The sequence below is a fragment of the Blattabacterium cuenoti genome (genome assembly GCF_014252035.1).
GTDB lineage: Bacteria > Bacteroidota > Bacteroidia > Flavobacteriales > Blattabacteriaceae > Blattabacterium > Blattabacterium cuenoti_Z.
Map to the genome: position 1 here is coordinate 57,672 of NZ_CP059207.1, position 57,671 is coordinate 115,342.

At 24.3% G+C, this 57,671-nt stretch carries 57 protein-coding genes and 2 tRNA genes (2 of these 59 cut by a window edge); 34 read left to right on the forward strand and 25 right to left on the reverse strand.

The features are described from left to right. Both H0H49_RS00235 and H0H49_RS00240 read left to right on the forward strand, forming a co-directional pair. Positions 1 to 49, forward strand: partial view of an ATP-dependent Clp protease ATP-binding subunit gene (locus tag H0H49_RS00235; protein WP_185864505.1) — the final stretch only. 2,069 nt of this gene lie to the left of the window's left edge; 49 of the gene's 2,118 nt are visible here — the last part of the coding sequence; its start codon lies beyond the left edge, outside the window; the stop codon is at positions 47 to 49. After that, on the forward strand, positions 30 to 677 hold the full coding sequence (locus H0H49_RS00240; protein WP_185864506.1) for an endonuclease III domain-containing protein: 648 nt from the start codon (positions 30 to 32) through the stop codon (positions 675 to 677). The genes H0H49_RS00235 and H0H49_RS00240 overlap by 20 nt, the downstream gene beginning before the upstream one ends. A gap of 21 nt (positions 678 to 698) precedes the next feature. Here the strand turns inward: H0H49_RS00240 and H0H49_RS00245 are convergent, their stop codons facing one another. From H0H49_RS00245 to H0H49_RS00265, 5 genes are all read right to left on the reverse strand, one after another. Beyond that, the gene (locus tag H0H49_RS00245; RefSeq protein WP_185864507.1) at positions 699 to 1,049 is read right to left on the reverse strand and encodes a DUF3127 domain-containing protein; all 351 of its coding nucleotides are present in this window, start codon (positions 1,047 to 1,049) and stop codon (positions 699 to 701) included. Continuing rightward, a complete protein-coding gene (locus tag H0H49_RS00250) occupies positions 1,027 to 1,983 on the reverse strand; it encodes an SPFH domain-containing protein (protein ID WP_185864508.1) in 957 nt (318 codons plus the stop codon). Before H0H49_RS00250 ends, H0H49_RS00245 begins: the two co-directional genes overlap by 23 nt. Positions 1,984 to 2,004: 21 nt before the next feature. Then, positions 2,005 to 2,316, reverse strand: a complete 312-nt coding sequence (locus H0H49_RS00255; RefSeq protein ID WP_185864509.1) for an iron-sulfur cluster assembly protein — start codon at positions 2,314 to 2,316, stop codon at positions 2,005 to 2,007. Positions 2,317 to 2,324: 8 nt separating this feature from the next. Then, positions 2,325 to 3,620 (reverse strand): M16 family metallopeptidase, encoded by a 1,296-nt coding sequence (locus H0H49_RS00260; RefSeq protein ID WP_317168700.1) that lies wholly within the window; start codon positions 3,618 to 3,620, stop codon positions 2,325 to 2,327. 142 nt (positions 3,621 to 3,762) lie between these two features. Continuing rightward, a complete protein-coding gene (locus tag H0H49_RS00265; RefSeq protein WP_238784949.1) occupies positions 3,763 to 5,067 on the reverse strand; it encodes a M16 family metallopeptidase in 1,305 nt (434 codons plus the stop codon). Between the two features lie 185 nt (positions 5,068 to 5,252). On the opposite strand from H0H49_RS00265, the gene H0H49_RS00270 reads away from it, so the two are divergent. Genes H0H49_RS00270 through H0H49_RS00295 form a run of 6 tightly spaced genes read left to right on the forward strand, consistent with a single transcriptional unit; the run spans position 5,253 to position 13,284 of the window. Further along, positions 5,253 to 6,566 carry a c-type cytochrome gene (locus tag H0H49_RS00270; RefSeq protein WP_185864511.1) on the forward strand — a complete coding sequence of 438 codons (1,314 nt, stop codon included), beginning with the start codon at positions 5,253 to 5,255 and terminating at the stop codon, positions 6,564 to 6,566. 24 nt (positions 6,567 to 6,590) lie between these two features. Beyond that, positions 6,591 to 9,497: a 4Fe-4S dicluster domain-containing protein gene (locus H0H49_RS00275; RefSeq protein ID WP_185864512.1), complete on the forward strand. Its 2,907-nt coding sequence runs from the start codon at positions 6,591 to 6,593 to the stop codon at positions 9,495 to 9,497. 39 nt (positions 9,498 to 9,536) lie between these two features. Next, complete coding sequence (nrfD, locus tag H0H49_RS00280) at positions 9,537 to 10,913, forward strand: NrfD/PsrC family molybdoenzyme membrane anchor subunit (protein ID WP_185864513.1); 1,377 nt, start codon at positions 9,537 to 9,539, stop codon at positions 10,911 to 10,913. After that, on the forward strand, positions 10,906 to 11,439 hold the full coding sequence (locus tag H0H49_RS00285) for a DUF3341 domain-containing protein (protein ID WP_185864514.1): 534 nt from the start codon (positions 10,906 to 10,908) through the stop codon (positions 11,437 to 11,439). The genes nrfD and H0H49_RS00285 overlap by 8 nt, the downstream gene beginning before the upstream one ends. Positions 11,440 to 11,448: 9 nt before the next feature. Beyond that, complete coding sequence (locus tag H0H49_RS00290; RefSeq protein WP_185864515.1) at positions 11,449 to 12,066, forward strand: c-type cytochrome; 618 nt, start codon at positions 11,449 to 11,451, stop codon at positions 12,064 to 12,066. Between the two features lie 9 nt (positions 12,067 to 12,075). Then, on the forward strand, positions 12,076 to 13,284 hold the full coding sequence (locus H0H49_RS00295) for a hypothetical protein (protein WP_185864516.1): 1,209 nt from the start codon (positions 12,076 to 12,078) through the stop codon (positions 13,282 to 13,284). Positions 13,285 to 13,295: 11 nt separating this feature from the next. Here H0H49_RS00295 and H0H49_RS00300 read toward each other — a convergent pair whose 3' ends face one another. Genes H0H49_RS00300 through tsaB form a run of 5 tightly spaced genes read right to left on the reverse strand, consistent with a single transcriptional unit; the run spans position 13,296 to position 18,036 of the window. Then, a complete protein-coding gene (locus tag H0H49_RS00300) occupies positions 13,296 to 13,961 on the reverse strand; it encodes a uroporphyrinogen-III synthase (protein ID WP_185864517.1) in 666 nt (221 codons plus the stop codon). Then, complete coding sequence (locus tag H0H49_RS00305) at positions 13,954 to 14,652, reverse strand: potassium channel family protein (RefSeq protein WP_185864518.1); 699 nt, start codon at positions 14,650 to 14,652, stop codon at positions 13,954 to 13,956. Before H0H49_RS00305 ends, H0H49_RS00300 begins: the two co-directional genes overlap by 8 nt. Before the next feature lie 13 nt (positions 14,653 to 14,665). Then, positions 14,666 to 16,420, reverse strand: coding sequence for a TrkH family potassium uptake protein (locus tag H0H49_RS00310; protein WP_185864519.1), 1,755 nt, complete (start codon positions 16,418 to 16,420; stop codon positions 14,666 to 14,668). Next, on the reverse strand, positions 16,417 to 17,364 hold the full coding sequence (gene hemC, locus H0H49_RS00315; protein WP_185864520.1) for a hydroxymethylbilane synthase: 948 nt from the start codon (positions 17,362 to 17,364) through the stop codon (positions 16,417 to 16,419). The genes H0H49_RS00310 and hemC overlap by 4 nt, the downstream gene beginning before the upstream one ends. A gap of 24 nt (positions 17,365 to 17,388) precedes the next feature. After that, positions 17,389 to 18,036 (reverse strand): tRNA (adenosine(37)-N6)-threonylcarbamoyltransferase complex dimerization subunit type 1 TsaB, encoded by a 648-nt coding sequence (tsaB, locus tag H0H49_RS00320; protein ID WP_185864521.1) that lies wholly within the window; start codon positions 18,034 to 18,036, stop codon positions 17,389 to 17,391. 46 nt (positions 18,037 to 18,082) lie between these two features. On the opposite strand from tsaB, the gene nadE reads away from it, so the two are divergent. The 3 genes from nadE to cysS all read left to right on the forward strand — a co-directional run bounded on the left by nadE (position 18,083) and on the right by cysS (position 21,179). Beyond that, entirely contained in the window at positions 18,083 to 18,901 is an 819-nt protein-coding gene (gene nadE / locus H0H49_RS00325; protein ID WP_185864522.1) for an NAD(+) synthase, read from the forward strand. 75 nt (positions 18,902 to 18,976) lie between these two features. After that, entirely contained in the window at positions 18,977 to 19,681 is a 705-nt protein-coding gene (gene folE, locus H0H49_RS00330; protein WP_238784950.1) for a GTP cyclohydrolase I FolE, read from the forward strand. Next, on the forward strand, positions 19,671 to 21,179 hold the full coding sequence (gene cysS, locus H0H49_RS00335; RefSeq protein WP_185864523.1) for a cysteine--tRNA ligase: 1,509 nt from the start codon (positions 19,671 to 19,673) through the stop codon (positions 21,177 to 21,179). Before folE ends, cysS begins: the two co-directional genes overlap by 11 nt. Positions 21,180 to 21,195: 16 nt before the next feature. Here cysS and H0H49_RS00340 read toward each other — a convergent pair whose 3' ends face one another. Continuing rightward, on the reverse strand, positions 21,196 to 22,344 hold the full coding sequence (locus H0H49_RS00340; RefSeq protein ID WP_185864726.1) for a trans-sulfuration enzyme family protein: 1,149 nt from the start codon (positions 22,342 to 22,344) through the stop codon (positions 21,196 to 21,198). Between the two features lie 151 nt (positions 22,345 to 22,495). Between H0H49_RS00340 and atpB the strand changes: the two genes are divergently transcribed. The 15 genes from atpB to ilvA all read left to right on the forward strand — a co-directional run bounded on the left by atpB (position 22,496) and on the right by ilvA (position 37,801). Continuing rightward, positions 22,496 to 23,542 carry a F0F1 ATP synthase subunit A gene (gene atpB, locus H0H49_RS00345; protein WP_238784951.1) on the forward strand — a complete coding sequence of 349 codons (1,047 nt, stop codon included), beginning with the start codon at positions 22,496 to 22,498 and terminating at the stop codon, positions 23,540 to 23,542. 34 nt (positions 23,543 to 23,576) lie between these two features. Continuing rightward, positions 23,577 to 23,804: an ATP synthase F0 subunit C gene (atpE, locus tag H0H49_RS00350; RefSeq protein ID WP_185864524.1), complete on the forward strand. Its 228-nt coding sequence runs from the start codon at positions 23,577 to 23,579 to the stop codon at positions 23,802 to 23,804. Positions 23,805 to 23,811: 7 nt separating this feature from the next. Further along, positions 23,812 to 24,300 (forward strand): F0F1 ATP synthase subunit B, encoded by a 489-nt coding sequence (gene atpF, locus H0H49_RS00355; RefSeq protein WP_185864525.1) that lies wholly within the window; start codon positions 23,812 to 23,814, stop codon positions 24,298 to 24,300. A gap of 4 nt (positions 24,301 to 24,304) precedes the next feature. Then, entirely contained in the window at positions 24,305 to 24,865 is a 561-nt protein-coding gene (locus H0H49_RS00360; RefSeq protein WP_185864526.1) for a F0F1 ATP synthase subunit delta, read from the forward strand. An 18-nt stretch (positions 24,866 to 24,883) separates the two neighbouring features. Next, positions 24,884 to 26,461 (forward strand): F0F1 ATP synthase subunit alpha, encoded by a 1,578-nt coding sequence (atpA, locus tag H0H49_RS00365; protein WP_185864527.1) that lies wholly within the window; start codon positions 24,884 to 24,886, stop codon positions 26,459 to 26,461. 1 nt (position 26,462) lies between these two features. After that, the gene (gene atpG / locus H0H49_RS00370; protein ID WP_185864528.1) at positions 26,463 to 27,326 is read left to right on the forward strand and encodes an ATP synthase F1 subunit gamma; all 864 of its coding nucleotides are present in this window, start codon (positions 26,463 to 26,465) and stop codon (positions 27,324 to 27,326) included. A 51-nt stretch (positions 27,327 to 27,377) separates the two neighbouring features. Further along, entirely contained in the window at positions 27,378 to 28,382 is a 1,005-nt protein-coding gene (gene trpS / locus H0H49_RS00375; RefSeq protein WP_185864529.1) for a tryptophan--tRNA ligase, read from the forward strand. Positions 28,383 to 28,464: 82 nt separating this feature from the next. Further along, entirely contained in the window at positions 28,465 to 29,022 is a 558-nt protein-coding gene (locus H0H49_RS00380; RefSeq protein WP_185864530.1) for a nucleotide exchange factor GrpE, read from the forward strand. Between the two features lie 24 nt (positions 29,023 to 29,046). After that, positions 29,047 to 30,174 carry a molecular chaperone DnaJ gene (gene dnaJ / locus H0H49_RS00385; protein ID WP_185864728.1) on the forward strand — a complete coding sequence of 376 codons (1,128 nt, stop codon included), beginning with the start codon at positions 29,047 to 29,049 and terminating at the stop codon, positions 30,172 to 30,174. A 55-nt stretch (positions 30,175 to 30,229) separates the two neighbouring features. Beyond that, on the forward strand, positions 30,230 to 31,402 hold the full coding sequence (gene mnmA / locus H0H49_RS00390; RefSeq protein ID WP_185864531.1) for a tRNA 2-thiouridine(34) synthase MnmA: 1,173 nt from the start codon (positions 30,230 to 30,232) through the stop codon (positions 31,400 to 31,402). A gap of 292 nt (positions 31,403 to 31,694) precedes the next feature. Beyond that, on the forward strand, positions 31,695 to 33,374 hold the full coding sequence (ilvD, locus tag H0H49_RS00395; RefSeq protein WP_185864532.1) for a dihydroxy-acid dehydratase: 1,680 nt from the start codon (positions 31,695 to 31,697) through the stop codon (positions 33,372 to 33,374). A 34-nt stretch (positions 33,375 to 33,408) separates the two neighbouring features. Next, positions 33,409 to 35,109: a biosynthetic-type acetolactate synthase large subunit gene (gene ilvB, locus H0H49_RS00400; protein ID WP_185864533.1), complete on the forward strand. Its 1,701-nt coding sequence runs from the start codon at positions 33,409 to 33,411 to the stop codon at positions 35,107 to 35,109. Positions 35,110 to 35,125: 16 nt separating this feature from the next. Beyond that, the gene (locus H0H49_RS00405; RefSeq protein ID WP_185864534.1) at positions 35,126 to 35,428 is read left to right on the forward strand and encodes an acetolactate synthase; all 303 of its coding nucleotides are present in this window, start codon (positions 35,126 to 35,128) and stop codon (positions 35,426 to 35,428) included. Between the two features lie 33 nt (positions 35,429 to 35,461). Next, entirely contained in the window at positions 35,462 to 36,511 is a 1,050-nt protein-coding gene (ilvC, locus tag H0H49_RS00410) for a ketol-acid reductoisomerase (RefSeq protein ID WP_185864535.1), read from the forward strand. Positions 36,512 to 36,538: 27 nt separating this feature from the next. After that, on the forward strand, positions 36,539 to 37,801 hold the full coding sequence (ilvA, locus tag H0H49_RS00415) for a threonine ammonia-lyase (RefSeq protein ID WP_185864536.1): 1,263 nt from the start codon (positions 36,539 to 36,541) through the stop codon (positions 37,799 to 37,801). 30 nt (positions 37,802 to 37,831) lie between these two features. Here ilvA and H0H49_RS00420 read toward each other — a convergent pair. Next, positions 37,832 to 37,917: transfer RNA gene (locus H0H49_RS00420), tRNA-Leu, on the reverse strand. Between the two features lie 98 nt (positions 37,918 to 38,015). Here H0H49_RS00420 and dapB point away from each other — a divergent pair. Together dapB and lepB are read left to right on the forward strand one after the other, a co-directional pair. Further along, entirely contained in the window at positions 38,016 to 38,732 is a 717-nt protein-coding gene (gene dapB, locus H0H49_RS00425; RefSeq protein ID WP_185864537.1) for a 4-hydroxy-tetrahydrodipicolinate reductase, read from the forward strand. A gap of 42 nt (positions 38,733 to 38,774) precedes the next feature. Further along, entirely contained in the window at positions 38,775 to 40,271 is a 1,497-nt protein-coding gene (lepB, locus tag H0H49_RS00430; protein ID WP_185864538.1) for a signal peptidase I, read from the forward strand. Here the strand turns inward: lepB and H0H49_RS00435 are convergent. The 6 genes from H0H49_RS00435 to H0H49_RS03045 form a co-directional block, all read right to left on the reverse strand. Then, entirely contained in the window at positions 40,260 to 40,964 is a 705-nt protein-coding gene (locus H0H49_RS00435) for a rhomboid family intramembrane serine protease (RefSeq protein WP_185864539.1), read from the reverse strand. The genes lepB and H0H49_RS00435 overlap by 12 nt on opposite strands. Continuing rightward, positions 40,961 to 42,715 carry a DNA mismatch repair endonuclease MutL gene (gene mutL, locus H0H49_RS00440; RefSeq protein WP_185864540.1) on the reverse strand — a complete coding sequence of 585 codons (1,755 nt, stop codon included), beginning with the start codon at positions 42,713 to 42,715 and terminating at the stop codon, positions 40,961 to 40,963. Before mutL ends, H0H49_RS00435 begins: the two co-directional genes overlap by 4 nt. 403 nt (positions 42,716 to 43,118) lie before the next feature. Then, positions 43,119 to 43,631 carry a tetratricopeptide repeat protein gene (locus H0H49_RS00445; protein WP_238784952.1) on the reverse strand — a complete coding sequence of 171 codons (513 nt, stop codon included), beginning with the start codon at positions 43,629 to 43,631 and terminating at the stop codon, positions 43,119 to 43,121. A gap of 236 nt (positions 43,632 to 43,867) precedes the next feature. Further along, positions 43,868 to 45,187 (reverse strand): gliding motility-associated protein GldE, encoded by a 1,320-nt coding sequence (gene gldE / locus H0H49_RS00450; RefSeq protein WP_185864541.1) that lies wholly within the window; start codon positions 45,185 to 45,187, stop codon positions 43,868 to 43,870. A gap of 34 nt (positions 45,188 to 45,221) precedes the next feature. Continuing rightward, positions 45,222 to 45,791, reverse strand: coding sequence for an NUDIX domain-containing protein (locus H0H49_RS03040; RefSeq protein WP_238784953.1), 570 nt, complete (start codon positions 45,789 to 45,791; stop codon positions 45,222 to 45,224). Positions 45,792 to 45,967: 176 nt separating this feature from the next. Then, positions 45,968 to 46,285: an HhH-GPD family protein gene (locus H0H49_RS03045; protein ID WP_238784954.1), complete on the reverse strand. Its 318-nt coding sequence runs from the start codon at positions 46,283 to 46,285 to the stop codon at positions 45,968 to 45,970. 90 nt (positions 46,286 to 46,375) lie between these two features. Here H0H49_RS03045 and H0H49_RS00460 point away from each other — a divergent pair, with 90 nt between their 5' ends. Further along, positions 46,376 to 46,669 (forward strand): HU family DNA-binding protein, encoded by a 294-nt coding sequence (locus H0H49_RS00460; RefSeq protein ID WP_185864542.1) that lies wholly within the window; start codon positions 46,376 to 46,378, stop codon positions 46,667 to 46,669. 549 nt (positions 46,670 to 47,218) lie between these two features. Beyond that, a tRNA-Leu gene (locus tag H0H49_RS00465) sits at positions 47,219 to 47,302 on the forward strand. Positions 47,303 to 47,347: 45 nt separating this feature from the next. Here H0H49_RS00465 and H0H49_RS00470 read toward each other — a convergent pair. Together H0H49_RS00470 and fabD are read right to left on the reverse strand one after the other, a co-directional pair. Continuing rightward, positions 47,348 to 48,271: a GYDIA family GHMP kinase gene (locus tag H0H49_RS00470; protein ID WP_185864543.1), complete on the reverse strand. Its 924-nt coding sequence runs from the start codon at positions 48,269 to 48,271 to the stop codon at positions 47,348 to 47,350. Next, positions 48,271 to 49,128: an ACP S-malonyltransferase gene (gene fabD, locus H0H49_RS00475; RefSeq protein ID WP_185864544.1), complete on the reverse strand. Its 858-nt coding sequence runs from the start codon at positions 49,126 to 49,128 to the stop codon at positions 48,271 to 48,273. The genes H0H49_RS00470 and fabD overlap by 1 nt, the downstream gene beginning before the upstream one ends. A 33-nt stretch (positions 49,129 to 49,161) precedes the next feature. Between fabD and H0H49_RS00480 the strand changes: the two genes are divergently transcribed. Continuing rightward, positions 49,162 to 49,926: a TatD family hydrolase gene (locus tag H0H49_RS00480; RefSeq protein WP_185864545.1), complete on the forward strand. Its 765-nt coding sequence runs from the start codon at positions 49,162 to 49,164 to the stop codon at positions 49,924 to 49,926. Positions 49,927 to 49,930: 4 nt separating this feature from the next. Here the strand turns inward: H0H49_RS00480 and fumC are convergent, their stop codons facing one another. After that, a complete protein-coding gene (gene fumC / locus H0H49_RS00485) occupies positions 49,931 to 51,322 on the reverse strand; it encodes a class II fumarate hydratase (protein ID WP_185864546.1) in 1,392 nt (463 codons plus the stop codon). Positions 51,323 to 51,509: 187 nt separating this feature from the next. Between fumC and H0H49_RS00490 the strand changes: the two genes are divergently transcribed. Further along, positions 51,510 to 51,851 (forward strand): FtsB family cell division protein, encoded by a 342-nt coding sequence (locus H0H49_RS00490; RefSeq protein WP_185864547.1) that lies wholly within the window; start codon positions 51,510 to 51,512, stop codon positions 51,849 to 51,851. On the opposite strand, the gene mnmG is transcribed toward H0H49_RS00490, so the two are convergent. After that, complete coding sequence (gene mnmG / locus H0H49_RS00495; RefSeq protein ID WP_185864548.1) at positions 51,848 to 53,731, reverse strand: tRNA uridine-5-carboxymethylaminomethyl(34) synthesis enzyme MnmG; 1,884 nt, start codon at positions 53,729 to 53,731, stop codon at positions 51,848 to 51,850. The genes H0H49_RS00490 and mnmG overlap by 4 nt on opposite strands. 11 nt (positions 53,732 to 53,742) lie before the next feature. Beyond that, complete coding sequence (gene ybeY, locus H0H49_RS00500) at positions 53,743 to 54,246, reverse strand: rRNA maturation RNase YbeY (RefSeq protein WP_317168703.1); 504 nt, start codon at positions 54,244 to 54,246, stop codon at positions 53,743 to 53,745. Here ybeY and H0H49_RS00505 point away from each other — a divergent pair. Both H0H49_RS00505 and H0H49_RS00510 read left to right on the forward strand, forming a co-directional pair. Further along, the gene (locus H0H49_RS00505; RefSeq protein WP_317168704.1) at positions 54,197 to 54,874 is read left to right on the forward strand and encodes a CDP-alcohol phosphatidyltransferase family protein; all 678 of its coding nucleotides are present in this window, start codon (positions 54,197 to 54,199) and stop codon (positions 54,872 to 54,874) included. The two genes, ybeY and H0H49_RS00505, sit on opposite strands and share 50 nt — an antisense overlap. Beyond that, positions 54,871 to 55,638, forward strand: a complete 768-nt coding sequence (locus H0H49_RS00510; RefSeq protein ID WP_185864550.1) for a 3'-5' exonuclease — start codon at positions 54,871 to 54,873, stop codon at positions 55,636 to 55,638. The genes H0H49_RS00505 and H0H49_RS00510 overlap by 4 nt, the downstream gene beginning before the upstream one ends. Before the next feature lie 10 nt (positions 55,639 to 55,648). Here H0H49_RS00510 and htpG read toward each other — a convergent pair whose 3' ends face one another. Both htpG and ftsY read right to left on the reverse strand, forming a co-directional pair. Next, positions 55,649 to 57,487 carry a molecular chaperone HtpG gene (htpG, locus tag H0H49_RS00515; RefSeq protein WP_185864551.1) on the reverse strand — a complete coding sequence of 613 codons (1,839 nt, stop codon included), beginning with the start codon at positions 57,485 to 57,487 and terminating at the stop codon, positions 55,649 to 55,651. A gap of 106 nt (positions 57,488 to 57,593) precedes the next feature. Next, positions 57,594 to 57,671: the 3' portion of a signal recognition particle-docking protein FtsY gene (gene ftsY, locus H0H49_RS00520; RefSeq protein ID WP_185864552.1), read on the reverse strand. Its footprint extends 864 nt past the window's final position; 78 of the gene's 942 nt are visible here — the last part of the coding sequence; the start codon falls outside the window, past its right edge — the gene reads right to left on this strand; its stop codon occupies positions 57,594 to 57,596.

Here is a 57,671-nt window from a genome sequence, read left to right on the forward strand (position 1 = left end):
TTATTTGGAAATAAATGAAAAAAAAGATAATGTCAAAATTAAAATATAATAATATAAAAAAAATAATAATTATCGAAAATATATTGGATTATTTATACCCAAATCCGAATAGTACTTTATATTACATCAATGAATATACATTATTAATAGCTGTTATACTTACTTCCAGAAGTAAAGAAAAAAAAGTCAATGATATCACAAAAAATTTGTTCAAAATCATTCAAAATCCTGAAGATTTTATTTCTTATTCTTCTGAAAGAATAAAAAAGTATCTAAATAAAATAGGATTATATAATAAAAAATATAATTACATTTATAATTTATCTAATATTTTAATCAATAAATGTAACAGAATAATTCCTAAGGATATTTATCAATTAAAACGTTTTCCTGGAGTTGGACATAAAACAGCATCTGTATTTTTATCTCATGTTTCAGATATTCCAGTATTTCCAGTAGATACACATATTCATAGAATGATGTATCGTTGGAAATTGAGTATCGGAAAAAATGTTAAAAAAACAGAAAAAGATGCTAAACGTATATTCGAAAAAAAACACTGGAATAAATTACATCATCAAATTATCAACTATGCTAGAGAATACTCTCCATCTAAAAATTGGAATAAACATAAAGATGTCATATATCAAGAATTATTGAATAATCATTTATTGTAATAATGTTATAATAATGATTGATTAGAATGGTAAATCATCAAAATCATCTGAAGAAAAAGATGATTTTTTTGAATTTCCTATTATTTCATTATTATTACTACTTATTTCTTCTATTTTCCATCCTTGTATAGAATTAAAATACTTTATTTTTCCCTCTGGATTGGTCCATTCTCTTCCACGAATATTGATGTAAATTTTTATTTTATCATTTTGTCTTAAATTTTCTAGCAAATCTACTTTATCTTGAATAAATTCAATTAATAAATTTTGAGGATACGGTTCCTCTGTTGTAATAACAACTTCTCTTTTTTTGAACCCACTATCAAATTTCTGAATTTGAAATAATTTTTTAATCTTTCCTATTATTTCCATGATATTTTTTATTCTTATTATTTTTAATATTTTCTCCTATTTGATTAGATATATTAAATGAAGTAATCATATTATTTAACATATCACTAGCAGATCCTGGATAATTAGGTAATAAAATAACATTGGAATTACCAGATTCACCTATAGATTGAAGAGTATCATAATGTTGTGTTACTACAATTAAGGCAGATGCCTCCTGTGAATTGATACCAACGTTATTTAAAAATTCAACAGACTCTAAAATCCCTTTAGCTATTTCTCTTCGTTGATCTGCAGTTCCTTTTCCCTGTAATTTTTTGCTTTCAGCTTCTGCTTTTGCTTTTGCTACTATTTTAATCCTTTCAGCTTCTGCTTTATATTCTGCGGCAACTCTCTCTCTCTCAGCTGCATTTATTTGATTCATAGCTTGTTTTACATGTTCATCTGGATCAATATCAGTAACTAAAGCTTTAATAATAGAATAACCATAATCTAACATTGATTCTTCTAATTCTCTTTTTACTGCAATAGCAATATGATCTTTTCTCTCAAATACATCATCTAAACGCATTTTAGGAACTTCTGCTCTAACTACATCAAATATGTAAGATTTAATTTGAGTATGAGAATTATCTAGTTTATAAAAAGCTTCATACACTTTATCTTGAATTACCTTAAACTGTACTGATATTTTTATTTTTACAAATACATTATCTTTAGTTTTTGTATCTACTACAACATCAAATTGTTGTATTTTTAATGTCAATTTTCCGACAATATTATCTATAATGGGAATTTTAAAATTTAAACCAGCATAACGTATGCTATGAAATTTTCCCATTCTTTCAATAATAGCAGATGTTTCCTGATTAACTATAAAAATAAAACTAGAAAAAATAGATAAAATTATAAAAATTAATAATGTTACATAAAATAAAAAACTAAAAATGCTCATATTAATAATAATTAATTATTATTATAATAATCCTAATTCTAAACGAGCCTCATCACTCATAAATTCTTTACTCCATGGCGGATCAAATGTTAATACAACATCAACATTTCTTACATGTTTTATAGACTGAATTTTTTCTTTTACTTCTAAAGGTAAAGTTTCTGCAACTGGACAATTTATAGTAGTTAAAGTCATAATTATTTTAACATCTTTATTATCAGATATTTTAATATCATAAATAAGACCTAATTCATAAATATCTACTGGTATTTCAGGATCATATATATTTTTTAGTATAGAAATAATATAATCTTCTAAATTATTTTCATTCATTTTATTATTTATTTTTCATACTTTAAAAAAGTACCAAATTTATCAAAATGACGAATAGGAAATCCTAATTTCCTTATTTTTGGTAAAATTTCAATTGATTTACCAACAATTAAAATTATTTTATTAGGAAAATATTTATCACTATTACATGATTTTTGTATACTTTCTATAGTAACAGATTTAATATTATTTAAATAATTTTTATAGAAACCATTTGTAAGATTATTTTTTAGTTCACAAATAAACAGATCAATAATTACGTTTGGGTCTTCTAAATCAAAGATAAATTGACCACTCATTTCATTTTTTTTAATATCTAATTCTTCTAAGGAAACCTTATTATCAATCATATATGAAATCTCTTTCAATATATCTTTTATAGCTTCATCTGTTACTTCATTTCTTACTTGAGTATAAACTGAAAAATAACCGATATATTTATCGGATTTTAGTGTAGAATATGCCCCGTATGTATATGCTTTCTTTTCTCTTAAATTTAAAAATAAACGACTCTGAGCACTTCCTCCTAAAATTCCATTTGCTAATATAGAAGGGAAATATGAAGTATCATTTTTTTTCAGAAATACAGGTCCACCTATACAAATATAAGATTGAGTTAAAGAAGGAAGATCTACTACATCTATTTCTATTTCTTTTGGAAGAAGATATTCTTTTTTCATAATATTTTCTTCTACAAAATGTGGTTTTTTTTTCCATCTAGAAAAATATAAATTGCATAATTTTTTTGCTTGATTTTTTGATATATCTCCTACAAAAGAAAGATAAAACATGTTTGGTGCATAATATTTATTATACAATTTTTTTAAATCACTGGAAGTAATATTTTTAATAGATTGTTTTGTTTCATATTCTCCATAAGGATGATTATTTCCAAAATACAATACATTTTTAACGCGTTCTAAAATAGAATTTGGATCTTTTTCCAAAATGTTAATATCTATTATTCTTTGTTTGATAATTCTTTCTAACTCTTTGAAATTATCAAAATCATTATTCATCACAATATCACTAATGATAGAAACAGATTTAGTTAAAAATTTTTTTAGAGTAGAAATAGATATCTCTGAAAAAGATGTATATAAACTAAGCCCCATATAATCAATAATATCATCTAATTCCTCTTTAGAATAATTTTTTGTTCCAGCTCTTAGCATTTGACCAAAAACCTTTCTTATTCCAGATTTATCTTTTTCTAAAAAAGGCTCACAATCTAATTCTAATCCTATCCTAACTATAGGTAATTTATGGTTTTCTACGATTAAAACTTTTAATCCATTTTCCATTTGGAAAAATTTCGGACTTTCAATATTAATTGTTTGATTCCTTTTTAAAATTTTAGGAGGAATACTACGATTTATCGGAAAATTAGTGTTTGAAAACATAATTGTATGAAAAAAAAATGTTATGATAATAATAATAAAAAATCTACTTCTTTTTGTTATCTTCTGATACATTATATAGACGAACTCTGTTATTTTTATTTAAATATTTATTAGCTACTCTATTTATATCTTCTACTGTTATTTTTCTATATCTATCAATATCTGTATTAATTAAACTAGCATTTTTGTAATATAAATAATAGTGAATTAGATTAGATGCAATACCACTCATAGAATAATTATCAGAAATAAATTTTTTTTCAAAATAATTTCTTTGTTTTTCTAATTCGTATCGTGATACCCCTTTCTTTTTTAAAAAATCTATTTCTTGATCTAAAGCTTTTGTCAATTGATCTAAATCAACACCTGGAGTAATGAGTCCATATATTATAAATATTCCATAATCTTCCATAGTTTCTAGAAAAGAACCTGCATAAGAAGCTTTTTGTTGAATATTAACAACATTTTTTATTATTCTAGAACTTTCTCCAGAAGAAAGAATATGATCAATCATTCTTAATACATAAGAATCCTGATCAGTCATTTTTGGAATTCTATATGATAAAAAAACACCAGGTACATTGGAATTTTTATCTACACATGTATAGAAAATTTCTTTTTTTATTGGATCTTCTTTTATTACAACTCTCTTTAATCTATTTTTCCCTCTGGGAATAGATGAAAAATACCTTTTAATTAATTTTCTAGCTTCAACCATATCAAAATCACCTGCAACAACTAATACTGCATTATTTGGAGTATAATATTTTTTATAAAATTTTTTATAGTCATTTTCATCTGCCTTATCTAAATCTTTTTCCAATCCTATTATTGGAGATCTATAAGGATGTTTTTTAAATAATAAAGAAGGTATTATTTCATATAATGCTGTTACATAAGGTTGATTTTCTAAACGCATTTTTTTTTCTTCTTTTACTACTTCTCTTTGTATGTCAATACTTTCTTTATCTACTTTTGCATGTAGCATTCTCTCAGATTCTAACCATAATGCAAGTGGTAAACGATCTGATGGTAACATTTCATAATAACAAGTAGAATCTTGATTAGTATAAGCATTATTTTTTCCTCCATTAGAAGCTATATATTTAAAGTATTCTCCTTTTTTAACATTTTTAGATCCTTCAAACATAAGATGTTCAAAAAAATGTGCAAAACCGGATTTTCCTGGATCTTCGTCTTTACTACCAACATGGTATAAAACAGATACAAAAACTAATGGGTTCGTGTTATCCTGATGTAATATAACATGTAAACCATTTGTAAGTTTTTCTTCAAAAAATCGAATATTATTATGCTGTTTGGAACTTAATTGATTATTTATCATCATAGTTATCATTAAGAAAAAAAAATAAAATCTGATCATAGATTGCAACTAAAGTCAAAAATAGTTAAACTTTATTTAAAGAAAAATAATTTACGATTTTTTTTTCCTAACAAAAATGTAATTTTTTCTTTTATTCTATTTTTGTTAAAAAAAATTTATGAATCTGTTTTTATTTATTTAGTATATATATGAAAAAAATTCTTGTCTATATTTTTATTTTAATTAATTTTTTATTTTCTTCATGTATTAAAGCAGATGAAAATAAAATAGAAGGAAATGCTCAGAACGGAATCGATCTATTTAAAAAAAATTGTACTGCATGTCATTCTCTAGATCTAAATAAAAAAATGATAGGACCTCCACTATTTGGAGTAACAAAAAAAAGAAGTAGAGAATGGTTACATAAATGGATTAAGGATAATAAATCTCTAAGAGCAAGTGGAGATAAAAATGCTATATCTATTTATAAAGAATTCGGAAATATAGAAATGAATCCTTTTCCTCAATTATCTGAAAAACAAATAGATGATATTTTATATTTTATCGAAAATCCAACAGTAGAAAAAAAAGAAACAATAAAAAATATAGAAAAAAATGAAAATAGTGAAAGTGAAATCATAGAGAAACAGTTTTTAATCAAACTGGTAGCTTTATTTTTTAGCATTTTATCTTTAATAATTATATGGATTTTATATAGAATTTATATTCTTACTACATTATTAAATGAAAATAAAGAACCTATATTTACAAAAAAAGATTTTTTATTAGATAAAGTTTACAATTTATTAGGGGGAAAACCCATAAGATGGAAATTATTATCCTGTTTTTTAAGTTTATTTTTATTTTTTAGTATATGTCAGTCTTGGTTTTTTTTAATGAAAATAGATGTAAATAAAGGATATAAACCTAAACAACCTATTTATTTTTCTCATAAAATTCATTCCGGAATTAATGAAATTGATTGTCAATATTGCCATTCAAGTGCAAGAAACGGAAAAGTTTCAGGAATTCCATCTATGAATGTTTGTATGAATTGTCATATGACTATAGAAGAATATAAAGGAGATTACATAGAAAAAGGAAAAAGCATAGAAGAATATAACAAAGAAATACAGAAAATTTATTATTCTATAGGATGGGATAAAAATAAAAGAGAATATTCTAAAGAAATTCATCCTACCAAATGGATTCGTATACATAATATGCCAGATTTTGTTTACTTTGATCATTCTCAACATATTATTTCTGGAGAAAACGCCATAAAAAAACTAAAAAAAGTAAACTTAGTTTGTAATGCATGTCATGGGGAAGTCCAAAAAATGGATCAAATAGAAATGTCAAACGATTTTACCATGGAATGGTGTATTTCTTGTCATAGAGAAGTAGAGATAGACAAGAAAAATAAATATTATGAAAAATATTTTTCCGAAAAAATAAAAGAAAATAAAAAAATAACAGTAGATATGGTAGGTGGAATAGAATGTGCTAAATGTCATTATTAATATGATTAATAAAATTGTTGTAGTATGAAATCAAATAAAAAAGAAAAAGTAAAAAATTCTGTTAAAGATCTTTTCAATGGAAAAACATCAAGAAGAGACTTTTTAAAATGGGTAGGATTTAGTACAGCATCAGTTGCTTTATCTGCATGTAAAGGCCCTGTAATCAAATCTATTCCTTACATTGTAAAACCAGATCAAATTAATTTAGGAAATCCAACTTATTATGCTACAACTATGTTAGATTCATTTGATATGGCAAGTGTACTAGTAAAAACAAGAGAGGGTAGACCTATAAAAATAGAACCTAACTCAACATCAGAATATTTCAATACTACTTCAGCTAGAATACAATCTTCTTTATTATCTCTTTATGATGAAGAAAGAGTAAAGTTTCCATTATTAATGGGAAAAAAAAGTTCTTGGAAAGAAGTAGACAAATATATTATACAATATTTAAATAAAATAAAGAAAAAAAATAAAAAAATAGTTTTTCTTTCTTGTTCTTTACCTAGCTATTCTACAAAAAAATTAGTTAAAGATTTTAAAAAAGTCTATCCCAATACTGAATGGGTCACTTATGATGCTATTTCATTTTCTAAAATGTTAGATGCTAGCGAAGAAATATTTAATATTCGAGCTTTTCCCTTTTTTGACATATCTCAATCTGATTTAATTATTTCATTTGATTCTGATTTTTTAGGAGATTGGAGTCCAGAAAATATGGGGAAATATTATGCAAAAAAGAGAGTTCCTACAGAATTTATGACACAACATATTCAGATAGAAAGTAACATGAGTTTATCTGGAGCTAATGCAGACTTACGTATTTCAAAAAAACCTTCTGATATTAAAGAAATATTATTTCAAGTTTTTCAAAACATATTGTATGAAAAAAAACCAAATAATGAAATAGCTAATAAAATATGTTTTTTGATTAAAAATAGAGGATCAAAAAGTGTTGTTATAGCAGATGGAGATAAAGAATGCTATCAATACTCACTTTTAATTAATAAAAAAATTAACAGTAATGCATTAAGTAATAAATTTATTTTTTCAAAAGAAAGTAATGATAAAATATTTATGAATTTTTTAAAAAATTTGGAAAATGGAAATATAGAAGCTTTATTTATTCATAACACTAACCCTTTATACAGTTTACCATATCACATTTCTAAAAAAATAAAAAAATACATAAATAAAATACCATTAACTGTATCATGTTCTATGAATAAAAATGAGACAAATAAAATGATGAAGGTTATAACTCCTATTCCACATTGGTTAGAATGTTGGGGGGATACTCATCCCTTAAGTAATATATATACATTAATTCAACCCACTATACAACATATATTTAATACTAGACAAATACAAGATTCTTTAATGATTTGGGGAAATATCAAAGAAAAAAGTTTTTATAATTATTTAAAAAAAATTTGGGAAAAAGACATTATTCCAAAATCTAATGTTTCTTCTTTTAATGAGGCTCTTTTTCATGGAATAGTAAAAACAACAACATATGAAAAAGAAAAAAAAAGTAACAATAAAGTAAAAAAAATTCAATTTTATAATAAAGAAAAGATACAAAAAAAAAGTTTTGAACTTAGATTATATACAAAAATAGGAATGGGAGATGGAACTCAATATAATAATCCATGGTTGCAAGAATTTCCTGATCCTATTACAAGAACTACATGGGGAAATTACATTACAATATCTCCCTATGATGCAAAAAAAATGCAACTAAGAAATTGGCATACTGGAGATGGATGTTTGAATGGAGATTGCGTCAATTTAATCAAAAATAAAGAAATTATAATAAAAGATATTCCTGTTATTATTCAGAATGGACAAGCGATAGGATCTATAGGATTAGCATTAGGATATGGTCAAAAAATAGGAAAATTATCACAATTATGTGATGGAAAAAATGGATATAGAATATATGATAACTTTAATATTATACAATACAATATACAACTAAAAAAAGTTGATAAAATACATAAGTTTGCTTGTATACAAGTTCAAAATACATCATTAGATAGAGATTTAATTAGAAATGTAGATTTAAAAATATTCTTAGAAAAACCTAAAGAAGTTTGGAATAAAGAAGAAAAAATTCATACTTATGATGGAATGAAGTATATCCAAGATATTCCTTCTTTTGGAATGGAAAAAAAAAGAAAAAGTGGACATCATTTTAAATTATCTATAGATTTAAACTCTTGTATTGGATGTGGGTCTTGTATTATTTCATGCCATTCAGAAAATAATGTTCCAGTTGTTGGAAAAGAAGAAATAAAAAAATCAAGAGATATGCATTGGATAAGAGTTGATAGATATTATTATACAAATAAAAGTAAAGAAAAATATAACAGCAATCCAAAAATATCTTTTCAACCTATTATATGTCAACATTGTGATTATGCTCCTTGTGAAACTGTATGTCCAGTAGGAGCAACATCTCATGGAGAACAAGGTCAAAATATGATGACGTACAATCGTTGTATAGGTACTCGTTATTGTGCCAATAATTGCCCTTATAAAGTAAGACGTTTTAATTGGTTTGACTATGCTAACAATAAAAAATTTAATTTTAACATGAATAATTCTCTGGGAAAAATGGTTTTAAACCCAGATGTAGTTGTTAGAAGTAGAGGAGTTATGGAAAAATGTTCTCTTTGTATACAAAGAACACAATACACTATAAATGTAGCAAAAAAAGAAAATAGAACTATAGAAGATAGAGAATTTGAAACAGCTTGTAGTATATCTTGTCCTACAAAAGCTATTACATTCGGAGATTTTAATGACAAGGACAGTTTAATATATAAAAAATCAAAAGATAAAAGATCCTATAAACTCCTTGAATTTCTAGGAGTGCGACCTAATATTTTTTATCAAGTAAAAGTGAAAAATACTGTAAAATAGTTTTTCTTTTAAAATAAAATGAGGAAATATTATTATAATATGGAAAATAATTATAAAACTATTAGAAGAGAACCTTTAATTATAGGAAAAAAAACGTTACAAGACATAAGTAATGATATATTAAAACCTATAGAAAGTAAAGCAGGTTATTTATGGAAAATTTCTTTCATCATATCGACAATAGCATTTATATGGGGGATTATATGTATTACTTATACAATTTTAACAGGAATAGGCGTATGGGGATTAAATAGAACTATTAATTGGGCTTGGGACATCACAAACTTTGTTTGGTGGGTAGGTATTGGTCATGCAGGAACTCTAATTTCCGCTGTTTTGTTGTTATTTCGTCAAAAATGGCGTTTATCTATTAATAGATCTGCAGAAGCTATGACTATTTTTGCAGTAATACAAGCAGGTTTATTTCCTATTATTCATATGGGAAGACCATGGAATGCTCATTGGGTTTTACCTATACCGAATCAATTCGGTAGCTTATGGCCAAATTTTAATTCTCCACTTTTGTGGGATGTGTTTGCTATTAGTACATATTTTTCTGTATCTACTGTATTCTGGTTTGTAGGACTAATTCCAGACTTTGCTATGATTAGAGATAGAATAAAAAATCCTTTTCAAAAAAAAATTTACAATATTTTAAGTTTTGGTTGGGGAGGAACATCAAAAGAATGGCAAAGATTTGAAGAAGTATCTTTAGTATTAGCAGGTTTATGTACTCCATTGGTTTTTTCTGTACATACTATAGTATCATTTGATTTTTCTACTTCCGTAATCAAAGGATGGCATAGCACAATATTTCCTCCTTATTTTGTTGCAGGAGCTATATTTTCAGGATTTGCCATGGTACAAACTTTACTGGGTATAGCAAGAAAAGTTTTGTCTTTGGAAAATTATATTACAAGAAATCATATTGAATATATGAATATGATCATTTTACTTACAGGAGGAATTGTTTTAATTGCTTACATATCTGAATTTTTTCTTGCATGGTATTCTGGTAATATTTTTGAAAAATTCATATATTTTTCTTTAGAAGCATCTAAAGGTCCATTTTGGTGGGCTTTTTGGTCTTTAATTATTTGTAATGTTATTATACCACAATTTTTATGGATAAAATCTATAAGGAGAAGTTTTTTTTGGTCTTACATAATTGCTATAGTAATAAATATTGGTATGTGGTTTGAAAGATTTGACATTATTGTTTTAAATCTAAGTCGTGACTATCTTCCATCTTCTTGGACTGGATTTATTCCATCATTTGTAGATGTAGGAATATTTATAGGAACTATTGGTTTTTTTTTCACGCTTTATTTATTATACGTACGTGTATTTCCGGTAATTTCACAATCAGAATTAAAAACGATATTGAATTCTTGTAATGATAAAAAAAATGAATAAATGTACAGTTCATGCATTGTATGATAATGATCATACACTAATAAATAGTCTTAAATATATTAAAGAACATAATAAAAAAAATTGTAATATACATGAAGTATATTCTCCATTTCCTATACATGGATTAGAAAAAATCCTAAATTTAGAAAAAACTAATTTATCTTTTTTATCTTTCATATATGGAACATTTGGTTTTTGTATATCTTGTTTATTAACATGGTATATTATGATATTTGACTGGCCTCAAAATATTGGAGGAAAACCTTCTTTTTCCTGGATAAATAATCTTCCTTCTTTTATTCCTGTGATATTTGAATTGACAATTTTTTTTTCTGCACATTTAATGTGTATCACTTACCTTATTCAGGGAAGATTATTTCCTGGTTGTATGGCAAAAAATTTGGATCCAAGAACTACTGATAATTTATTTCTAATAGAAATTAGGACAACAATAGAAAACGTTGAAGACGTGATGAATTTTCTAAAAAAAAATGGTGCTATAGAAGTAAAATCGAAACATATTTAATATTGTTATATGAATAATAAATATATTTTTTTCAACATTTTTTTTATTTGTTTTTTTAGCATTATGTTAATTTCTTGTTGGTTTGATAAAACGAAACCAAACATAGTTTATATGCCGGACATGTACTACTCAGATTCTTATGAACCATATTCAAATCCAGGTTTTAACAAAAAAAAAGATAATATAAAAATAGAAATACCTTATTTTGCAGAAAAAAATACTTCATCGTTCCCACCAGTAAAAAATACTGTACCAAGAAATGCATCACTCATATATTACTATATTACGAATACAAATCATGGATATGATATCTCTAAAAAAATAACTAAATATCCATTTTTTAGAAAAAAAAGTGATATACAGGAAATTATGAATAAGGGTAAAAATCTTTATAATATAAACTGTTCTATATGTCATGGAAAAAATGGTGATGGAGAAGGTATATTGGTGAAAAATGATAAAATATTTGGAATTCCAAATTATAAAGACAGAGATATTACGATAGGAAGTATTTATTATGTTATTACATATGGTAAAAATAATATGGGATCTTATGCTTCTCAATTAAATGAAATTGAACGATGGATGGTATCTGAATATGTTATGTTATTGAAAAATAATAAATAATAATAAATGATGTTACAGTTTTCTACAAAAACTAAAATCAAAATTTTTTTTATAATAATTATAGGTATTATTCTAATATTATTAGATAGTTTTCTATTAAAGAATAATTTAGAAATTAATAAACCTTGGACTAGTTTATACATATCTATTTTTTATTTTACATCTTTATCTATAGGATCTTTATTTTTCTTAGCCATACAAAATGTTTCAAAATCTGGATGGTCTGTGGTAGTTCATCCTATAATGGAAGAAGTAGGATCTTTTATTCCGTATGGTTGTATAATGATATTCATCATTCTATTAATCAATGGAGTGGGTTGGGTCAAAATGTTTCAATGGATGAATCCTAATTTATATAATCCTATATTGAAAGAATATGATGAAATCATTGCACACAAAAAAATATTCTTTAACATTCCGTTCTTTTTAATAAGAAGTGTCGTATATATTATTATATATATTTTTTTCTATTTAAAAATAAAAAAAATTTCTTATACATTAAGTTATCATTATTCAGTTGATAATTATAAAAAATTATATTTATATTCTATTTTATTTATAATTTTTTTATCTATAGTATCTGTATTTATGTCATGGGATTGGATAATGTCTTTAAACCCACATTGGTTTAGTACTTTATTTGGGTGGTATATTTTAAGTAGTTATTTAGTCACATCAATAAGTATTATTACTATAATTTCTTTATTACTTAAAAAAATAGGATGTTTTCCATTATTTAACGAAAACCATTTACATGATTTAAGTAAATATTTATTTTCTGGAAGTTTATTATGGACATATTTTTGGTTTTCACAATTTTTGCTTTATTGGTATGGAAACATTCCTGAAGAAATAGTTTTTTTCTTAAAAAGAAAAGAATTATATCATAGTATCCATTTTTGGATGCTAATTCCAAATTTTATAATTCCTTTTTTTTTCTTGATAAGTAGTAAAGCAAAAACTAATACTAAAATAGTATTTATGTCTTCTATTATTATTTGTATTGGACATTATATAGATATCTATCATATTATAGCTCCAGATATAGAACATAAATATGAAAAATTTGGATTTTCTGAAATAGGAGGATTTTTATTAATATTTGGTATATTTATTTATATTTTATTACTCAACTTAAGTAATAGAAAATTAGATATTCCTACAGGACATCCATTTTTTGAAGAAAGTAAAAACTATAAATATCCTCATATGAAATGATTCGAAATATTTTATTTTTTAAATATATCTTTAATAAGAGAAAAAATTTTTTCTAAAGAAGGTTTTAAAGGGTACCATATTTTTTTTTTATCACCCAAAAAAAAATTGGATATAAATTTAGCTGTTGTTTTCCCTATAGCAAATACTTCTATATTATTTTTTATATTATTATTTAAAAAAAATGATTCTACACCAGATGGACTAAAAAAAACAATTCCATTATAATGTGATAAATTTTCTATTTTTCTTGGAATTAAAGTAGTTTGATATACTTTATATTGATTAATATTATTACTTTTTAAAGTATATAAATTTTTCGTTTTATTTCCACAAAACCAATCATAATTTTGATGAGATTTTTCTTTTATTATTTCTTCTATAAGATCCTCAACATAATTTTTTTTCAAAAAAAAAGAAAAAGGAAAATATTTTTTCACATAAAAAAATGTTTTATCTCCTACTACATAAATTTTTTTTTTCAAATAATCTAATCTAAAATTCAATAAAAATCCTTTGAATCCATTACAACTTGTGAATATTAATGGATTATTATTAAGAAAAGGTTTTTTCTTCAATATGAAATATTCTATTGATAAAAAGTCATAAGAATTAACGGAAAAATAAGTTTTATCTAATGTAGAATGATCTACTATTTTAGTAAATAAAATATTAATCATTTATTTTTTGGTTTTGAACAAAATTCATTATAGATTTATTAGATCCGAAAAGAGTTAATATATCTCCTTTTTGTAAAATTGTGTTTCCTGTTACTAATCCTATTACTTTCCTTGTAGACTTAACTTTAGAACATATAGAGCTTTTTTTAAAATCTCGTATTACAGTTATTAAAGATACTGAATACTTTTTCGTCAATTCTAAACTTTTAACAGATTTTCCACTAAAAGTAGATGGAGAAAAAACTTCTGCTATAGAATGTTTATTATCTACTTTAAAATAATCTAAAGCATAATTAAAAGATATTTGTTTAGTTAGTCTGAAAGCAGCATCTTGTTCTGGGTGCACTACATCATTAATTCCCATAGCTTCTAATATAGTATCATGTATTTTAGATAAAGACCTGCTAACTATTCTTAAATTTTTATATTTTTTTAGTATAGCTGTAGTTACTATTGATGCACCTTCATTTTCTCCAATAGCAACAATACCTAAGTCAGCTTGTTGTATGGGTAAGTTTTTATAAGCAGCTTCATTATTCGCATCCATACATACTACATTTGCAATGTGATCTTTTAATAAATCTACTTTTTCCATTTTATAGTCTATACCAAATACTTCATGACCATTATCTGTCAAATTTAAAGCTAAAGAACTTCCAAAATTTCCTAATCCAATAATTATAATTTTCATGTTACTGATTACACTAATTAATAAGTATATATCCTTTAGGATATTTATAATAATGAGAATGAATTTTATTGTTTCTTAATAAACTAATCATGACATTAAAAATACCAATTCTTCCTAATAACATTAAAAATATTAATATTAATTTGCTTTTATCAGATAGACTAGAAGTAATTCCTAAAGATAATCCAGTTGTTGAAAAAGCAGAAAAAGCCTCAAAAACTACTGATAAAATATTTTTTTCAGGATCTAAAAAAACAATCAATAAAATACCTACATATATTACAAACAAAGATAATATAATAATCGAAAAAGCTAAACGAATTGACTCTATAGGAATTTCTTTTCTTTGTATTTCTAACCTATTATTCCCTCTAGATAAAGAAATAATATTTATCAAAGCTAGTGAAAAAGTACTAGTTTTAATTCCACCTCCTGTTGATCCTGGAGATGCTCCTACCCACATTAAAAAAATAGTGAACAATATAGTTACTGGAGATAAAACATTCATATTTAACACATGAAATCCTGCGGTTCTAGATGTTGCAGATGAAAAAAAAGCAGCAATCCATTTTCCACAAAAAGAATGATGTTCTAATAAAGAATAGTAATATTCATTAATATAGAAAAATATGGTACCAATAAAAAGCAAAAAAAATGTAGTAATTATAACTATTTTTGTATTTAAAGATATAATATGAATAGGATATTTGAAATATTCATCTCTAAAAATCTTATAGAAACACCTTTTTACAGTTAACCATAAATATGTAAAAAAATTAAATAATATATTGAAACCTATTCCACCTAGTATTAATAAAAAAGCAATAATTAATTGTAAAAAATAATTAAATCTTATGGATTTAGAATAAAGACCTTGACTAAGTATAGAAAATCCACTATTACAAAAAGATGATATAGAATGAAAAAAAGAAAAAAATAAAGGGTTATCACAACCTATTATTTTTTTATCTTTAATAGAAAGATAAATCAAAATAGCACCTATAAATTCGACTGTTAATGTAAATAATACTACTTTAACAGCTAAAGTTAGTACATTATTTGTTGTTTTAACATTTAAAAAATTACTTACATATATAGCTTCTTTAAAAGAAAATCCATTTTTAAAAAAATAACTAAAAAAAGAAGTTATAGTTAAAATTCCTAATCCACCTAATTCTACTAAAGTTAAAATGATAATTTTTCCTGAATAAGTAAAATCTTTTTCTGTATCTAATACAGTTAACCCTGTGACACATACAGCGCTAGTAGAAGTAAATAAAGCATCTATAAATGAAATTTTATTTTTTTTAGTAGAAGATGGTAACATTAATAAAATAGATCCTAACAGAGATAATAAAACGAAACTTGTAATAAAAATAAAAGCAGGATTATGTATTTTAACATAAATGATTCTCATCAGATAAGTAATCTGAATTAATAGATATAAAATTAAACTGATAAATAAATAAATTTTCAAATCTTTTTGAATTTTTCCATGATTAAGTATAATTCTTATGAAAGAAAAAAAAAGAGCAATTAATAATATGAAAAAAGAAAAATAAATCATTGATTTATAACTTTTTTCTATATTCTTATCAAACAAAATAAATATATGCAAAATACTTATCGTTAGAACAATGCTTATAATTACTTTTGTATTAAATAAATGATGATCTATTTTGTTTTTCCATCCAAAATATATGATCATATAAATAAATACAATTGGAATAGTAAATAATAAAATATTCCGTAATTTTATTTGAATCATAGTTTATTATGAAATATTTTTTTGTTTTCTTCAAGAATTTTTCCACCACCTTGTTTTAAAATCAATTTTGCACATTTAAATCCTATATTTTTATAATCAGTACTTTTTATTGTTTTTTTTATTTTTTGCACACCATCTAAACTCAGTAAAACACCAGTAAAATAAATAATTTTATTTTTAATGACGGCATGTCCTCCTATAGGACTCATACATCCTCCAGATAATGTACTTAAAAATTGACGTTCTATATTAGCAGATAATCTAGTTTCTTTATCATCTAATTTTTTTGTTAACAAGTTGATATTATTATTTTTTTTAAGAGTAGAAATTACAATAATTCCTTGTCCAGGGGATGGTATCATCCAATCTAATATTTCGTAACTGAATAATTTATAATATTTAAAATTTTTTAATAATCCCAATCTTTCTAATCCTACTTGAGCAAAAATAGCTGCATTCCAAGGATTTTTAGATAATTTTTTTAATCTAGTATTAATATTTCCTCTTAAACCAATAATAGTGTGATATGGATATTTATTTTTCCAAAAAGCAGCTCTTCTTAAACTACCTGTAGCTATTATAGCATGAGTATTAGAATTATATAAAAAATTACTTGAACCTTTGTACACTAACAAATCCAAAGGGCTTCCTCTTTTTAAAAAAGCAGAAAGTACTATTTCATTTGGAAGATGAATTGGTACATCTTTTAAAGAATGAACAACCATATCAATTTTTCCTGATAGCATAATATTGGTTAATTTTTTGGTAAAAACTCCTATTTTGTTCATAGTATGAATAGGCATATTTTGAATTAAATCTCCTTCGGATTTCATTAAAAATAATTTAGATGGATACCCCTCTTGATGAAGATAATACTGAACTTTTTTTGCTTGATATATAGCTAAAGGAGTATCTCTTGTTCCAATTCTAATAATTTTTTCCAAAAAAATTATATATTTAAATCAAATTCACAGATAAAAAGGATAAAAATTTTCTATATTATGAAATTTTTTTTCAATAAATCTAATGTATGAAATATTAGACATATCTATTGCAGATGGATAAAATTTCGGTATAAAAAAAATATTTTTTTTATTAAAACAATTTTTTGAGAAAAAATCTACATTTCCTAATATAGATACTTTATTATTTTTTATATATTTTTCTTGCAATAAGTTTTTGTTAATATTTCTTATAGAAATATCGCTCAATTTTTTTTTTGATTTGTCAAAAAAACAAGTATAAAATGAATTTGATTTAGCATGTATCATTGGAATAAAAATCCCATTTTCATTATTATTAACATTTTGAACAAGAATAGTTAAAGAATCTATAGATAACAAAGGAATACCTAAAGACATACACAACCCTTTAGCTACAGATGATCCTATTCTTAAAGACGTATAAGACCCTGGTCCCCTACTGATACAAATAGAATTTAAATAATTTAAATCAATATTAGAAATTTTTATAGCATATTTTATGAATACGTGCAATATTTCTGAATGAATATTATTATCAAAACATTCTTCAACAGAAATTAATGTTTTACCATTTTTTGCTATGCTTACAGAACAATTTCTTGTAGAAGTTTCTAAATTTAGAATTAAACACATAAAAATTTATTATAAAAATTGTAAAATTAGAAAATAACAATTAACAATGTTGAAAACAAAAAAAATAGTAGAATATATCGTTTCTTGGTTAAAAAAATATATACAAAAATATAAATCAAATGGTTTTATTATTGGAATATCCGGTGGTGTTGATTCTTCTTTAACTTCACTTTTAGTGGCTAAAACAAAGTTTCCAACAATAGTATTAGAAATGCCAATTTTAGAAAAAAAAAATTTTTTATCAAAAAAACATGTAACATTTTTAAAATCTAAATTTAAAAATGTTAATTATTTGAAAAAAGACTTATCTGATATATATGTTTCTTTCTGTAAAATAATGAATGTAAATAACAAAAAAAAAGATGAAAAAACTTTACTATCGTTAGCAAATGTAAAATCTCGTTTTCGTATGTTAACCTTATATTATTATGCTAACAAAAAAAACTACCTAGTTGTAGGAACTGGTAATAAAATAGAAGATTTTGGAGTAGGATTTTTTACAAAATATGGAGATGGGGGAGTTGATTTACAACCCATAGCAGATTTAATGAAAAGTGAAATTTTTCTTTTAGCTAAAGAGTTAAATATTCCTAGTGAAATTCAAAATGCAAATCCAACTGATGGTTTATGGGAAGATAAACGAACTGATGAAGATCAACTTGGTGCAAGTTATGAAGAATTAGAATGGGCTATGAACATTTTTGAAAATAATACTATAAAACATCATAATACAAATTTTTCTTATCAAGAATCTAAAATTCTCGAAAAATATTATAATCTTCATAAAAAAAATCATCATAAAATAAAACCCATACCTATATGTAAAATTCCTGATTATTTAAAAAATAATATGCATAAACATTGATAGCATTTTAGCATCTATCAAAAACTTGAAAAGTTTACAAAAATCCTTTTCGTAAATTTGCTGTTTACATAGATTATGTTCTATTCTGTTATGATAATAGAAGAAAATAAAAATAATACTTTATCGTGTATTGAAAAAAATAAAATTTATGATAATTTTAATCATAAAAATCACTCCAGAATAGTATCAATATGTGATAAAGATAAAATTGAAAAAATAGAAAAACATTTCTTTCATATTATGAAAGTTTTAGGATTAGATATGAATGATGATAGTTTACAGAAAACTCCTCATAGGGTAGCTAGTATGTTTATAAAAGAAACATTTAGTGGACTTAATCCTAAAAATATACCAAAGTCTTCCACTTTTGAAAATAAGTACAAATATAATCAAATGTTGATAGAAAAAAATATAACTCTTTATTCCACATGTGAACATCATTTTCTACCTATTATAGGAAAAGCTCATGTAGGTTATATTTCTAATGGAAAAGTATTAGGTTTATCTAAAATTAATAGAATAGTAGATTTTTATGCAAAAAGACCACAGGTTCAAGAACGTCTTACAGTACAAATTGTTGAATATTTAAAAAAAATTCTTTCTACAGATAATGTAGCTTGTGTTATAGAAGCAAAACATTTATGTGTTAATTCTAGAGGTATAAAAGACATAGATAGCAGTACGATTACTACTGAATTAGTAGGGGATTTTAAGAATAATTCAGATATAAGGAGTGAATTTTTACACCATATTGGAATTTTTCAAAAAAATGGAATATAAGAATACAGCAAAAAATAATTTGAGAATATATAATTCTTTAACAGGAAAAAAAGAGCTATTTTATCCTATTCATAATGATTATGTAGGAATATACGTTTGTGGCCCCACTGTTTATAACCATTTACATTTAGGTAATTGTAGAACTTTTATATTATTTGATGTTGTTTTTCGCTATTTTCAACATTTAGGATATAAAGTTCGTTATGTTAGAAATATAACAGATGTAGGACATTTAGAAAACAATAATGGACAAAGTGAAGATGATAAAATTAACAAAAGATCTAAAATAGAGGGATTAGAACCAATGGAAATTGTACAAAAATATACTATTTCTTTTCATAATATATTAAATACTCTAAATTTATTACCTCCTAATATAGAACCTACAGCTACAGGACATATAATAGAACAAATAGATATGGTTAAAGATCTTATTAATAAAAAATTAGCATATGAAGTTAATGGATCTGTTTATTTTAATGTAAGAAAATATAATAAAAATTATTCTTATGGAATACTTAGCCGTAACAATTTTCATCAATTAATTAACAAAAATCTAAATTTTTTAGAAGATAAATATTATTATCAAGATTTTTCTATTTGGAAAAAAGTAAATCCCAATCATATCATGGGATGGAATTCTCCATGGGGAAAAGGAATACCTGGTTGGCATACAGAGTGTACTGTTATGAGTACAAAATATTTGGGAAAAAATTTTGATATTCATGGAGGTGGAATAGATTTAAAATTTCCTCATCATGAATGTGAGATAGCACAGGCTAAAAGTTTCTATACTACCGAAAAAAATAGTAGTAATAATCTAGCAAATTATTGGATGCATACAAATATGCTGACTTTAGATGGAAAAAAAATGAGTAAATCTAAAGGTAATTTTATTGAATTAAGAAATCTTTTTTTAATAAGAAAAAAAAATGATTGTTTTCCTAATATTATTAGATTTTTTGTTTTACAATCTCATTACAGAAGTATTCTAAATTTTTCAGAAAAATCTTTATTAGATGCCGAAAAAGGATTTAAAAAAATTTTTCTTTCATTAAATATCATTAATGATGCTTGTCAAAATAGATTTACAAAAAAAAATAATAACGAAACATCATCATCCTTTGATACATCAAAGTGGATTCATTCATGTTATCAAGCAATAAATGATGATTTTAATACCCCTTTATTAATTTCTCTTTTATTTAAAGTATCTAATATAGTCACTGATGCAAATGAAATAGAAAAAATATCCGATATTTTTTTGTTAAAAAAATATATAAATCATTTTTTTTTCGAAATACTCGGTTTTAAAAAAGAGGATAATCAAACAAATGTTTCAAAAGAAAAATTAAAAAAACTTGAAATTCTTGTAAATAGATTAATACAATTTAGAAAAGAAGAAAGAGAGAAAAAAAATTGGTTTATTTCCGATAAAATACGAAAAGAATTATACAATATAGGTATTTCATTGCATGATAAATCAATTAATAAATAAGAATAATGCAGCAGAATTAATAAATTAAAGCTTGATTAATATCTTCTATTAAATCTTCAATATTTTCAATTCCAAGAGAAAGTCGAATTAAAGAATCCTGTATACCAGCAGCCCTCCTAGTTTCAGATGGAGTAGACTTATGCGTCATAGTAGCTGGATGACAAATCAAACTTTTGGTTCCTCCTAAACTTTCTGCTAGTTTAAATATCTTTGTAGAAGTTACAATTTCTTTCGCTGAATCTATTGTATCTTTTTTTAAACTAAAAGAAACAATTCCTCCGAAATATTTTTGTTGTTTTGATGCAATATTATGGTTTTTATGATTAATTAATCCTGGATAATATATTTTATCAATACAGTATTTTTTATTTTCTTCTAAAAAAGAAGCAATTTCAAATGCATTTCTAGATTGTTTTTTTATACGTAAATATAATGTTTGAGCTCCTCTTATCGTTAACCAACAATCAATAGGTGATAATACTCCCCCTGTTGCATTCTGAATATATTTTAGCTTTTCATAAATATTTTGATTATTTACTGTAATTAATCCAGCTAATACGTCTGAATGTCCTGCTAAATATTTTGTAGCACTGTGAATGACTATATCGGCTCCCAATTTAATAGGGTTTTGAATGGCTGGAGAAGCAAAAGTATTATCAACTACAACTAAAATTTTTTCGTTAATATTTTTGCATTGATTACTTATAGATTTTATATCTGATATTTTTAATGTAGGATTCGTAGGAGTTTCTAACCATATTAATTTAGTTTCTTTAGTAATAAATGACAATACTTCATCAGCATTTGTTGTATCTACAAATTTTGTCCTCACACCAAATCGATTATACAAGTCTAACAAACGAAAAGTTCCTCCATAAATATCATCAACAGCAACTATTTCATCTCCATATTTTAGCAATTTTAAAACAGCATCAATGGATGCTAACCCAGATGAAAAAGCTATACTACCATAACCATATTCTAGTTTTGTAATTAAATCTTCAAGAATTTTCCTTGTAGGATTATTTGTTCTTGTATAATCATACCCTTTATGAACTCCTGGAGCTTCTTGTACATAAGTTGATGTTTGGTATATTGGCGTAGAAATAGATCCTGTAAGAGGATCTGATGAAATACTTTGAATAAGTCTTGTTTCTTCCTTCATTGTAGATAAAATTTCACATAAAATTGTATACAAATGTACTAATTCGAAAAATGAAAATTCAATTTTTTTAGGAAAATATTTTATATTTAAGTACAATATTTTTTTAATAAATTTGTTTTATTTTATTTGTGATATGGTAGGACATTAGACTATGAAAAATTTATTAAGAATAGTGAAGAAAAAATATTTTCTATTTTTGTTGATATTTATGTCTATTTTTTATGTTCAAGCTAGTGCTGCTAATAATAATGATATTAGTAATAGTAGATCAAATGAATCTATAGATATAGCTAACACAATTATTAGTCATATCAGTGATTCTTATGAATGGCATATTATGGATTTTAACAAAAATAAAATAACCTTTTATTTACCAATAATATTATGGAATAATGGATTGGAATGTTTTTCTTCTTCTGCTTTTTCGAAAGGAAATATAGTATTTGGAAAATATGGATGTTATAAAATACACCATGGAAAAATATATCTAACAGATAGTAAAGGGGATATTATTTATCATAAAAAAGTATGGAATTTTTCTATTACTAAAAATGTAGTATCTATATTTTTATCTTCTTTTTTATTATGTTATCTATTTTTACGTATGAAATATAGTTATAAAAACTATCAAACCAAATGGAAATTGGCAATACTTTTAGAATATATTATTATATTTTTACGAAATAATATTGCAATTCCAAATATAGGAAAAGATAAATATAAACCTTATTTTCCTTTTTTATTAACATCATTTTTTTTTATATTAATTAACAATTTAATGGGTTTGATCCCTATGTTCCCAAATATAACAGGAAATATAAGTGTTACTTTTACTTTAGCTACAATGACTTTTATTATTACTAATATTAATGCGAATAAAAATTATTGGATTCACAATTTTTGGATGCCGGGAGTTCCAGTTGTAATTAAACTATTATTAGCTCCTATAGAATTTATTGGAATATTTATTAGACCATTAACTTTATGTATTCGTCTATTTGCTAATATGACAGCTGGACATATACTTATTTTAAGTTTCATTTGTCTTATATTTATTTTTAAAAGTTTTTTTGTAGCAGGATTTTCGATAATTTTTGGATTTTTTATTTTTATATTAGAAATTATGGTTTCTTTTTTACAGGCTTTTATTTTTACAACTATATCTTCTCTTCTTATAGGTACAGCTGTAAAAAAATAAATTATTACATGGAATTAAAAAATATTGTTAAAATATGTATATAGATTTAACTTACTCAGGTTTAGCAGCTTTAGGTGCAGGTATTGCGGTTATAGGAGCAGGAATAGGAATTGGTAAAATTGGTAGTTCTGCAATGGATGCTATTGCTAGACAACCAGAAGCTTCTGGAAGAATACAAAATGCAATGATTATCGCTGCTGCTCTTATTGAAGGAGCATCTCTTTTTGGAATAGTTACTGCTTTATTAGCTGTATTTAAATAATTTTAATATGGATTTAGTTACTCCTTCATTTGGTCTAATATTTTGGCATTCATTAATATTTTTGATACTTCTTTTTTTTCTGTCAAAATTTGCTTGGAAACCAATAATGAATTTTATTGACCAAAGAGAGGAAGTAATTAGAAAATCTATTGAAAAATCTTCTCAATTGAGAAAAGAATTTAAAAATATAGAAGACAAAAAAAACATAATTTTGAAAAAAGCTTTAAAAAAAAGAGACGTAATTTTAAAAGAAGCTATTCAAATAAAAAATAAAATAAAAATTGAAGCTAAACAAGAGAGTATTTTAGAAAGGGAAATAATGTTAAAGGAAACAGAAAAAATTATTCAAATGAAAAAAAAAGATGCTTTCAAGGAAATAAAAAATCAAATAGGGGAAATTTCCACTACAATAGCAGAAATAATAATAAAAAAAAAATTAGATGAAAAAAATGATAAACAAATTATAAAAAATTTAATAGAAGAAAAATTCCACTGAAAAAATGTTTTTGAAAAAAAAAATAATTAAACATTATGCAAACATTTTTTATGATTACTCTATAAAAAATGTAAATAATGTAATTCATGATACATTTTACCATAAAATAAAAATAGTATGTTGTTTATTAAATAATAATGAATTTTTTATAAAAATTAGCAACAATTCATTGTTGGATTCTAAAAATAAAATAAAAATTTTTAGAACAAATTTTTACAATTTTGATCATTTAATTTATCGCTTTATTGAAATTTTAACTTTACATAAAAGAGAATATCTGTTTTATCAGATTCTTTTGGAATACCAAAAAATATATGAAAGAAAAATAAAAAAATTAATCAAATGTAGCATTACAACTGTTTTTCCTATCAGTATTGATATGCAAGAAAAAATTGCATATAAAATATATCCTTTAAAAAAGGATAAACATTATTATATAGTTAATAAAATTAATAAATCTATCATAGGAGGTTTTATTTTTTGCATAGAAGATAATAATAAAGAATGGGATTTCAGCATAAAAAAACAATTGTCATATATTCAAGAAAAAATATTTAATAGTTAAAATTTTTAATCTATTTTCATGTCAGATTTAAAATATTCTGAAATATCATCAATTATTAAAGAACAATTATCAGATTACCAATTTGAATCAAAATTATCCGAATATGGAATCATTGTTCAAGTAGGAGATGGAGTAGTTAGATCTTTTGGATTAAATTCTGCTTTTTATGGAGAACTAGTAGAATTTAAAGAAGGTAAAAAAGGTATTGTTTTAAATCTTGAAGAAGATCATGTTGGAATTGTATTACTTCATTCATCAGAAAATATAAAAGAAGGAGATAAAGTAAAAAGAACAGGAAAACCATTTTCTATAAAAGTTGGAGAAAATTTATTAGGTAGAGTAATAGATATATTAGGAAATCCTATAGATGGAAAAGGCCCTATAGAAGGGGACTTATTTGAAATGCCTATAGAAAGAAAGGCCCCAGGTGTCATATATAGAGAGCCTATTAAAGAACCATTACAAACTGGTATTAAATTTATAGATTCTATGATTCCTATAGGAAAAGGGCAAAGAGAATTAATTATAGGAGATAGACAAACTGGAAAAACTACTATAGCTATTGATACAATTATCAATCAAAAAAAATTTTATAAAAGTAAAAATCCTGTTTACTGCATTTATGTAGCAATAAGTCAAAAAGGTTCTACAATTGCAAAAGTCAATAAAATTCTAGAAGAGAATGGAGCGTCACCTTATACAGTAATAGTTGCGGCAACATCTTCTGAACCTGCTAGCATACAAGTTTTTGCTCCTTTTTCAGGAACTGCTATTGGAGAATATTTTCGTGATACTGGTCGTTCCTCTTTAGTTGTATATGATGATTTATCTAAACAAGCTGTTTCTTACAGGGAGATTTCTTTATTATTACGACGTCCTCCAGGTAGAGAAGCTTATCCAGGTGATGTTTTTTATTTACATTCTCGTCTTTTAGAAAGATCAGCTAAAATTATAAAAGATCAAAAAATGGTTGAAAAAATGAATGATATTCCAAAATCCATTAATGATAAAATCAAAGGTGGTGGATCATTAACTGCAATTCCCATCATTGAAACTCAATCAGGAGATATATCGTCCTATATACCAACTAATGTCATATCTATAACAGATGGACAAATTTTTTTAGAAAAAGAACTATTCAATTCAGGAATTCGCCCTGCTATTAATGAAAGTATATCTGTATCCCGTGTTGGTGGAGCTGCACAAATCGAATCTATGAGAAAAATAGCTAGTACTCTAAAAATAGATCAGGCACAATTTAGAGAATTAGAATCTTTTTCAAAATTTGGTTCAGAATTGGACTCATCTACTATGGAAAGCATAAATAAAGGAAGAATTAATATAGAAATATTAAAACAACCTCCTCAAACTCCATATGATATAGCTGAACAAATTGCTATTATTTATGTTGGAATAAACAATCTTTTAAAAGATATACCCATTGAAAAAATTACTTTTTTTGAAAAAGATTATCTTTATTACTTGAAAGAAAAACATAAAACTTTATTAAGTTCTCTAAGACAAGGTACTTTTAAAAAAGAATATCACGAAACTTTAAAAAATGCTGTTATTAAATTAAGTAATAAATATATTTAACATGTCTTCTAATCCAAAAGAGATAAAAAGAAGAATCATTTCTATAGAATCTGTAATGAAAACTACGGAAGCAATGAAAATGATATCTACAGTAAAATTAAAAAAATATAAAAATATATTGAAACATATAAAATATTACTTAAATCATCTAGAACTAGTTTTTCTAGAACTTATTATGTTAACTGGAAAAAAAATAGAAAATAATAAATATTTTTATTCTTCAAATGAAAATGGAAAAAAATTATTTATTGTATTTACATCTAATCGTGGATTATGTGGATCTTTTAACTCATTAATATTTGAAAAAATTAATTTTATACTTAAAAAAAATTTTTTTTTACATAAAGATTGTATTTTTTTTTCTACTGGAAAAAAAGGTTTTGATTTCTTATCTAAAAGATATCACATGTATGGTGATTTCGTAGAAAATTTAAACGATATTCAAATACAATATTTTACAACTAATTTAATTTCAGATTTTTTTAATAAAATTTTTTCATCAGTTTATTTAATATATAATAAATTAAAAAATTCTTTACTTCAAGAAGTAACAGTAGAAAAATTTCTTCCTTTTCAAATCAATAATATTATCCAAAAAAAAAAAGATTTACCGTTTATTTTAGAACCGTCTAAGAAAGAGATTATTAATTATATAATTCCAAAAATACTTCATTTTAGATTAAGAAAAGTATTTTCAGAGTCTTTAACAGCGGAACATACAGCGCGTATGATTTCTATGCATCAAGCAACAGAAAATGCATCTCATATTAAAAATAATTTAATATTAAATTACAATAAGGAACGACAAACAACAATAACCAAAGAAATACTTGAAATAATAGGAGGTTTGGATTCACTACAATAAAATTAATTGAATCATTCAATATTTGTATTTTGAATAAAAAACTACGAAAAAATGAAAAATATGTTAACAGGAATCCGAAGCACAGGTAATCCTCATTTAGGAAATATACTCAGCGTTATTATACCATCTATTAATATGATAACTAATAAAAAATATTCTTCATTTATATTTATAGCAGATTTACATTCCATCATACAAACAGAAAACATACAATATATAAAAAATAGTACTTACAATATTGTGGCAACATGGTTAGCGTTTGGACTAAATACAGAAAATAGTATTTTATATAGACAATCTGATGTGACTGAAGTTACAGAATTAGCTTGGTATTTAAGTTGTTTTTTCCCTTACAAACGACTAACACTAGTACATTCTTTTAAAAAAGAAGAAAACAAGAGTAAAATAAATGTAGGATTATTTACTTATCCTATTTTAATGGCTGCAGATATATTACTTTATAACGCAGAAATAATTCCAGTAGGAAAAGATCAATTACAACATATAGAAATAGCACGTCGAATAGCTTATTTTTTTAACAAAAAAATAGGAAAAAAAGTATTTTCATTACCTAATCCTTTTTTACAGGAAAAATCTATGTTTATTACTGGAACAGATGGTTCTAAAATGAGTAAATCAAAAAATAATTACATTGATATTTTTTCTTCAGATGAAATTTTGAAAAAACAAATTATGAATATAAAAACAGATAGTAAATCTTTGGAAGAAAAAAAAAACCCTGATCCTAATAAAGATTATATAATGTATTTATATAAATTAGTGGCACCAAAAAATAAAGTAGAAAATATGAAAAAAAAATATGTAAAAGGTGGATATGGATATTCAGAAGCAAAAATGGCATTATATGAAGAAATAATTCATAAATTTTCTACAGAAAGAAATAAATTTTTTTCCATTATCAAAAATAAATCATTACTAGATAAAATTCTTTTTTCTGGAGCTAAAAAAGCAAAAAGTATAGCAATAAATAGGATGAACTACATTAGAAAATGTTTGAATTTCAAACCTTTATTTTCATTAAAAAAAATGTCATAATGACATAATTATAAATATTGGCAAATATTTTGCAAAATAATTCCTTAAGCATAGGAATTATGGTGAAAATATTTTTTATATTATGAACAACAATCAAAAAAAAAATATAGAAAAAAAAAAGGATCCATCTTTTATTGTTTCTGATGATGATTCTTCTTCTATTTGTAAAGAAAAAAAAGAATCCTTGAAAAAGGAAATGGAAATTATTAAAGAGGAACTAGAAAAAGAAAAAAATAAATATTTACGTATTTTTGCAGAATTTGAAAATTATAAGAAACGTATTCAAAAAGAAAGATTTGATATTTTTAGAACTGTTCATGAACAAATTATGATAGACCTAATTCCAATTTTAGATGATTTTGAACGTGGGTTAAAAGAATTAAAAAAATCTAAAGATGAACTTCTTATTAAAGGAATTATTCTTATACAAGAGAAATTTATTAAAATTTTAAAAGAAAAAGGATTAGAAAAAATAAAAATAAAAAAAGGAGATGATTTTAACACGGATTTTCATGAGGCCATTACACAGATACCAGCTGTCACAGAAGATTTAAAAGGAAAAATTATAGAAATAATAGAAGCTGGATATATTCTTCAGGAAAAGGTTATCAGACATGCTAAAGTTGTTACTGGAAAATAATAATAATAAATAATTTTTATCTTCATAATGAAAAAAGATTATTACGAAGTCTTAGGAGTTTCTAGAAATGCTTCTTCAGAAGAAATTAAAAGAGCATATCGAAAATTAGCTATTAAATATCATCCGGATAAAAATTTAGATAATAAAAAGGAAGCTGAAGAGAAATTTAAAGAGGCTGCTGAAGCTTATGAAATTTTAAGTGATTCAGAAAAAAGACAGCGTTATGATAAATTCGGTCATTCAGGTGTAAGAGGAAGTAGTTCACCAGGGGGAGCGTCCGGTATGAATATGGAAGATATTTTCACTAATTTTGGAGATATTTTTTCTGATGCATTTGGAGAAGGTTTTTCTAGTTTTGGGTTTGGAAGAACTACAAGATCTAGAACTATTAAGGGAAGTGATTTAAGAATAAGAGTTAAACTTTCATTAGAAGAAATAGCTAATGGTACAGAAAAAAAAGTGAAAGTAAAAAGATTAAAAGTAGCCAAAGGTATAAAATTTAAAGATTGTTCATCTTGTAATGGAAGTGGTCAAATTACACATATAACAAATACTATATTAGGTAGAATGCAAACTACTTCACAGTGTGATGTTTGTTATGGAACAGGAAAAAATGTAGAAAATATACCTTATGGAGCTAATAAAGATGGATTAATAAAAGAAGAAGAACTTGTTCAGGTTAAAATACCATCAGGTATTACAAAAGGAATGCAGTTAAAAATTTCTGGAAAAGGAAATGAAGCTCCTTTTGGAGGAATTCCTGGTGATTTAATTATTATAACAGAAGAGATTCCACATGAAAAATTGAAAAGAGAGGGAAATAATTTACATTATGATTTATATATTTCATTTCCTGATGCAATATTAGGAGCTGTAAAAGAAGTTCCAACTATAAATGGAAAAGCTAGAATTAAAATAGATCCTGGAACACAATCAGGAAAGACTTTAAGGTTGAAAAATAAAGGCCTACCTAATGTTAATGGATATGGTAACGGAAGTTTATTAATTCATGTAAACGTTTGGACACCAAAAAAAATTAACGAAGAACAAAGAAAATTTTTTGAAAAAATGAGAAAAGATGAAAATTTTTTTCCTCATCCAGGAAATTTTGAAAAATCTTTTTTTGATCGTGTAAGAGAAATGTTTTCCTAAACTTATTATTAGTGAATAAATAATTTTTCCTAGGAAAAAAATATAATAATAATTTATGCAAAGAGTTGTTATAGGTCTTTCTGGAGGTGTAGATTCAAGTGTAGCGGCTTTAATACTAAAAAGAAAAGGATATGAAGTCATTGGTTTATTTATGCATAATTGGGAAAATACTATTTATAATAATCAATGTTCTTGGAAAGAAGACAGCATTGACGCTATGCTAGTTGCTCAACAATTAAATATACCTTTTCAAATAGTAGAAATGAAAAAAGAATATAAAGAACATGTCATTGATTATATGTTTAATGAATATAAATTGGGTAGAACTCCTAATCCAGATATTTTATGTAACAGAGAAATAAAATTTTCTGTTTTTTTAGAAAAATCTATTGATTTAGGAGCTGATTTTATAGCTACTGGTCATTATGTTAATAATAAAAAAATTATAAAAAATAAAAAAATCATCCAATGTCTTTTCATGGGAGAAGATCCTAATAAAGATCAGTCATATTTTTTGTGTCAGTTAAATCAATATCAATTAAAAAAATCTATTTTTCCATTAGGAAATTTTACTAAAAATCAAGTTAGAAAAATAGCAAAAAAAAATAGATTATATAATGCACTTAAAAAAGAATCTCAAGGTTTATGTTTTATAGGTAAAATAAACTTATATCAGTTTCTTCAGCAAAAAATTTCCTCAAAAATAGGAGACGTCATCTATATTGATTCTAATTCTGAAATTTATAGAAAACAGATGATACCTTCTTTTTATGAAGAAGAAGAATTGTTTTTATATAAAAAATATCAAAGATCATATGGTAAAGTTATAGGACATCATAAAGGTGCCCAATTTTTTACTAAAGGACAACGAAAAGGGATATCATTGGGAGGTTATAAGGAGCCTTTATTTATTATAGATACTGATGTTAAAGAAAATATTATTTACACAGGAATGGGTAGAAAACATCCGGGGTTATATAATAAGTTTTTATTTATTTTAGAAAAAGATATTCATTGGATAAGAGAAGATCTTGTAATGTATGAAGGAGAAACAATGAATGTTATGTGTAGAATACGTTATAGGCAACCTTTACAAAAATCAAAATTATACAAAGTCAAAAAAGGAATGTTAATAGAGTTTGATGAAATGCAATTTGCTATAACAAAGGGTCAATTTGCGGTTTGGTACCTTGGAAAAGAATTGATAGGGTCTGGAATTATTTCGTAGTAAAATTATATAAAAATTTTTTTTAATTCAAAAAAAACGGTTTTTTTTGAATTATTATTAATTATGAGCTCTTCGTTTTATTTATAATTGTAAACTTTTCAATATATTTACTAATAAATTAAAAATAATGAATAAAATAATGTAAATAAATTTTACCTTATCCATTTTTTTCATATTTTTGCATATTATATAATTATATAGTTATTATAATTCATAATTAGATGATATTTTTCATCCCTACTCGAAAAAAACGTAAGTTCAGTAGGGTTTTTTTGATTTTATAAAAGATCTCATGGAAAAAGAAATTAATAATTTTAGTAGAAAAATAACAAATGAATCGGATTTACCTGCAGCTCATGCTATGTTATATGCTACAGGAATGAAGGATTTAGATTTTGGTAAAGCACAAATAGGAATAGTTAGTAATTGGTATGATGGTAATCCTTGCAATATGCATTTGAATACAATGGGAAAAATTGTAAAAAATTCAATAATAAAAAAAAATTTAGTCGGATTTCAATTTACTACTATTGGAGTAAGTGATGGTATCACAATGGGTACAAAAGGAATGAGATATTCTTTACCATCTAGAGAACTAATAGCAGATAGCATAGAAACTGTAGTTGATTCTCATCATTATGATGGAGTAATTGCTATTCCTGGATGTGATAAAAATATTCCAGGAGTTATGATTGCTTTACTTAGATTAAACAGACCTTCTATTATTATTTATGGAGGGAGTATTTCTTCAGGTTTTTATAATGGAAAAAAATTGGATATCGTTTCTTCTTTTGAAGCATTAGGTAAAAAAAATACATGTAAAATATCCGATATAGAATATCGAAATATAGTTAAAAACTCTTGTCCGGGTCCAGGAGCATGTGGAGGAATGTATACAGCAAATACTATGGCTTCTGCTTTAGAAGCTATGGGGATGATGCTCCCTTATTCATCTTCTTCTCCATCAACAAGTGAAAATAAAAAAATAGAATGTAAAAAAGCCTCTAATTATATTAAAATTCTATTAGAAAAAAATATAAAACCTAAAGATATAGTAACTAAAGATTCTATAAAAAATGGAATAAAGTTAGCTATGTGCTTAGGTGGATCTACTAATTTAGTTTTACATTTTTTAGCTATTGCTAAATACGCAAATATTAATCTTACATTAAAAGATTTTCAAAAAATTAGTGATCAAATTCCTCTTATAGGAAACTTAAAACCCAGTGGAGATTTTCTTATGGAAGATATACATATGCATATAGGTGGTATGCCGGTAATCATAAAATATTTATTAAAAAAAGGAATTTTATTGGGAGATTGTTTAACTGTTACTGGAAAAACATTATACGATAATATGAAAAATGTTCCAGATATAACGTTTAATCAAAAAATTATTTTTCCTGTAGAAAATCCTATTAAAAAAAATGGACATATTAGAATTTTGTATGGAAATATATCACCAAAAGGTGCTGTTGCTAAAATAACAGGAAAAGAAGGGACCATGTTTCGCGGAAAAGCAAAAGTTTTTGATTCAGAAGAAGAAGCTAACAAAGCTATATTAAATAATACAATAAAACAGGGGAGTGTTATTGTTATCAGATATGTAGGACCAAAAGGAGGACCTGGAATGCCAGAAATGTTAAAACCAACATCTTATATTATGGGATCAGGATTAGGAAAAAATGTAGCTCTTATAACAGACGGAAGATTTTCAGGAGGATCACATGGATTTGTCGTAGGTCATATTACCCCAGAAGCTGAATCTGGAGGATTAATATCCCTAATAAAAAATGGAGATTTTATAAAAATAGATGCAGAAAATAATACTATTAATCTTGAAATAAAAAAAGAAGAAATAGATAAAAGAAAAAAATTATGGAATCCTCCTTTATTAAAAATTAAACAAGGCTATTTATATAAATATATAAAAACAGTATCTCCAGCGGATAAAGGATGTATTACTGACTAACTAATATGACTAATTAATATATTATTAATCTATTATGGTAGTAAAAGAATTTTTATCTGGTTCAGAAATAGTAATAAAAACACTTTTACATGAAAAAGTAGAATACATTTTTGGATACCCTGGAGGTGCTATTATGCCTATATATGATTCTTTACATGATTATTTGAATGTTATATCCCATATTTTAATGCGGCATGAACAAGGATCGATTCATGCTGCACAAGGTTATGCTAGAGCTACAGGAAAAATAGGTGTATGTTTCACTACATCAGGACCTGGAGCTACTAATTTAATTACTGGACTAGCTGATGCACTAATAGATAGTACTCCAATTGTTTGTATCACTGGACAAGTATCATCTCATCTACTGGGAACTGATGCTTTTCAAGAAACAAATATTATAGATATTTCTATTCCTGTAACTAAATGGAATATTCAAGTTCTAGAAGCAAAAAATATTTGCAAATCTATTCAAAAAGGTTTTTTTATAGCAAAAAAAGGTAGACCAGGTCCAGTTTTAATAGATATTACTAAAGATGCTCAGACTAAAAAATCTGAATTTAATTATAATCAACATTTTGAATATATAGAAAATTTTCATCCATATCCTTGTATAGAAGAAAATAAAATAATAGAAGCGGCAGATTTAATAAATATCGCAAAAAAACCTATGATTTTAGTTGGACAGGGTGTCATTTTGGCAAAAGCAGAGGATGAATTCAAAATATTTGTAGAAAAAACAGGTATTCCAGTAGCTAGTACATTGTTAGGTTTGGGTGCATTGTCTAGTAGTCATTATTTGTATGTAGGAATGTTAGGTATGCATGGTAATTATGCTCCAAACATTTTAACCAATCAATGTGATCTTATAATTTCTGTAGGAATGCGTTTTGACGATCGTGTTACTGGAGATGTGAATAAATATGCTAAAAATGCAAAAATAATTCATTTAGAAATTGATCCTTCTGAAATAAATAAAAATATATCATGTCACATACCAATACTTGGAGATTGTAAAATTTCTTTGAAAAAACTAGTTTTTTATGTTAATAAATCTAGTCATGAAGAATGGGTTAATCAATTCTTTTACCTGAAAGAAAAAGAAAAAATAGAAGTAATAAAAAATGATATGTATCCAACTAAGAAAGGTCTAACCATGGGGGAAGTTATCAAATGGATTAATAAGTATAAAGAAAAAAATGCAATACTTGTAACAGATGTAGGACAACACCAAATGATAGCTTCAAGATATTTTGATTTCTCTTGTAAAAAAAGTCAAATAACCTCTGGTGGATTAGGCACTATGGGATTTGCACTTCCAGCTGCTATTGGAGCAAAACTAGGATCAAAAAATAGACAAGTTATTTGTATAGTGGGAGATGGAGGAATACAAATGACAATACAAGAAATGGGTACTATTTTACAAAACAATATTGCTGTGAAAATTATTTTGCTAAATAATAATTTTTTGGGAATGGTACGTCAATGGCAGCAACTTTTTTTTGATAAACGTTATTCATGTACAGAATTAGTAAATCCTGACTTTATAAAAATAGCTAATGCATATAATATAGATGCAGAAAGAATAAATGATAGAAATAAACTAGGAGAATCTATAAACAAGGCATTATCTAATGAAAATGCTTTTTTATTAGAAGTCATAGTAGAAAAAGAGGATAACGTTTTTCCTATGATTCCTGCAGGATCATCTGTAGACGAAATTCGTTTAACATAAACAAAAACATTATAATATGCAAAATAAATTCAGAATAATAATTTTAGGAGAAGATGATACGAGATTATTAAGTAGAATACTTATTATACTAAATCGTAGAAATTTAAAAACTAATCATATTAACGTTTCTATTGATAGAAGCAAATCTCATTTTCAACATATTATAGATTTAGAATCTAAAGAAAAAGAATTAATTAAAGTAAAAAAATTAATTGAAAAATTAATTGGAGTTATTCATGTTTATTACTACAAAATAGAAAATAAAAATTCTAAAAAAAATTCTTGGAAAAAAATAGATTTGCCATTAGCAACATCTTAATTAAAAATATTATTAAATAAATAATTAAAAATTATGAAAGTAAAATTTGGACCTGTAGAAGAAAATATTGTAACAAGAGAAGAATTTTCTTTATCCAAAGCTAGAGATATACTAAAAAAAGAAGTTATAGCTGTACTAGGATATGGAGTTCAAGGCCCTGGACAATCTATGAATCTTAGAGATAATGGATTTCAAGTAATAGTAGGTCAAAGAAAAAATTCTTTTTCTTGGGAAAAAGCTTTAAAAGATGGATGGATAGAAGGAAAAAGTCTTTTTTCTCTTGAAGAAGCTTCTCAAAGAGGAACAATAATTATGTATTTACTATCAGATGCGGGACAAATATCTTTTTGGCCAACTCTTTGTAAGTTTCTTGATAATGGAAATTCTTTATACTTTTCACATGGATTTGGTTTAACATTTTGTGAAAAAACAGGAATATATCCACCTAAAAATATAGATATATTTTTAGTAGCACCTAAAGGGTCAGGAACTAGTTTAAGAAGATTATTTAAAGAAGGTAAAGGTATTAATTCTAGCTATGCAATTTATCAAGATTATAGTGGTAATTGTTTAAAAAAAACTATATCTATTGGTATAGGAATAGGATCTGGCTATTTGTTTGAAACAAATTTCAAAAATGAGGTATATTCCGATTTGGTTGGTGAAAGAGGAACTTTGATGGGAGCTATACAAGGTATTTTTGCAGCACAATACCAAATATTAAGGGATAAAGGACATTCTCCTTCAGAATCTTTCAATGAAACAGTCGAAGAACTTACTCAAAGTTTGATGCCATTGGTTTCAGAAAATGGAATGGATTGGATGTACGCTAATTGTTCTACTACTGCACAAAGAGGTGCTTTAGATTGGTGGAAAAAATTTAGAGATGCTACGTTACCAGTATTTCGTGAATTATATCATGAAGTTTCTTCAGGTAAAGAAGCTGAAAGAATTATAAAATCCAATCTTGAAAAAGATTACAGAAATAAATTAGAAAAAGAATTGAAACACCTTAGAGAAAGTGAACTATGGAAAGTAGGAACTACAATTCGAAATCTTAGACCGGAAAAAAAAGAATCTTAATTTTTTGTATTATTAATTGAAAATATATTGAATTATAATAAATATTTTCCTTCTTATAAGGAAATCATTAAAGCTAAAAATTTACTGAATAATATTATTCATGAAACTCCACTACAAAAAAATTTGCTTTTATCAGAAAAATATCAGGCAAATATTTTTCTAAAAAGAGAGGATTTACAAATTATACGTTCATACAAAATCAGAGGCGCATATAATAAAATAATTAGTTTGTCTAATACAGAGTTAAAAAATGGAATTGTTTGCGCAAGTGCTGGAAACCACGCACAAGGAGTTGCTTATTCATGTAATATATTAAAAATATTAGGAAAAATTTATATGCCCAGCACTACTCCTAAACAAAAAGTAGAGAGAGTTAAAATGTTTGGCAAACAAAATATTGAGATTATTCTCAGTGGAGATACTTTTGATGCAGTGAGTTATGAAGCTATGAAGGATTGTGAAAATAATAAAAAAGTTTTTATTCATCCCTTTGATGATATAAAAATTATTGAAGGACAAGCTACTGTAGGTTTAGAGATTTTACAACAATCTATATCAAAAAATATAGATTATATCTTTATTCCTATTGGAGGAGGAGGATTAGCTTCTGGAGTCGGTAGTCATTTTAGAATAGCAAGTCCTAAAACAAAAATTATAGGGGTAGAGCCTAAAGGAGCACCTTCTATGAGTTTATCCCTAAAAAAAGGTAATATTATAGAATTGAAAACAATAGATAGATTTATTGATGGAGCTTCTGTTAAAAAAGTAGGAAAGTTAAATTTTAATATTTGCAAAGAAATACTGCATGATATACAAATCGTACCAGAAGGAAAAGTTTGTACCACTATTTTAGATCTGTATAATTTAGAAGCTATTGTTGCAGAACCAGCTGGAGCACTTTCTATAGCTGCTTTGGATTTTTATTCAAAAAATATAAAAGGAAAAACTATTGTTTGTATTTTAAGCGGAGGAAATAATGATATAACTAGAACAGAAGAAATAAGGGAAAGATCTCTTTTATATGAAGAAAAAAAACATTATTTTATTGTAAAATTTCCACAAAGAGCTGGAGCACTCAGAGAATTTGTGAATAATATTCTAGGACCAAAAGATGATATTGCTTACTTTGAGTATTCCAAAAAAAACTCTAAAGAAGAGGGCCCAGCTGTTATAGGAATAGAATTATCCAATAAAAATGATTTTTCTGAATTATTAGGAAGAATGAAACAATACAGAGTTCATTTTCAATATTTAAATAAAAATCCAGACTTATTTCGTATTCTTATATAAAAAAATAAAAACATTATGAACAACATTTTGTACCCACGACTGGATTTGAACCAGCACATCCTAAAACGGATACCACCACCTCAAAGTGGCGTGTCTACCAATTCCACCACGTGGGTTATTATTTATGTATTATGCAATGTATTCAAATTTTTGAAAATATAAATCTTTATATTTTTTCAACTACTTTTGATAAATAATTAAAAATAACACATGAATGAATATAGGTATAATAGGATATGGAAAAATGGGTCGTACTATAGAAAAAATAGCAAAATACAGAAATCATAATATTTCATTATGTTATGATGCTACACCAACAGATTCTTTGTTGAGAAAATCTAATTTAGATGTAGTAATAGAATTCAGTCAACCTAATTCTGCTTTTGATAATGTAAAAATTTGTATAAAAAATAACATACCTGTTGTATGTGGAACTACAGGATGGTTAGATAAAATGGAAACTATTAAAAAAATATGTAAAGAAAAAAATGGATCTTTTCTTTATTCTTCTAATTTCAGTATTGGTATGAACATATTTTTCGAAATAAATAAAAAATTATCAAAATTAATGTGTCCATATACTAAAGATTACGAAGTAACAATAAATGAAGTTCATCATTTAGATAAAATGGATAAACCTAGTGGAACAGCTTTATCTTTAGTTAAAAATATTATTGATAATAATATGAAAAAAACATGGATTTTAGATAAAAAAAGAACAAATCAAGATCAAATATTAGTTCTTTCGAAAAGAATGAAAAATGTAACAGGTAATCACACTGTTACATATAAATCCAATATAGATAAAATAGAAATTTTACATAAGGCTTATAATAGAGAAGGATTTGCTTTTGGATCTGTTATTGCTGCAGAATGGATTATAAATAAAAAAGGAATTTTTTCTATGAAAGAAGTATTAGGAATACAATAAAATTGTTTATTATTATAATAATATTATTATAATATATACTATATGCTACAATATTTTATATCCAGTGGCATTTTTTTGCTTTTTTTACATGTTATTCATGTTTTAGGAACTTGTAATTTTTATAAAAAATTTGGAATTAGTTATTGGAAACTACTTATTCCTATATACAATATTTTTATTCTTTTAAAAAAAATACATAAACCCGTATGGTATATTTTTCTTTTATTTATACCATTAACAAGTATCATTCTACTTTTTATTTTATGGATGGATCTAATTTATTTTTTGTATAAAACAGAAAGAAAGAAAATTATAATTTTCTTTCTTTCTGCAGGTCTATATATTTATTATATCAATTTTTTTAAAAAAACTGACATTGAAAATAAAAATGATAATGAAAAAAAAATAGAAAATAATAATACAGGAATATTGTTAGCTGTAATACTATCGTTGGTAACACATGCTTATATCATTCAACCATTTGTTATTCCAACTTCTTCTATGGAAAAAAGTTTACTTGTAGGAGATTTTATCTTAGTTAGTAAAATCCATTATGGACTAAGAATGCCTGTATCTCCTATATATATTCCTTTCTGCCACAATAATATACTGGGTATCAAATCTTATTTTTCTTATATCAAATTTCCATATTTTCGTTTACCTTTCATAAAAACTATACAAAGGAATGATATTGTTGTCTTTAATTTTCCTAAAGATATAAACCATAAAATATTAGATAGAAAAGATCATTATGTAAAACGTTGTGTAGGACTTCCAGGAGATACTATTTGTATTAAAAAAGGAATTTTATTTATCAATAACCATAGAGAAGATAAATATTTGCTAAATAAAATAGAAAAATCCTATTTTGTAAAAACTGATAATATTCCTTTAAATATAGAATTTTTAAAAGAAAATATGGATATTGAAGATATTGATTTTATTGGAGAAAATAAAAATGAATATTACTATCAGATAATGTTGACAGAAGAACAAGCAAAAAAAATAGAAAAATTATTTGATAATATAGTTTTTTTAAAAAAAAATACTCAACCAAAAGAATATAAAGACGATTCGATAATATTTTCAAATAAGTTTGGTTGGAATAGAGATTTTTTTGGCCCATTATATATTCCTAAAAAAGGAGATACTATGAAAATAAATTCGGAAAATTTGCATATTTATAATGAAATATCTAATTATGAAGGAGAAAAAAAAATAAATCACAATATTTTAGGAAAAAATTATAAAATTAAAAAAAATTATTATTTCATGATTGGAGACAATAGACATAATTCTTTTGATTCTCGTTATTGGGGATTTGTTCCAGAAGATCACATAGTAGGAAAACCAGTATTTATATGGATGAGTATCGATTGGAATCGTGAACATCCAATGAATATATTTCATTGGAAATTTCGTTGGAACCGTATTATGACAACAATAGATAATAATAAATCTTATTTATCCTTATTTATTTTATTTTCATTTATATATTTTTTTTTCAATAAAAAAAATAATGATTATTTAAAAAAATAAATCATTTCCTTTTTTTAAAAAAAAACTTCCTATAAAATAACCAGACAAAATACCTCCAATATGAGCAAAATGTGCTACTCCAGGTGCTAAATTTAGAATGGAAGATAAAAAACTTCCAAAAATAAAAATCATAATAGCTTTTTCTACAGCGATAGGAAATGGAAAAGGTAATATAAAAATTTTATGTTCTGGAAAAAATCTAGCAAAAGCTCCAACTACTCCACTTATAGCACCAGAAGCACCCATCATAGGAGAATACATTGAACTATAAATAGTTATTTTTTGTTCTTCATTTAAATAATCTAATGTTTTTCTAGCTTCCGAAAAATCTAAAGTATGTAAAAAATAATACATAACACTTGTATTAAAAATTATTTGTAATAATGCAGCTAAAAATCCTGATAAAAAATAAACTATCATAAATCTTTTTATTCCTAATAAAGTTTCTAATTGACCTCCAAACATAAATAATGCTAACATATTGAAAATTATATGTAGAAAAAGTCTTTTAGAATGTACAAACATGTGAGTTATAATTTGATATAACTCGAATCGTTCATCCAAAGGATGATATAAAGACATCAAACTTTCTATTTTATATTGTGAAAAAACAAATGTAGCTGTATATATAAGTATATTTATACTGATTAAATGTTTTACAGCATCTGAATTAAAATTTGTATAAATATTCACTTTTTTTTAAATATTTTTTCGTTTACTATGAAAAATACAGGACCTTCTGTATAAGAATAATTATAATTTTTACAATAAAAAAAATCTCTAATCAAACATTCCATTTGATCATGATTTAGTTTTTCTCCATATTTTATGGATGCTGAATCAGATATAGATTTTATGAGTATATCTTTATTTTTTTTATTTTTTTCTTTTAAACTAAAATTTAGTACATTTTTAAATATTTCTTTCAATGAATTCTGATGAATATTATCAGGAATAGTATATAAATAAACTGATTTATTTTTTATGTAGAAATAAAAACCTAATTTTTTTAGGCATTCTCTAATATTATTCAAATAAATCAACTCTTTTTCTGATAGTTTTATCTTTAATGGAAAAAATAATTTTTGAATAATTAATTTTTTTGAATAAAAAAAATTATACAATATATTTTTATGTGCTCTATGTTGATCTACCACTATCATATTTTCATTGTTTGATTCAAATATTACATATTTACGATATATTTGAATCGTTTTTATTTTTTTTTTATGCAAAATATAATTATGAAGTTTAATATATGAATTAATATAATATTTTTTATCGTCTTGATGTAGCAAATACTTTAATTGAAATATTTGCTCATGTATTCCTGAATTAAAAAAATATGAATTATCATGTTCTAATAACAAATTCATTTTATTATTAGTAGTAGAAGAATGAAAAGAAGATAATATATCATAGTCTTTTAATTCTTTATCTTTTATATTTTCAATTTTGTATTGTTGGAATAAAACATTTTTTATTTCCTGTTTAATCAAATAACTTATTGTTTCTTCTTTATCTAATTTTACTTCTTTTTTTGCAGGATGAACATTCCAATTGACTAATTTTGGATCTATTTCGATAAAAATAAAATAAGATATCGTATTAAAATTTTTTATAAAACCATTATAAGCATGAATTATTTCTTTTTGTAAATAAAGATGTTTTACACAACGTTTATTAACTACTAATAATCTATCTCCTTTTTTTGTAGATGAATTTGGAAAACTAATAAATCCTTTAATGAAAAATTTATTTTTTTTTATTAAAATAGGTGTTAATATTGTATTTTCATTTTTAAAAATTTCTTTTATTCTTTTTTTTAAGGAAGATTCCTTGAAATAAAAAAGTATTTTTTCATTATGAAAAAAACGATATGCTATTTCTCTGTGAGAAATAGCTATTTTATAAAATTCGTTAAGTATATGAATAAATTCTATTTGAGAAGTTTTTAAAAATTTTCTTCTAACTGGAAATCTAGAAAAAATATTTTTCACAAAAATTCTTGTTCCTCTCAACATATTTATAGGTATTTCTTTTTTTATTTTTCCTTCTTCTATAAAAAGATGTATTCCTTCTGAATTTTCATTATTTTTAGTCTGTATTTCTAATTCGGAAATAAGTGCTATAGAAGATAAAGCTTCACCTCTAAATCCTTTTGTATTAATCTTGAAAAGATCATCTGCACTATTAATTTTTGAAGTAGCAAATTTCTGAATACTCATTTTTGCATCATTTGAGCTCATTCCATCTCCATCATCTACTAATTGAATTAATGTCTTCCCTGAATTTTTTATAAAAATGTCAATTTTTTTTGCATTAGCATCTATTGCATTTTCTAGAAGTTCTCTTACAACAGAAGATGGTCTTTCTATAATTTCTCCTGCAGCAATTTGATTAATAACATTTTTAGGTAAAATTTTAATAACATTTTTATTCATTCTATAGATTTTCTAAAAATAAAATATAGAAAATGATATAATATATAATGTTTTATTCCATCATTATAATAATATAAAATATTATTTATTTTATTACCACCTTATTTATATTCTTTTGAGCACCTGAACAAACGATAAAAATATATTGTTTTATTCTGTGTTATATCATATTTCATTCAAATTTACGTTTTTTATTCCTTGAATATATTCAAAGATATTCTACTACTTTTTTATACTATTATTACATAATATACCTGTATTGATTAAAAAATTTATTTATAAGTTTTTATTCTCTATTATTAGGATTATTAGGAATAATTGAAATAAAATATCATACAATATTTTTGTAATTTGATGATATTTCATAAAAAAGGAATAAAAATATGAAAAGTTTAGAAAATTTCTATTTTTTAATTTTATTAAAATTCAATGAATAATTAGGTTTTTTTTCATAAAAAGAAATTTTTAATTTATTTTTGATAAACATAAGATACTTTTCTACATTTTTTTTATATAAGAAAAAAGGATAGTTTATTTCTATTTTTTTCAATAAATATTTTGAATGTTTATATCTTTTCATATAAAAATCTAGTAATGCTGCTTTATAATAATAAAGTGGTGTTGTTAGTTCATTCTCTTTTATTTCTGCTGCTTTAATATAATTTTTCAAAGCTTCTTTATTGTTCCCAATTTGACTAAAAGCATCACCTATAAATCCATATTTAATAGATGATAAAAGAATATCATCTTTAGCGGAAAAACTTTCCATCATTTTTATAGATTTTTTATAATTACCTAGTTGATAATAACAAACCCCTGCATAATATTTAGAAATATTTCCTGCTTTAGTAGAAGGATATTTAGATAATATTCCTAAAAATCCTAGGTAATTAACTTTTGTTTTTTTTTTGTTCAAAGCTTTATTTATTTCTCCTTGAAAAAGATATTGTTGAGCGTAAATTAATTCTGTTAATGCTTTTTTTTCTAATGAATTTTTAATAAATATTTTCCAAAAAAAAAATATATAACCAGTGTTATCGCTGTTATTATAATGATAAAAGAATAAATTTTTCTAAATTTTTTATGAAAATATTTCATCATATTGATTATTGTATTTGTATAGTTTTTTTTTGTAAAAATGAAAATTACTAATTATTTTCTTATTACTTCTATAGTTTTTATTCTTTTATTCTCAATACTTTTAATAATAAAAGAATAGTTCAGAAAATAAATTTTCTGTTTACTTTTTGGGAATTCTTTATTTATTTCCATTATAAATCCTCCTAGAGTATCTGCATCTCCTTTCTTTTTTTCAAACAAAATTTCTTCTTTTATATCCATAATACGATAAAAATTGATTAAAGAAGTTTTACCGTCAAATAAATAATTATTATTATTCAATTTAGAATAAGACATATCTTCTTCATCAAATTCATCAATAATATCTCCTACTATTTCTTCAATAACGTCTTCTAAAGTTATTAATCCACAAGTACCTCCGTATTCATCAACTACAATAGCTAAATGTATTTTTCTTTTTTTAAAATCACTTAGAAGATCATCTATCTTTTTTTTTTCTGGTACAAAAAAAGGAGGATGAATTAATTGTATCCAATTAAAATATTTTTTATAAATAAATGGAAGAAGATCTTTTGCATAAAGAACTCCTTCTATATCATCAATTCCTCCTTTATAGATTGGTATTCTAGAATATCCATGATTACGAACATATTTTAATACTTCATCAAAAGATGTATTGCTGTTCAAAGCAAACATATCAATTCTAGGAGTCATAATTTGATGTATTTCTGTTTTACCAAAATTAACTATTCTTTGTAAAAATTGACTTTCTTTAATATTTTTTTTATTATATGACGTTATTTGTAAAGCTTTTGATAATTTTTCTACCGAAAATGCGTTTTTTTTTCTTAATAATTTTTTTTCTATGATTTTAGATATAAAAATCAATATTCTGCTAATAGGGTATAAAACTTTACTAAGAAAAATAAGAGGTTTAGACATTAATATAGCAAAACTAAAATTATTTTTACTTGCATATATCTTAGGAATTATTTCTCCAAATAAAAGTAAAATAAAAGTTAGAAAGAATAATTCTAAAATAAAATTGATAGAAATAATAGAATATTGATCATAAGTAATAAAAAATTTATCTTTTAAAAATTCTATTAAGTAAGTAATTAGTATTACAATACCAATATTAGAAAAATTATTAGATATTAATATTGTAGCTAATAGTTTTTTTTTATTTTTTAAAATTTTTAATACAATATTTCCTTTATAGAAGTTTTTTTTTATTTCTTTATCTACAGTTTTTTTTTTCATGCAAAAAAAAGCGGTTTCTGAACCAGATATCAATGCAGAAAATAGTATAAGTATTATTATTATTATAAAATAAAGGACTAAATATATAGCATTTTCTAAGAAAATATTCGTCGAAGATTCTTTTTCCAAAAGATTAAATTTTGATGAATTTTTTTCGAAAAAATTAAATCATGTTTTTGTTATATTTAAAAAACAATATAATAGGACGTGGAAACGGATACTCTTTTATTTTATTATTCGGAATAAAAATAAATCTTTTCAAAAATTTTTTTTTATTAAATTCCTTTTGTAAAATTTTGCAATTCAAAAATTGAATTAATAAGTTTTGATGAGTTAATTTATGTTTGATTTTATAAATGATATCATTATAATAATTTAAATTAAATCTATTCCAAACTAGATCTATTATTTCTTTTTTAGAATTCAGATTTTTATCTGATTCTATTAAAGGAAACTCATAAAGGCCTTTCCATATATCGTTTTTTGACCTTTTATGTATACAAATATTTCCATTATGATCATGTAAAATAATATAATAAAAAAACCTATTTTTTATAGAATGTTTTTTTGTCATTTTTACGGGAAACTTATTTACGGTTCCATTTTTGGCAGAAAAACAAGAATTTTTTATTGGACAAAATAAACATTTTGGTTTTTTATAAGTGCATAAAATAGAACCTAAATCCATAATAGATTGATTAAAAATACCTGGATATTTACAGTTTTTCATCATTTTTATGATGATATTTCTTATTATCTTTTTTGTTTTCTCAGATTTAATATTTTTATTTATTCCCAAATATCTTGAAAAAACTCTACATGCATTTCCATCTATAGCTGGTATTATTTGATTAAAACATATGGAAACAACAGCAGAAGCTATATAAGGACCTATTCCTTTATATTTTATTAAACTTTCATACTTTTTTGGAAACTCATTTTTTTTTTAATTAATTCTTTAGCAAAGGAATGTAAATTTCTAGCTCTAGAATAATAACCTAAACCTTCCCATTTTTTTAAAACATCTTTTTCATTTGCTTGAGCTAATTTCTCTAGATTCGGAAATTCTTTGATAAAACTGTAATAATATTTTATTACTTGAGACACTTTTGTTTGTTGCAACATAAATTCTGAAACTAATATCCAATATGGATTTTTTGTATTTCTCCAAGGTAGATTTCTATAATTATTCTTATACCAATTTATTATTTTTTTAGATAAATCCATGACATATTAAATTTTAAAGCAATTTTATAAAAAATTCCTATATTTAGGAAAACAGAAAACGAATTTTGTTATTCGATATAATGATTAAACATGACAAAAGCAGATATAATAACAGAAATCATATCAGAAACTGGATCTGAGAGAATTGACACGCAAAAGGTGATAGAAACATTTATGAAAAAAATAAAACAGAGCTTAACATCGGGAGAAAATGTTTATCTAAGAGGATTTGGATCATTTATTATTAAATATAGAGCAAAAAAACTTGGACGTCATATATCTAAAGATATGTCTATAGTAATTCCTGCGCATAATATACCTGCATTTAAACCTGCAAAATCTTTCACCGAATTAGTGAAGAAAAATGTTCCTATTAAAAAATAATGATGTTATCATATGAAACAATAACGATTGAAAATTATTATGCCAAACGGAAGAAAAAGAAAAAGACGTAAAATTGCTACCCATAAAAGAAAAAAAAGAAATAGGAAAAATAGACATAAAAAGAAATAATATTTCCTAAAAATTATTTTTTATAATCCTTTTGGATTTTTTTTTGTTGTTGATAACTAAAAAGTTATAATAAATGCAAATAACAACAAATAAAAATCTCTATTGGAAAACTATTATAACTTTTTCACAAAATAATAAGTTTTGGATGAAATATTATTCATGTATTTATGTGATATTGATATTATTATTTAAAATTAACTTTTTGGGAATAACCATTACACCATAAAATAACTATTATTAAAAAATTAAATTAATATATATATAATACCATACCATTATTCATTTTTGGTATTTTTTGTCTGAAAGTAAGACCTTACTTTATAAAAAATGTTAAAATAATTTATTTCCTAAGGTTTTTTTTTATTTAAATATAATAAATAAAAAATATGATGCTATATGGATTAAAATCATAATATTTTTGTGGGCGTGGTGGAATTGGTAGACACGTCAGACTTAGGATCTGATGCCTATATAGGTATAAGGGTTCGACTCCCTTCGCCCGCACTATTTTTTAAAAAAAATATCATCATCATTAGTTTTTGATTTATATTATAATATCATTTCGTCAAATGATATAATTGTATGAAATCCTTTTTCTGAAAAATAATTTTTCATACCCTTTCTATAACTTATCAAAACAAAATCACCACCCCATGCCCCTAAACTTTTTACTAGTCCTAAGTAGTCTGGAAAATAAATCTCCTTAATAGTAGGAATATTAAGTGTTTCGGATATAATCATTTCATGTATAAATAGTAATTTTTCAAATTCAATTAATGTCTTACAAAAAGGTAATTTTAAAGTTATAGAAGATATAGATTCAATATTTTTGCTGGAAATACTTGTGATGGAATGAAAAAATTCTATTCCATCACAAGTATTTTTCTTTTTGTTTAAATGTAAAAAAAATAATTTTTCTTTAAATGGAGGATCGAAATTAATAGGAATTATACATGGTTTTTTATTAGATAATTTATAAATTATTGGTTTAGATACAGAAACACAAGAAATATCATATCCACTTCCAGGAAAATATTTTCCCAATAATAAATGTGGGTTTATCTTTGCCCACTTTGCTATATTGTTAATTAAAGTAGAACTACTACCTAACCCCCAATTTCTTGGAAATTCTAAATTTGTTTTTACGAAAAATCCAAAAGGATTATTTAAAAAATCATTTTTAATTTTTAAAGATTTTAGTAGAAGATCTCTCAATTTAATTGTTATTTTTTTATCAGTATGATAAACTATATCCAGATAGGGAAGACGAAATACAACTTCAAACCAAAGTTTATTAATTTCATCATAACTTCTCCAATGTAAAATGGAAGATAAAAAATTCTTACCAAAAATTGTTAAAGATTGCCCTTTTATTGTAGGCAAGGCTAATCCTATGCCTCCACATAAAATCAAATATTCTCCTGTTAATAGCAATTTACCATGACTGTAAAAAAAATTTTTATAAAAATACATTATCTTTTTATTAAAATTTTTTTCATTAAACCACTTAAAATATTTCCTGGACCTATATCAATAAATGATAGCGCACCATTATTAATCATATTTTCTATAGACTGTTTCCATTTTACTGGATAAGTAAAATGCTTTATAAGATTATTTTTTATATCTAATGATTTTATAACAGGTTGAGCATTAACATTTTGATAAATTGGACATTTAGAATCTTTGAAAGATATTTTATCTATAATTTTTTTAAATTTTTTTTTTGCTGGTTCCATAATAGGAGAATGAAAAGCCCCATGAAGAGGAAGTATAAATATTTTTTTAGCTCCAATATTTTCCAAAGTTTTACAAACTCTTCTTACTGCTTTACGTTCTCCAGATATTACTAATTGTCCAGGACAATTGTAATTAGATGGTACTACTATTCCTTTATCTATTTTGCAATGAAAATCTACAATTTCATCTTTTAAACCAAAAATAACCGCCATTTCTCCTTCTGTAGATTTACAAATTTTTTGCATTAATTTCGCTCTTTGATTAACCATAAATAATCCTTTTTCAAAAGAAAAAACATCCACAGATGCTAAAGCCGAAAATTCTCCAAGAGAATGACCAGCAACCATATCTGGATCAAAATTATTTAATATTTTTGTTTTTATTACTGAATAAATATAAATTGCTAATTGTATATATTCTGTATTCTCTGAAAGAATTTTTGTTTCATTAAACATTATAGATGTCATTCGAAATCCTAATATTTCATCTGCCAAACGAAATAATTTTTTTGCTAAAGTAGATTTTTTATACAGATATTTACCCATACCGGGAAATTGTGATCCTTGACCAGGAAATAAATAAGCTTTCATAAACAATAAAAATATTATTAAATTTATACATACATGAAAATAACCGATACTCATGCTCATCTATACATGAAAGAATTTAAAAATGATATTCATCATGTAATAAAAAGAGCAATGAATCAAGGTATAAACAGATTTTTTCTTCCTTCTATAAGTAGTTCTTCCATTTCTGATATGATAGAATTGGAAAACAAATATCCAAATATTTGTTTTCCAATGATAGGATTACATCCTAATAACGTTTTTCCAAAAACTATAGAAATAGAATTGAATAATATAAAAAAATATCTAAATCAACATCGTTTTATTTCTATAGGAGAAACGGGTATAGATTTACATTTTAACAAAAAATTTCTTATTGAACAAGAATATGCATTTGTAAATCAAATAAAATTAGCAAAAGAAAATAAATTACCAATAATAATTCATTGCAGGAATTCTTTTCATAGAGTTATTAAAATATTAGAAAATAATTCTTATAGTAAAGGCGTTTTCCATTGTTTTTCTGGTAATTTAAAAGAAGCTATAATAATTACAGATTTAGGTATGAAACTTGGAATTGGAGGTATTATTACTTTTAAAAATAATCACATTGATGAATTTTTACATAAAATATCAATAAAGAATATCGTACTAGAAACAGACTCTCCATATTTATCTCCATATCCTTTTAGAGGAGAGAGAAATGAACCCAGTAGATTAAAAGTTATTTTAAATAAATTATCTAAAATTTATTCTATATCAGAAAAAATGATCGCAAAATATATCAACAAAAATGTTGATGATCTTTTTTTCAATTAATTCATTATATCATTTTAGATGGGTCTACTATTTTTTCAAATTCTTCAGTAGTTAAATATCCTAATCTAACAGCTTCTTCTTTTAATGTTGTATTTCTTTTATAGGCTGATTTTACTATATTTGCTGATTTTTCATAACCAATATGAGTATTTAACACAGTAACTAACATCAAAGATTTATCTAATAATTCTTTTATTTTTAAATAATTTGGTTTAATTCCTTCTACACATAATGAAGAAAAAGATTTGCAAGAATCTGCAATAAGATTAGAAGATTGTAATAAATTATAACTCATTAATGGTTTAGAAACATTTAATTCGTAATTTCCGGAAGAATTTGCCACTGAAATAGTTATATCATTTCCTATAATTTGTGTGCAAACCATGATAATAGATTCACATTGTGTAGGATTTATTTTACCAGGCATAATAGAAGATCCAGGTTCATTTTCTGGAATAAAAATTTCTCCAATTCCTGATCTTGGCCCAGAAGATAAAAATCGTATATCATTCGATATTTTTATCAAAGATACTGCAATTTGTTTAATTGCACCATGAGATTCTACCATTGCATCATGAGATGCTAAAGATGAAAACTTATTACTTGATGCTTTAAAGGGATATCCTGTATATTTACTTATATATTCTGTAACTTTGACATCATATCCTTTTGGAGAATTTAAACCCGTACCTACTGCTGTTCCTCCTATAGCTAACTCAGAAAGAGAATATAAAGTTTTTTCAACAGAATTTAATCCATGATTTATCTGAGATACATAGCCTGAAAATTCTTGTCCTAACGTTATAGGTGTAGCATCCATAAGATGAGTTCTTCCTATTTTTATAATATTTCGAAATAATTTCGCTTTTTTTTCTAGAGAATCTCTTAATTTTCTAATAGCAGGAATAGTTTTTTCTACTAATTTTTTATAACAAGCTATGTACATTGCAGTGGAAAAAGTATCGTTGGATGATTGAGACATATTAACATCATCATTAGGATGAATATAAGATTTACTTATCCCAAGTTTTCCACCTGTTAAAACATGAGATCTATTTGATATAACTTCATTAACATTCATATTCGTGTGAGTTCCAGATCCAGTTTGCCATATAACTAAAGGAAAATGATCATCCAATTTACCACTTATAATTTCATCACAAACTTTCTCTATCAAATCTTTTTTTTTTTTAGATAAAATACCAAAATAAAAATTAGCATAAGCTGTAGCTTTTTTCAGAATACCAAAAGAACGAATAATTTCTATTGGAATACTGCTTTTTCTTCCTATCTTAAAATTATTCCTGGATCTTTCTGTTTGTGCTCCCCAATATTTATCAATAGGAACTTTAACTTCGCCTAAAGTATCTCTTTCTACTCTATATTTAGAAATCATTTTGTAATTTTTTTACGAAATTATATAAAAAAATCAAAATTTATATGATAATTAAACTTTTGGGATTTTTAATTTTTTTACTTACAACTATATCTGGTTTTTGGTGTATATTATTTTTATCAGCTTTTAGTATTTATTGGGTTGTCAATTTTTTAATTGAAATTATAAAAAATTTTTTTAGAAAAAAATGAAAAAAAAAAATATTCTATTAAAGAATAAATATTTTTGGATCAGTTTATCATTTATTATATGGATCTCTTTTTTTGATACAAATTCTTTAATGTTGCATTGGAAACTAAAAAATAACATAAAAAAAATCACTATAGATAGAGATTTTATGAAAAAGAAAATTTCTTCGGAAGAAAATCATTTGAACAAACTTATAAAAAATTCTAAATATCTTGAAAAAATAGCTAGAGAAAAATTTCATATGAAAAAGGAAAATGAAGATCTATTTGTGATAGATAATGAAAATAAAATAAATATCTTTGAGGAAGATAATAAAATTAATAGAATAAACGGTGACTAACCGTGTCCTATATGTATTAACAAAATAGTTAAATCTGAAGGTGTAACGCCACTTATTCTGGATGCCTGAGCTAATGTAAACGGACGATGATAATTTAATTTTTCTCTTGCTTCTAAGGATAAAGATTCCATATTTTTATAATCAAAATTATGTGGTAGGACAATATTCTCTAATTTTAATAATTTTTTTGCATTCTTTTCTTCTCTATCTATATATCCTTTATATTTAATTCGAATAGAAACTTGTTCTAATATTTCTTGTGTAAATCTATTATTTTTTATTTTTTTCATTATAAATGGGATAGTTATAATATCCTTTAATTCAATATCAGAACGAGATAATATCGTTTCAATTTTTTTCTTATTGAATATTACTGGTGAACTCTTTTTATATAAAATAGGATTGATAATTTTTGGATCAATATTTTCTTTTTTAAAAAAAGAAAGACATTTATCTATTAAACATATTTTTTTATCGACTAATTTCATATTTTTTTTTGAAATTAATCCTATACTATACCCTATATGGGTTAATCTTTCATCTGCATTGTCTTGTCGTAACAACATTCTATATTCAGCTCTTGAAGTGAACATTCTATATGGTTCTGTTGTTCCTTTTGTAATTAAATCATCTATTAATACTCCAATATAAGCTTGATTTCTTTTAAGGATCAAAGAAGATTTATTATTAATTTTCATATGTGCATTAATTCCTGCAATTAATCCTTGTGCGGCGGCTTCTTCATATCCTGTAGTTCCGTTAATTTGACCAGCAAAAAAAAGATTTTCTATAAATTTACTCTCTAAAGTCGGTTGTAATTGATTTGGAGGGAAATAATCATATTCAATAGCATATCCAGGTTTTAGTATTTTCACATTTTTAAATCCGTCTACATTTTTTAATGTATGATATTGTATTCTTTCCGGAAAAGATGTAGAAAATCCGTTGACATATACTTCATTTGTATTCCATCCTTCAGGTTCCAAAAAAATAGGATGTTCTTTTTTATCAGAAAATCTATATATTTTTTCTTCTATAGAAGGACAATATCTTGGACTTGATCCTTTAATAGAATTAGAAAATATTGGTGAATACATAATATTATTTCTAATCAAATCATGTACTACATGATTTGTATAAGCGATATAACATTTAATTTGTTTTTTTAGTTTTTTCGTTTTATAAAAAAAAGAAAATTTTTTGGGATCTATATCTCCTTCTTGAGGTTTCATTTTATGATAGTCTAAAGATCGTCCATCTACTCTAGGAGATGTTCCAGTTTTCATTCTACCAAATTTTAATCCAAAAATGTTAACAAGCTGTTCAGTAATCCCTTTAACTTTTTTTTCTGCAATTCTTCCTCCATCAAATTTTTTTCTACCAATATGAATTTTTCCATTCAAAAATGTTCCATTTGTTAATATTACACTATGAGCTTTAATTTTGACACCTAAAGTAGTTATAACCCCATGAACTTTATAATTTTTTATGATTAAGGAAGTAACAGTATCTTGATATAAATCCAACTTTTTTCTTTTATCTAAAAAAAATCTCCAAAAATTAGAATATAACTTTCTATCACATTGAGCTCTAGGACTCCACATAGCTGGTCCCTTAGATTTATTTAACATTCTAAACTGAATTGTGCTATAATCAGTTATTATAGCTGAAAAACCTCCTAAAGCATCTATTTCTCTAATGATCTGTCCTTTTGCAATACCTCCTAATGCTGGATTACAAGATAACTGTCCTATTGTATGAAAATTTGTAGTAATTAGTAAAGTTTTTGAACCCATTTTAGAAGATGCGCATGCTGCTTCTGATCCAGCATGACCTCCTCCAACTATAATTATATCATATATATTTGAATCTGACAACATGATATATTTTATTAATAAAGTTGAAACAACAAATCTAAATAAAAATTTTCTTTTCTATTCATTAATTCTCTATCTTCTATTCTATGATCATCATATCCTATCAAATGTAGAAATCCATGTATCATTACACGTTTTAACTCAATTAAAAAAAATTCATTCCATTTATTAGAATTTTCTATAATTCTATCTACACTAATATAAATATCTCCTAGTATAGAAAATTTAGAATTTATTTCCATCGAAAAATTAAAAGTAATAACATCTGTATAAAAATTTTTTTTTAGATATTTTTTATTCATTTTTAAAATGAAATCATCATTGCAAAAAATGTAGTTAATATTATTTATATTATATCCTTCATTATCTGATATTAAATTCATTTTTTTGATGAATAAAGATTCATTTTCTATACGAAAATTTTTTACTTCGTAGAAAATATTAATCATATTATTAAATTTTTTCGTTTTGCTAAAAAAAATAAAAGGAGAAATTCCAAACATTTTAACATTATTCAATTTATTTTTTGGTAGTATTTCTATAATATTCTTATTTTCAGAAAATTTTATTCATTACAACATATGTATTTTAATTTCAATAATTTTTGATTACTTAGATGGATTTACTTCAAGAATTATGAAAAAAAAAAGTAATATTGGAAGAGAGCTGGATTCTCTCGCAGACATGGTATCTTTTGGATTAACACCATCCATTTCAATGTTTTTGATTTTGAAAAAATCGAATATTCCATTTATTGGATTTTTTTCTTTTTTAATTTCTATTTTTTCTGCATATCGTCTCGCAAAATTTAACATTAATAAAAAAAAAATTGGATTAACAACAACAATAAATGCTTTATTTTTTTCTTCATTATCAGTAATTTTACAAAAAAGTAAATTAAATGAATATCTAATATTATTTCTTATTTTTTGCTCTTGTTATCTATTAATTTCTGAAATAAATATGTTATCAATGAATTTTAACGGATATACATGGAAAAATAATAAAAAACGATACATATTTTTATTGATTAGTATTTTTCTTTTATTAACTTTACATACGGTTGCTATACCATGTATTATCATTTTATATATAACAATTTCAATTTATTATAAAATCATGAAAAATTCATATTTAAAAAAATGAAATTAAAATTACATCGTCCTATTTGTTTTTTTGACATAGAAGCTACAGGAATAAACATTGGAAGGGATAGGATAATAGAAATATCCATATTAAAAGTATTTCCCAATGGAAATCAAGAAGATAAAACTTGGCTCGTTTATCCGGAAATACCTATTCCTCCACAATCAACAGCTATACATGGAATCAAAAATGAAGATGTTGCAGGGAAACTTAGATTCAAAGATATAGCTATTTTTATATTGAAAATGATAGAAAATGCAGATTTAGCAGGATATAATTCTAACAGATTTGATATACCTATTTTAGCAGAAGAAATGCTAAGAGCAGGAATGTCTTTTGACATAAAAAAACATAAAACCATAGATGTTCAAGTTATTTTTCATAAAATGGAGCCTAGAACTCTTTCCGCTGCATATAAATATTATTGCAAAAAAAATTTATTGAAAGCTCATAGTTCAAAAGCTGATGTTTTTGCTACTTATGAAATATTGTTAGCTCAATTAGATAAATATAAAAATTTAAAAAAAGATGTAAAAAGTCTAAATCAATTTTCTAATCAAAAAAAAATAGCAGATCTTGCTGGATTTATAAAAATGGATGAAGAAGGAAATGAAATATTTAATTTTGGAAAATATAAAGGAGAAAAAGTATTAGAAATATTCGAAAAAGATCCAAACTACTATGGATGGATACAAAACTCTGACTTTCCACTATATACAAAAAAAATATTAACCAATGTGAAACTAAAAAAATTTAACAAATAAATTAATTTATTCAAACAAAAAGATCTTTCAATTTTTTAGATATAAAAGTATCTAAATGTTTTCCATGCAGTAAGTTTTTTGATAAAAGTGTTAAATTTATAGCTTCTTGTACGATATTTTTTACTTTTTCTTTAGATTTTTCTTCTAATATTTTTTTCATTAACATATGATTAGTATTAACTATTAACTCACAATGTTCATATTTTTCTTTTTCTGTTACATCTTTTTCTATGAAACTCATCTCTTTCATTCTTCTTAAGAACTCTGGAAAAACGATTAAAAACGGATCATCATTTTTAGACAAGTTTTCTAGCTTAACAACAGAAAAATTCATATTTTCTATTAAATTATTTTTAATATGATTTTCTAGATCTTTTTTCTGTTGTTCTGATAAATCAGAATGACTATCTATTTTTTTACTATCTATCAGATTATCAATATGATCTGAATCTACTCTAACAAAACAAATATCTTTATAATATTCTTCTAATTTTTGTATTAAATGAACGGAAAGAGGGCTATCCAAAATCAAAACTTCATAATTCCTATCTAATGCTTTTTTAACAGATGTATACTGTTCTTCTTTATTAGAAGAATATAGATAAACAATTTTTCCTTCTTTATTTCTCTGAAAATCCTTTACTTTTTCTTTCAACTCTTCTAAGGAATAGAATATATTATTTACATTAGGAATGATGTAAAAATCTTTGCATCTATCAAAAAAATTTTGAACACTGATCATTCCATATTCAACAATAATTTTTATGTCATCCCATTTTTTTTGAAAATCATTTCTATCATTTTTAAACATGTAACTTAACTTATCTGAAACTTTTCTTGTTATATATTTTGATATATTCCTAACAGACGAATTAGTTTGCAAATAAGATCTTGATACATTAAGAGGTATATCAGGAGAGTCTATTACTCCTCTTAATAAACTCAGAAAATCAGGAACTACTCCTTCTAAATTATCTGTAATATAAACTTGGTTTTGATACAAATGTATTTTATCCTTTTGAAGATCTATTTTTTTTTCTATTTTTGGAAAAAATAAAATACCCGTTAGATTAAAAGGATGATCTATGTTTAGATGTACCCAAAATAAAGGTTTTTCTAATTGATTAGGATATAATTCTTGATAAAAATTTGAATAATCTATATCCCTTAAATCTGTAGGATTTTTTTTCCAAGCAGGAAAAGTGTTATTGACAATGATGTTTTTATTTTCCTTATGACTTAAGAAAATCTTCACAGGCATAAATTTACAATACTTTTTCAATAATTTAATAATCCTGTCATATTCTAAATATTCTTTACTATCCTCATTAATAAATAAGATAATTTCTGTTCCCCTATCTATTTTTTCAATTTCTTTCATCCTAAAATTAGGACTACCCTCACAAGACCAAAATATAGATGAAAAATCTTTTTGATAAGATTGTGTAAAAATTTCAACTCTATCGGCCACCATAAAAGAAGAATAAAAACCTAAACCAAAATGCCCAATAATATTAGAAGAATTATCAGTTTTATATTTTTTAATAAATTCTTCTGCTCCAGAAAAAGCTATTTGATTAATATATTTTTCTACTTCTTCTTTTGTCATTCCAATTCCATTATCTCTAATATGGATAGATTTATTCTTTTCATCTATTAAAATATTAATCTTAAGATCATTTATAACATGATCAATTTTTCCTAATTTAATTAAAGTTTTAAGTTTTAAAACTGCATCTGTAGCGTTAGATACAAGTTCCCGTAAAAAAACTTCTTGATCAGAATAAAGAAACTTTTTGATTATAGGAAAAATATTATCCGTAGTAACACTAATTTTATTTTTTTCCATAAATAAAAACTATTTTGATAGATATGATCCAATAAAATAAATATTCAAATATTGTACCAACCAATATGGTGATAGTCATTTTGACATATTATTATTTTATTAAATTTTATTGAAAAAGAGAATTAATAAATTCTATTTCATCAAATTTTTTTAAATCTTTTATGGTCTCTCCTATTCCTATATA

What these genes read in the sequence shown, in the direction of transcription:
- nrfD (WP_185864513.1), top strand. Translation starts at nt 9,537, where the DNA reads ATGGAAAATAATTATAAAACTATTAGAAGAGAACCTTTAATTATAGGA.
- mnmG (WP_185864548.1), bottom strand. Translation starts at nt 53,731, where the DNA reads ATGTTGTCAGATTCAAATATATATGATATAATTATAGTTGGAGGAGGT.
- trpS (WP_185864529.1), top strand. Translation starts at nt 27,378, where the DNA reads ATGAAAAATATGTTAACAGGAATCCGAAGCACAGGTAATCCTCATTTA.
- H0H49_RS03045 (WP_238784954.1), bottom strand. Translation starts at nt 46,285, where the DNA reads ATGGATTTATCTAAAAAAATAATAAATTGGTATAAGAATAATTATAGA.
- H0H49_RS00300 (WP_185864517.1), bottom strand. Translation starts at nt 13,961, where the DNA reads ATGATTAATATTTTATTTACTAAAATAGTAGATCATTCTACATTAGAT.
- H0H49_RS00250 (WP_185864508.1), bottom strand. Translation starts at nt 1,983, where the DNA reads ATGAGCATTTTTAGTTTTTTATTTTATGTAACATTATTAATTTTTATA.
- H0H49_RS00340 (WP_185864726.1), bottom strand. Translation starts at nt 22,344, where the DNA reads ATGAAGGAAGAAACAAGACTTATTCAAAGTATTTCATCAGATCCTCTT.
- H0H49_RS00260 (WP_317168700.1), bottom strand. Translation starts at nt 3,620, where the DNA reads ATGGAAAATGGATTAAAAGTTTTAATCGTAGAAAACCATAAATTACCT.
- cysS (WP_185864523.1), top strand. Translation starts at nt 19,671, where the DNA reads ATGGAATATAAGAATACAGCAAAAAATAATTTGAGAATATATAATTCT.
- fabD (WP_185864544.1), bottom strand. Translation starts at nt 49,128, where the DNA reads ATGAAAGCTTATTTATTTCCTGGTCAAGGATCACAATTTCCCGGTATG.
- H0H49_RS03040 (WP_238784953.1), bottom strand. Translation starts at nt 45,791, where the DNA reads ATGATGAAAAACTGTAAATATCCAGGTATTTTTAATCAATCTATTATG.
- H0H49_RS00255 (WP_185864509.1), bottom strand. Translation starts at nt 2,316, where the DNA reads ATGAATGAAAATAATTTAGAAGATTATATTATTTCTATACTAAAAAAT.
- H0H49_RS00510 (WP_185864550.1), top strand. Translation starts at nt 54,871, where the DNA reads ATGAAATTAAAATTACATCGTCCTATTTGTTTTTTTGACATAGAAGCT.
- atpF (WP_185864525.1), top strand. Translation starts at nt 23,812, where the DNA reads ATGGATTTAGTTACTCCTTCATTTGGTCTAATATTTTGGCATTCATTA.
- ilvD (WP_185864532.1), top strand. Translation starts at nt 31,695, where the DNA reads ATGGAAAAAGAAATTAATAATTTTAGTAGAAAAATAACAAATGAATCG.
- ilvB (WP_185864533.1), top strand. Translation starts at nt 33,409, where the DNA reads ATGGTAGTAAAAGAATTTTTATCTGGTTCAGAAATAGTAATAAAAACA.
- H0H49_RS00245 (WP_185864507.1), bottom strand. Translation starts at nt 1,049, where the DNA reads ATGGAAATAATAGGAAAGATTAAAAAATTATTTCAAATTCAGAAATTT.
- H0H49_RS00380 (WP_185864530.1), top strand. Translation starts at nt 28,465, where the DNA reads ATGAACAACAATCAAAAAAAAAATATAGAAAAAAAAAAGGATCCATCT.
- fumC (WP_185864546.1), bottom strand. Translation starts at nt 51,322, where the DNA reads ATGATTTCTAAATATAGAGTAGAAAGAGATACTTTAGGCGAAGTTAAA.
- H0H49_RS00270 (WP_185864511.1), top strand. Translation starts at nt 5,253, where the DNA reads ATGAAAAAAATTCTTGTCTATATTTTTATTTTAATTAATTTTTTATTT.
- H0H49_RS00295 (WP_185864516.1), top strand. Translation starts at nt 12,076, where the DNA reads ATGTTACAGTTTTCTACAAAAACTAAAATCAAAATTTTTTTTATAATA.
- htpG (WP_185864551.1), bottom strand. Translation starts at nt 57,487, where the DNA reads ATGGAAAAAAATAAAATTAGTGTTACTACGGATAATATTTTTCCTATA.
- H0H49_RS00460 (WP_185864542.1), top strand. Translation starts at nt 46,376, where the DNA reads ATGACAAAAGCAGATATAATAACAGAAATCATATCAGAAACTGGATCT.
- H0H49_RS00360 (WP_185864526.1), top strand. Translation starts at nt 24,305, where the DNA reads ATGTTTTTGAAAAAAAAAATAATTAAACATTATGCAAACATTTTTTAT.
- folE (WP_238784950.1), top strand. Translation starts at nt 18,977, where the DNA reads ATGTTCTATTCTGTTATGATAATAGAAGAAAATAAAAATAATACTTTA.
- H0H49_RS00480 (WP_185864545.1), top strand. Translation starts at nt 49,162, where the DNA reads ATGAAAATAACCGATACTCATGCTCATCTATACATGAAAGAATTTAAA.
- H0H49_RS00405 (WP_185864534.1), top strand. Translation starts at nt 35,126, where the DNA reads ATGCAAAATAAATTCAGAATAATAATTTTAGGAGAAGATGATACGAGA.
- H0H49_RS00305 (WP_185864518.1), bottom strand. Translation starts at nt 14,652, where the DNA reads ATGAAAATTATAATTATTGGATTAGGAAATTTTGGAAGTTCTTTAGCT.
- atpE (WP_185864524.1), top strand. Translation starts at nt 23,577, where the DNA reads ATGTATATAGATTTAACTTACTCAGGTTTAGCAGCTTTAGGTGCAGGT.
- H0H49_RS00285 (WP_185864514.1), top strand. Translation starts at nt 10,906, where the DNA reads ATGAATAAATGTACAGTTCATGCATTGTATGATAATGATCATACACTA.
- mutL (WP_185864540.1), bottom strand. Translation starts at nt 42,715, where the DNA reads ATGAATAAAAATGTTATTAAAATTTTACCTAAAAATGTTATTAATCAA.
- H0H49_RS00240 (WP_185864506.1), top strand. Translation starts at nt 30, where the DNA reads ATGTCAAAATTAAAATATAATAATATAAAAAAAATAATAATTATCGAA.
- H0H49_RS00310 (WP_185864519.1), bottom strand. Translation starts at nt 16,420, where the DNA reads ATGATTCAAATAAAATTACGGAATATTTTATTATTTACTATTCCAATT.
- H0H49_RS00265 (WP_238784949.1), bottom strand. Translation starts at nt 5,067, where the DNA reads ATGATGATAAATAATCAATTAAGTTCCAAACAGCATAATAATATTCGA.
- H0H49_RS00290 (WP_185864515.1), top strand. Translation starts at nt 11,449, where the DNA reads ATGAATAATAAATATATTTTTTTCAACATTTTTTTTATTTGTTTTTTT.
- atpA (WP_185864527.1), top strand. Translation starts at nt 24,884, where the DNA reads ATGTCAGATTTAAAATATTCTGAAATATCATCAATTATTAAAGAACAA.
- dapB (WP_185864537.1), top strand. Translation starts at nt 38,016, where the DNA reads ATGAATATAGGTATAATAGGATATGGAAAAATGGGTCGTACTATAGAA.
- H0H49_RS00490 (WP_185864547.1), top strand. Translation starts at nt 51,510, where the DNA reads ATGAAAAAAAAAAATATTCTATTAAAGAATAAATATTTTTGGATCAGT.
- mnmA (WP_185864531.1), top strand. Translation starts at nt 30,230, where the DNA reads ATGCAAAGAGTTGTTATAGGTCTTTCTGGAGGTGTAGATTCAAGTGTA.
- lepB (WP_185864538.1), top strand. Translation starts at nt 38,775, where the DNA reads ATGCTACAATATTTTATATCCAGTGGCATTTTTTTGCTTTTTTTACAT.
- H0H49_RS00275 (WP_185864512.1), top strand. Translation starts at nt 6,591, where the DNA reads ATGAAATCAAATAAAAAAGAAAAAGTAAAAAATTCTGTTAAAGATCTT.
- H0H49_RS00470 (WP_185864543.1), bottom strand. Translation starts at nt 48,271, where the DNA reads ATGTATTTTTATAAAAATTTTTTTTACAGTCATGGTAAATTGCTATTA.
- atpG (WP_185864528.1), top strand. Translation starts at nt 26,463, where the DNA reads ATGTCTTCTAATCCAAAAGAGATAAAAAGAAGAATCATTTCTATAGAA.
- tsaB (WP_185864521.1), bottom strand. Translation starts at nt 18,036, where the DNA reads ATGTGTTTAATTCTAAATTTAGAAACTTCTACAAGAAATTGTTCTGTA.
- atpB (WP_238784951.1), top strand. Translation starts at nt 22,496, where the DNA reads ATGAAAAATTTATTAAGAATAGTGAAGAAAAAATATTTTCTATTTTTG.
- ilvC (WP_185864535.1), top strand. Translation starts at nt 35,462, where the DNA reads ATGAAAGTAAAATTTGGACCTGTAGAAGAAAATATTGTAACAAGAGAA.
- nadE (WP_185864522.1), top strand. Translation starts at nt 18,083, where the DNA reads ATGTTGAAAACAAAAAAAATAGTAGAATATATCGTTTCTTGGTTAAAA.